This window comes from Massilia pinisoli, from assembly GCF_024753285.1.
GTDB classification, from domain to species: Bacteria; Pseudomonadota; Gammaproteobacteria; order Burkholderiales; family Burkholderiaceae_D; genus Telluria; species Telluria pinisoli.
In genome coordinates this window covers 1-56,445 of record NZ_JANUGW010000022.1, presented here as the reverse complement: position 1 = coordinate 56,445, position 56,445 = coordinate 1, and the positions used below count along the sequence as shown (strand labels likewise).

Genomic DNA, 56,445 nt, shown 5'->3' with positions numbered 1-56,445 from the left:
CGCTGGCGCCGTTGATGTGGCCCGCAGGGCCGATCTCCACGAGCTTGCTGCCCCATGCCTGCGCGAACGCGCGCGCGCGGTCCGGCGCCACGTATTCGTCGTTGCTGCTCGCGACGACGATCGACGGGAACGGCAGCCGTTCGAGCGGGATCGGCTTGAAGCCGTTCGCGTCGATCGGGTAGGACGGGGCCTCGACGTCGCTCGGCGCGACGAGGAAGGCGCCTGCCACTTTCAAGGTCGAGCAGGATTGCGCCCACTGCGCCACGAGCATGCACGCGAGGCTGTGCGCGACGAGGATGGGCCGGCCTTCGCAATCGGCGATGGCGGCATCCAGTTCGGCGACCCATTCGTCGCGATCCGGATTGTTCCAGTCGCGGTGCGCCACCCGCGTCCAGCACGGGTGCCGTTGCTCCCAGTGGGTCTGCCAGTGTTGCGGGCCCGAGTTCCACAGGCCGGCCAGGGTCAGGATGTCGCACTTCATGTTCGCTCCAGGGTGGTCTCGCGGGCATTGTACGCTGAAGAGACGGCGCTACAGTGCCGTGCGCAGCGCGAACAGCTCTGGAAACAGCACGACGTCCAGCATCTTGCGCAGGTAGCTGACGCCCGCCGTGCCGCCGGTGCCCGTCTTGAAGCCGATGATGCGCTCCACCGTCGACACGTGGCGGAAGCGCCAGAAACGGAATGCCGTCTCCAGGTCGACGAGCTTCTCGGCCAGCTCGTACAAGGCCCAGTGGTGCTCGGGATCGCGATACACCTCGAGCCATGCGGCCATCACGGAATCGTCCTGGACGGTCGGCAGCGTCGGGTCGGCGTCCAGCCGGGCCGGCGCGATGGCGAGGCCGTTGCGCGCGAGCAGGCGCACAGCCTCGTCGTAGATCGACGGCGCGTGCAGCTCGCGTTCGAGCAGCGCGTGGTGCTCCGGCGACGTCTGGTGCACGGCCAGCATGGCGGCGTTCTTGTTCCCGAGGATGAATTCGAGCTCCCGGTACTGGAACGACTGGAAGCCGGACGACGACGCCAGGTACGGGCGAATCGCGCTGTATTCCGGCGGCGTCATCGTGGCCAGCACGTCCCACGCGTGCACCAGCTGGTCCATGATGCGCGCCACCCGCGCCAGCATCTTGAAGGCGGGTGGCAGGTCGTCGGCGCGGATGTGGGTGCGCACGGCCTGCAGTTCGTGCAGCATCAGCTTGATCCACAGCTCGCTCGTCTGGTGCTGGATGATGAACAGCATCTCGTTATGGTTCGGCGACAGCGGCGCCTGTGCGGACAGGATCTTGTCCAGGCCCAGGTAGTCGCCGTAGCTCATGCTGCGGCTGAAGTCCATCTGCGCGCCGTGCCAGTCGGCGTCCTTCTTGGTCTCGTCCATGGTCGCTCCTCAAGTCACGGCGCTGCGGGCGGCGCGGGTGTCGTACGCTTCCCGGTCGAGGATGTCGCGCAGCGTCTCCACCGCGTCCCACACATCCGCGAAGCTCGTGTACAGCGGCGTGAAGCCGAAGCGCATGATCTCCGGCTCGCGGTAGTCGCCGATGACGCCGCGCGCGATCAGCGCCTGCATCACCGCATAACCGTGCGGATGCGTGAAACTCACCTGGCTGCCGCGCTCCGCATGCGCGCGCGGCGTGACGAGGCCCAGCGGATGCTTGGCGCAACGTCGCTCCACCAGCGCGATGAACAGGTCCGTGAGGGCGAGCGACTTCGCGCGCAGGGCGGCCATGCTCGTGGCCTCGAAGATCTCCAGCCCGCATTCGACGAGTGCCAGCGACACCACCGGCTGCGTGCCGCACAGCGCGCGGCCGATGCCGTCGGCCGCTTCGAAGCCGTGGGACATCGCGAACGGCGCCGCATGACTCCACCAGCCCGTGAGCGGATGGCGGAACGCGGCCTGGTGATGGCGCGGCACCCAGATGAACGCCGGGGCGCCCGGGCCGCCGTTCAGGTATTTATACGTGCAGCCCACGGCGAAGTCGGCGCCGGCAGCGTGCAGGTCCAGCGGTACGGCGCCGGCGGAATGGGCCAGGTCCCACACGGCCAGCGCGCCGCGCGCGTGCGCGTGGGCGGACAGCGCCGCCATGTCGTGCATGCGCCCCGTCCGATAGTTCACATGGGTAAGCATCAGCACGGCGCAGTCGGCACCGACGGCCGCTGCCAGTTCCTCGGGCGAATCGACGAGACGGATCCGGTAGCCGCGGTCCAGCCAGCGCGCAAGGCCGTCCGCCATATAGATATCGGTGGGGAAGTTGCTGCGCTCGGTGACGATGACCTTGCGCGCCGGGTCGCGCTCGGCCTGCAGCGCAAGGGCCGCGGCCAGCGCCTTGAACAGGTTCAGCGACGTCGTGTCCGTGACGACCACTTCGCCGGCCGCGGCGCCGATGAGGGGCGCCAAGCGGTCGCCGAGCCGGCCTGGCAGGGCGAACCACCCGGCCGTGTTCCAACTTCGGATCAGTCCTTGCCCCCATTCGTGGGCGACGACGTCGCGCGCGCGCTCGAGCGCCGCGCGCGGGCGGGCGCCCAGGGAATTGCCGTCCAGGTAGATGACGCCTGCCGGCAGGTCGAAGCGGGCGCGCAGCGGGGCGAGCGGGTCGGCGGCGTCCAGCGCGACGCAGGCGGCGCGCGTCGTGGCAGTGGCGATGTCATGGGTGAGGGTGCTCATGCGGCCATCCCGTTGGTGAGGGTGGCGGCGCCGGGCCGGACCGGTGCGGCAGCCGAGATCGTCGGGCTGCCGTGCCGGAGGATTGGAACGTGCATGGGAGTTCCTCCAGGGTAGGGTGCGGGAAGTGTAGCAAGAAAACCATCAGCGCCGGCAATGCCGACGTTATCGCTTTTGCATCAATAAGGCGCCATCGAAAAATTTTCAAATTTTTTTTCGATGCGACCCTAAAGTTCCCCGCAAGCCGTCCGATAACCCATTCAGATGACCGGGATCGGGTCTTGAAAAAATTTTTTGCAGAAACCCTAAAGTTTCGCAAAACGCGTCCGATAACCCTCTCAGATGTCCGGAACTGGATCGAAAAAAGTTTGTCGAAACCCTAAAGTTCGGCAAAAACCGTCCGATAACGGCTCTGTAGGGATGCTTAAGGGACAAAGAATTTTTTTGAGGAACCCTAAAGTTCCCGAAACCGTTGACGTAAACCAACACAGCAGTATGTTGTTGGCAGCGTCAAAGGGCAGGAAACGGCCCCGGTTTCACATCACACTTCTGCCCCCTTTTCATAGGGGTGCCCCCACGATTCGGCAGGGTTTGTCAGACAAACTCCTACGGGTCGCGTTCGTCTTTGCCGGACGAAAAATACAGACACTCTCCAATTCTCCAAAAGTTTCCTCACAGTCAGAATCTATCTCAACGGCAACACACAACGCCTCACAGATACGATCAACGGAGAGATGAAATGACTGCGAACGACATGATGGCTGAAATTCGTGATGCGAACCTGAGCTACCTGATGCTGGCACAGCAGATGATCCGCGCAGACAAGGTCACCGCAATCTTCCGCCTCGGCATCTCGGCCGACATCGCCGACCTGATCGAAGGCATGAGCAACTCCCAGATCCTGAAACTCGCCGGCGGCAACATGATGCTGGCCCGCTTCCGCTTCGACGATGTCGCCATCCTCGGCATGCTGACGAGCCACAGCAAGGACCGCGCCCTGGCCCAGTCCCACGCCGCGATCCTGATGGCAGGCCAGCCGGCCGAAGAAATCGCCTAAGCAAGCCTTTAGCAAGTCGAAGTCGAAGTCGAAGTCGAACTCAAGCGAAGTCAGGAGAACAGCATGACCAAGAAAAGCGTCGTTTCGGAAGCCCAGGAAATCCAGCTCGCCATCGAACTGATCCAGCTCGGTGCCCGTCTCCAGCTGCTGGAAAGCGAAGTCTCCCTGTCGCGCGAGCGCTTGATCAAGCTGTACAAGGAACTGAAGGGCGTGTCGCCGCCGAAGGGCATGCTGCCGTTCTCGACCGACTGGTTCCTGACGTGGCAGCCGAACATCCACGCTTCGCTGTACATCAATATCTATAAGTTCCTCGTCGAGTACGCCGGTGCCACGGGCATCGAGGCCGTCATGAAGGCTTATAAACTGTATCTGGAACAGATGCCGCCGGCACCGGGCGAAGAGCCGCTGCTGTCGCTGACCCGTGCCTGGACCCTCGTGCGCTTCTTCCAGGGCAATATGCTCGTGCTGGCACCGTGCGGCAAATGCCAGGGCAAGTACGTCGTCAACACCCTCGACCTGAACAACGATTACCAGTGTGGCCTGTGCCACATGCCTTCGCGCGCAGGCAAGACCCGCAAAGCCAAGGACGCCGCCGCGCTGGCCGCCGCCTGAGCCGTTTTTCCCTCGACGTGATCCGTATCTTCTCCCCGCGGGGCAGGCCAGGCGGGGCTGCTCCGCGTCGTGCTTTCGGCGCCCCGTCCGTGCGCGCGCTGCTCGCGCAGGCCGGCGCCTTTCCCCTGACCCTGATCGCCGTGTGGCTGCTGGCCCGTGCGGGCGTCCCCATGTCGTGGGAAGGCGTCGCGCTCGTCCAGGGCGCCCTGGCCGCGCTCGTGGCGTGGTGGCTCGGGCTCGCCGTCTGGTGGCGCGCGATCGAGCTCGTGTTCCCGTCGGGTGTACTGCTGGCGCGCGGGTTCGACCTGCCGCCCAGCGTGTTCCTCGTCCTGTTCGTGCTGTTCCTGCTCGTGTACTGGTCGACATTCCGCACCCAGGTGCCGTACTACCCGTCCGGGCGCGGCGCGTGGGATGCCGTCGCGGACGCGTTGCCGGCGGACCGTCCGCTCGCCATCGCCGACGTGGGCAGCGGCCTGGGCGGGCTCGTGCTCGACCTGGCGCGGCGCCGGCCCGATTCCCGGGTGGACGGTATCGAACTGGCACCGCTGCCGTGGTTCGTCAGCCGGCTGCGCGCGAAGCTGTCCGGCAGCCGGGCGCGCTTCCTGCTCGGCGATTACGAAGCGTTGAATTTTGGTCACTATGACGTGGTGTTCGCCTATCTGTCACCGGCCGCGATGGCAGGGCTGTGGCGCAAGGCGGAGAGCGAAATGCGCCCCGGTAGCATCCTGTTAAGTTACGAATTCGATATTCCAGGCAGAATGCCCGACCGTCGCATTGTGACGACTAACAGTAAGAAAATTCTCTATCTTTGGCAATTTTGACGGTGCCCGGGCCACTTTTACTTGCCCGTGGTCCATTCTCAAGCTAATCTAATTCCCTACGTAAATATTTCTCTTTGGATTCATCAACTTGAATCCAAACCGGGCCAGTCCCGGAATCACGCATCGGGAGTCCCGTGTTTGTCATTGTTGGTTACGTTGTAGTGCTCGCCGCCGTGTTCGGCGGCTTCGCGATGAACGGCGGTCACCTGGCGGCGCTGTGGCAGCCGCTGGAACTCGTCATGATCGGCGGCGCCGCGCTCGGCGCCTTCTTCGTCGGCAACAATCCGAAGGCCGTGAAGGCGACCCTCGCCGCGCTGCCCACCTTGTTCAAAGGTTCCAAGTACACGCGCGAGATGTATATGGAGCTGATGTCGCTGCTGTTCGACGTGCTGTCGAAAGTGCGCAAGGAAGGCCTGATGTCGATCGAAGGCGACATCGAGAGCCCAGAGCAGAGCCCCGTGTTCTCGAAATACCCGGCCGTGCTGGCGGACCACCACATTGTCGAATTCATCACCGATTACCTGCGCTTGATGGTTTCGGGCAACATGGACGCGTTCCAGATCGAGAACCTGATGGACAACGAGATCGAGACCCACCATCATGAAGGTGCGGTCCCGGCACAATGTATTGCGAAGCTGGGCGATGGCCTGCCGGCATTCGGTATCGTGGCGGCCGTCATGGGCGTCGTGCACACGATGGAATCCGTGGGCCTGCCGCCGGCCGAGCTGGGCATCCTGATCGCGCACGCGCTGGTCGGTACGTTCCTCGGCATCCTGCTGGCGTACGGCTTCGTCGGTCCGCTGTCCAGCTTGCTCGAACAGAAGCTGGAGGAGTCGACGAAGATGTTCCAGACCGTGAAAGTGACGCTGTTGGCCAGCCTGAACGGTTACGCCCCGGCGCTGGCCGTCGAATTCGGCCGCAAGGTGCTGTACTCGACGGAGCGCCCGACCTTCGCGGAACTCGAGGACCATATCAAGAAGGCCAAGAGCAAATAACGGTGCGACACATGGTGCGACACATCCACATCGGCGCGGGAGTGCGGCATGGCTGACGAAGGCCAGCGGCCCATCATCGTCAAGCGCGTCAAGAAGGGCGGCCACGGCCATCATGGCGGCGCCTGGAAGATCGCGTACGCCGACTTCGTGACGGCGATGATGGCGTTCTTCCTGCTGATGTGGCTGCTCGGCTCGACGACGAAGGGCGACATGGAAGGCATCGCACAATACTTCAAGACGCCGCTGAAGGTCGCCATGCAGGGCGGCTCGGGCGCAGGCAACAGCAATTCGATCCTGCAGGGCGGCGGCAAGGACCTGACGCGCCGCAACGGCCAGGTCAAGAACGGCGACATCGAAGCGAACCGGAAATCGATGGACCTGAAGGCCGCGCGCGAAGCCCTCGAGAAAGAGGAAGCGACGCGCCTGGAACAGCTGAAGCAGCGCATCCAGCAGACGATCGACGCCAATCCGCTGCTGCGCAAGTACAAGAACCAGTTGCTGCTGGACGTGACGAGCGAAGGCCTGCGCATCCAGATCGTCGACGAAAAGAATCGTCCCATGTTCGCATCCGCGAGCGCCGAGCTGCAGCCGTACACCCGCGACATCCTCGATGTGCTGGGCCTCGTGCTGAACGACGTGCCGAACCGCATCGGCCTGTCGGGCCATACGGATTCGACGCCGTATTCGACGCCGGCGGGCTACACGAACTGGGAACTGTCGGCCGACCGCGCCAATGCCTCGCGTCGCGAGCTGGTGCATGGCGGCCTGTCGGATGCGAAAATCCTGCGCGTGGTGGGCCTCGGCTCGGCCGTCCACCTCGACCGCGCCGATCCGTTCAACCCGATCAACCGCCGCATCAGTATCCTCGTGATGAACAAGCGGACGGAGGACGCCGTGCTGCACGACGGCACGCCGCTGGACGTGCCGGGCGAAAGCGCGGACGCTGCGGTGAAGGCCGTGGCCGAGGCGACGGGTGGTGGATTGGCGCAGCCGGCGGCGACGCCGGCAGGGAAACAATAACGGGCGGGAAGTTTGGGGGATTTTATGACGACAAGAAAAAAGATTCTCGGCTCACACGTCAAGCGCCTCTTGTCGGGCGTGTCCGACCATGGCCGGCGCCACCTGTCCGAAGTCGAGACCGACCTCGTTCAGACGACGCTGTTGCTGGAGGAAGCCGTCGAGAAGCTGACGAGCAGCTTCATGGCGATCCACCACGTGGTCGATGCGCGCCAGGAAGCGATCAACCGCCTGCTGGCGGGCCAGGCGCCGACCGCGGAGGACAGCGCCTGCCTGACGGGGATGTCGGGCGAGATCGCGGGCCACGTGAACGCGGCGGTGACGAGCATGCAGTTCCAGGACATGACGAGCCAGCTGCTCGACCGCACGCTGCGCCGCGTGACGGGCTTGCGCGATTTCCTGACGACGCTGTCCGAGCATGGCGACGACATCATGCCGGAGAGCGATGGCGACGAGATCGTCGAGCGCCTGGGCAAGGTGAGCATGGCGCTGGCGATCCAGTCGCTGGAGCTGCGCAGCATGCTGCGCAAGTCGGTCGAACAGCGCCACCTCGAGAGCGGCGACGTCGAATTATTCTAATCTACGAGGTCGGAGCCCGAATTTCCGGGTGGGCTCTGACCTCGTCTGACTACAACGGCATACAGAAAAAACAGCAGGAGCAAAAAGATGGCAAAAACTATTCTCGCAGTCGACGATTCCAGTTCCCTGCGCCAGATGGTGGCTTTCAGCCTGAAGGCCGCCGGCTACCAGGTGGTGGAAGCCGTCGACGGACAGGATGGCCTGGAAAAGGCGAAGCTGCAGACCGTCGACCTGGTCCTGACCGACCAGAACATGCCGAAGATGGACGGTCTCACCCTGATCAAGTCGCTGCGCGGCCTGCCCGGCTACCAGAAGACGCCGATCCTCATGCTCACGACCGAATCGTCCGAGGACATGAAGACGAAAGGCCGCGCGGCCGGCGCCAACGGCTGGCTCGTGAAGCCGTTCGATCCGCAGCGCCTGATCGAGGTGGTCAAGAAGGTCATCGGCTAAGAATCGGAAGTGACGCCCACCGCCCGCCGGGCGCCACGCCGATCGCACCAGACGGAAATTTGACATGACCATCGACATCAGCCAGTTTTACAAGGTCTTTTTCGACGAAGCGGAAGAGCTGCTCGCCGAGAAGGAGCGTCTGCTGCTGGCCGTCGACATCGCAACGCCGGATCCGGAAGACCTGAACGCGATCTTCCGTACCGCCCATTCGATCAAGGGCGGGGCGTCGACGTTCGGCCTGAGCGACATGAGCGAAGTGACGCACGTGCTCGAGTCCCTGCTCGACCGCATCCGCAAGGGCGAGATGGCGCTCACCGCGCAGCACGTGGACGCCTTCCTGGCGGCCAAGGACATCCTCAAGATGCAGCTCGACGGCCACCGCAACGGTGCGGAGGTCGACCAGGAAGCGGTCGCGAACGTGCGCATGATGCTGCACGACCTGTCCGAAGGCGTGATCGCGCCGGCGCACCAGCCGACCGTGCCGTCGTTCCTGCACGCCGAACAGAAGCAGCAAGTCGCCGAAGGCGCACACCGCTACAAGATCGAGCTGCCCGACCTCGCCAAGCGCGACGTCGACGCCCTCGTGGACGAGCTCGGCCTGCTGGGCCGCGTGTCCGTCGTGCCGCTCGCCGCGGGCCGCACGGCGCTGATCATCATGACGCACGAGGGCCTGGACGACATCATCGCCATCTGCTCGTTCGTGCTCGACCCGAGCGACCTCAAGATTTTCGAAGCGCCGCCGCTGACGCCCGAGCAGCGTGCCCGCGAAGCGGCGGACCGCGCGCGCATCGAGGAAGAGCAGGGCTACGGCTTCTTCGACCCCGCCGATCCGCTCGACGCCGACACGGGCCCGTCGGAGGACGAACTGGGCTACGGTTTCTTCCAGCCGATCGAACAGATCCGCCTCGAAGCCGGCATCGTGGCCGAGGCGCCGCCACCGGCCCCGGCGCGGCCGGAACCGATCGAGATCACCGAAGTGGCGGCCGAGAAGAAGGCCGCCAAGAAGACTGCCGAAGGCGGCCACGGGCAGGGCGGCGAATCGTCGTCGATCCGCGTGTCGATCGAGAAGGTCGACCAGCTGATCAACCTCGTGGGCGAACTCGTGATCACGCAGGCCATGATCGAGCAGCGCAGCGATGGCCTCGATCCGATGGTGCACCAGCGCCTGCTGGCGTCCGTCTCGCAGCTGACGCGCAACACGCGCGACCTGCAGGAGGCCGTCATGTCGATCCGCATGATGCCGATGGACTTCGTGTTCTCGCGCTTCCCGCGCATGGTGCGCGACCTGGCCGGCAAGCTGGGCAAAAAGGTCGACTTCATCACGAACGGCGCCGCGACGGAACTGGACAAGGGCCTGATCGAGCGCATCGTCGACCCGCTCACGCACCTCGTGCGCAACTCGATCGACCACGGCATCGAGCTGCCCGCCGCGCGCGTGGCCGCCGGCAAGTCGGAATCGGGACGCCTGTTCCTGTCCGCCGCGCACCAGGGCGGCAACATCGTGATCGAAGTCGCGGACGACGGCGGTGGCCTGAACCGCGAACGCATCCTCGCCAAGGCCAAGGAGAACGGCCTGGCCGTGTCCGACAACATGAGCGACGCCGACGTCTGGCAGCTGATCTTCGCACCAGGCTTCTCGACGGCGGACGTCGTTACGGACGTCTCCGGCCGCGGTGTCGGCATGGACGTCGTCAAGCGCAATATCCAGGCGCTGGGCGGCACCATCGACATCCGTTCCGCGCGCGGCTTCGGGACGACGATCCTGATCTCGCTGCCCCTGACCTTGGCCATCCTGGACGGCATGTCGATCCGCAGCGGCGAAGAGATCTACATCCTGCCGCTGGGCTTCGTCGTGGAGTCGCTGCAGCCGGCGCGCGCCGACGTCAAGGAGATCGCGGGCCAGGGCCGCGTGGTGAAGGTGCGTGGCGAATACCTGCCGTTGATCCCGCTGTACCAGATGTTCAACATCGAGCCGCGCATCACCGACCCGTGCGAGGGCATTCTCGTGATCCTCGAGGCGGAAGGCCGCAAGGCCGCGCTGTTCGTCGACGAACTGGTCGGCCAGCAGCAGGTCGTCGTGAAGAACCTGGAGGCGAACTACCGCAAGGTGGCCGGCATCTCCGGCGCCACCATCCTCGGCGATGGCGGCGTGGCGCTGATCCTGGACGTGGGCGCGCTGCTGCGCTCGTCACGCCAGCTGTCCGACGAATCCGTCGTTTTTTAAATGCATCAACCGTACCATTTGCTCCGATAAGGAACCGACATGTCCACTCAACCGACGAACAAGCCGACCGATGCCCACGACGGCAGCGGCAGCGAATACCTCGCCTTCACCCTCGGCTCCGAGGAATACGGCATCGACATCCTGAAGGTGCAGGAGATCCGCGGCTACGAGACCGTGACCCGCATCGCCAATGCACCCGAATTCATCAAGGGCGTCATCAACCTGCGCGGCATCATCATCCCCGTGGTGGACATGCGCATCAAGTTCAACCTGGGCACGCCGACGTATGACCAGTTCACCGTCGTGATCATCCTGAACATCGGCGGCCGCATCATGGGCATGGTCGTGGACAGCGTGTCGGACGTGACCACCTTGACGCCGGACCAGATCAAGCCGGCGCCGGAGATGGGCTCCGCGTTCAACTCCGATTACCTGACCGGCCTCGGCACCGTCGACGAACGCATGCTCATCCTGATCGACATCGACAAGCTGATGTCATCCAGCGAGATGGGCCTGATGGACCGCTTGGCAGCATAAGACACGCAGCGCGGCGCAAGGGAAACACCCGGACCGTACGCGGTCCGCAGACTTCACGCAACCCATGGTAATGAACGTGCCGCCCAATACGACGAAGCAGGTCACCAAGCACGAGACGGGCAAGGAGTTCGACTTCACCCGTGCCGATTTCGAGCGCGTGCGCGGCCTGATCTACGAGCGTGCCGGCATCTCGCTGGCCGACAGCAAGCAGGAAATGGTCTACAGCCGCCTCGCGCGCCGCCTGCGCGCGAACGGCATCGCCTCGTTCGCGTCCTACCTCGACGCGCTGGAAGCGGGCCGCATGCCGGCCGAGTGGGAATCGTTCACGAACGCGCTGACGACGAATCTGACGTCGTTCTTCCGCGAGGCGCACCATTTCCCGCTGCTGGCCGAACATGCGCTGAAGGCGCGCGCCGCGCACGCTGGCGCACCGCTGACGATCTGGTGCTCGGCCAGCTCCACCGGCGAGGAACCGTATTCGATCGCGATGACCGTGTGCGAGGCGTTCGATACGCTCACGCCCCCTGTCCAGATCATCGCCACCGACATCGACACGAACGTGCTGGCCACCGCGAGTGCCGGCGTGTATCCGATCGAGCGGGTCGACAAGATGGAGCAGGCACGCCTGCGCCGTTTTTTCCTGAAGGGGAAGGGCGCCCAGGAAGGCCTCGTGCGCGTGCGCCCGGAGCTGCGCCAGCTGATCACGTTCCGCCAGCTGAACCTGCTGGCCGACGGCTGGGACGTCAAGGGCCCGTTCGACGCGATCTTCTGCCGCAACGTGATGATCTACTTCGACAAGGCCACGCAGCGCAAGATCCTGTCGCGCTTCGTGCCGCTGATGAAGCCCGACGCGCTGCTGTTCGCCGGCCATTCCGAGAACTTCCTGTACGTGTCCGACGTGCTGCGCCTGCGCGGCAAGACGGTCTATGAATTAAGCCACGGCTGACGCCCATCACACCCCATGGATACGAACAGCCAATTCGCCACCAATGTCTATTACGACCGCACGTTCGACTGCGACGCGGCCAAGATCCTGCCCGGCGAGTACTACTACACCGCGAAGGACATGCTGATCGTGACGGTGCTCGGCTCGTGCGTGTCCGCGTGCGTGCGCGACCGCGTCAAGGGCCTCGGGGGCATGAACCACTTCATGCTGCCGGACGGCGGCGACCCCGGCAACCCGGTGTCGGCCTCGATGCGCTATGGCACGTATGCGATGGAAGTGCTGATCAACGACCTGCTGAAGGCGGGCGCGCGGCGCGAGAACCTGGAAGCGAAAGTGTTCGGCGGCGGCGCCGTGCTGCGCGGCTTTTCGGCGATGAACGTGGGCGAACGCAATGCCGCCTTCGTCATCAACTTCCTCAAGACGGAACGCATCCCCGTGCTCGCCGAGGACTTGAACGACATCTATCCGCGCAAGGTGTATTTTTTCCCGCGCACGGGCAAGGTGCTCGTCAAGAAACTGATGCAAACCCATAACGATACTCTGGCGAAGCGGGAACTCGCCTACGCCAGCCGCCTCAAGGTCACCCCCGTCGCGGGCGACGTCGACCTGTTCTGAAGAGAAAGGCCTAAGCAATGACCAAGATCAAAGTAGTGATCGTCGACGATTCCGCACTGATCCGCAGCGTGATGACGGAGATCGTCAACTCGCAACCGGACATGGAAGTCGTCGGCGTCGCGCCCGATCCCCTCGTCGCGCGCGAGCTGATCAAGCGCACGAACCCGGACGTGCTGACCCTCGACGTCGAGATGCCGAAAATGGACGGTCTCGACTTCCTCGAAAAACTGATGCGCCTGCGCCCGATGCCCGTGCTGATGGTGTCGTCGCTGACGGAGCGCGGCTCCGAGATCACGATGCGCGCGCTGGAACTGGGCGCCGTCGATTTCGTGACGAAACCCAAGATCTCGATCCAGAGCGGCATGCGCGAATACACGGAACTCATCGCCGACAAGATCCGCGCCACGGCGCGCGCCCGCGTCAAGGCGCGCACCGTGCAGGCGCCGGGCGCCGCAAGCCCCTCGCCGCTGCCGCAACTGCGCAGCCCGCTGACGTCGTCGGAAAAGCTGATCATCATCGGCGCCTCGACGGGCGGCACGGAAGCCATCCGTGAATTCCTCATGCAGATGCCGTCCGACTGCCCCGGCATCCTGATCGCCCAGCACATGCCGGAAGGTTTTACCACGTCGTTTGCGCGCCGCCTCGATTCGCTGTGCAAGATCAGCGTCGTGGAATCGGCCGGCAACGAACGCGTGTTGCCCGGCCATGCCTACATCGCACCGGGCCACTCGCACCTGCTGCTCACGCGTTCCGGCGCGAACTACATGACCAAGATCGAGCAGAGCGAACCCGTCAACCGCCACCGCCCATCCGTCGACGTGCTGTTCCGCTCGGCGGCCCAGGCGGCCGGCAAGAACGCCGTCGGCGTGATCCTAACGGGCATGGGAAAAGACGGTGCACAGGGTATGCTGGAGATGAAGAACGCGGGCGCTTACAATTTCGCGCAAGATGAAGCCTCGTGCGTCGTGTTCGGCATGCCGCGCGAAGCGATCGCCATCGGCGCCTCCCACGAGGTGGCCTCGCTGGCGGCGCTGCCGGGCCTCGTGCTTGGCCATCTGGCAACGCACGGGGGCCGGGCGTTGCGCGTTTGATCCGCGTACGATGCATTCACTGCGGTTTTATCGCCGTAGAGCAACAAAAATGCTATCCTTTAGCTTGTATCGCAGTGCCGAACCTACCAACATGTACAAGAGGCTTGCAACCGGCATCCGGTTGAGCGAACCCTCATCAACGAGTTACAGAAACAACGGAGTATTTCATGGCTGATCCTAAGATGCGTTTCCTGGTTGTTGACGATTTTTCGACGATGCGACGCATCGTCAAGAATCTGCTGAAAGAACTGGGTTACAGCAATGTCGACGAAGCGGAAGACGGTGTCCAGGCACTGGCCAAGCTGCGCAGCGAACAGTTCGATTTCGTCGTGTCCGACTGGAACATGCCGAACATGGACGGCCTGACGATGCTGCAGAACATCCGTGCCGATCCCGCGCTGGCCAAGCTGCCGGTGCTGATGGTGACCGCCGAAGCCAAGAAGGAAAACATCATCGCGGCGGCGCAAGCGGGCGCCAACGGCTACGTCGTGAAGCCGTTCACCGCAGCCACCCTGGACGAAAAGCTGAACAAGATTTTCGAAAAGATGGAAAAGGCCGCGTAAATGACCGAGTACACCGCCGACTCGACTTCGCCAGACGAGGTCCTGAGCCGGATCGGGCACATGACCCGCGCACTGCACGAAAACCTGCGCGGGCTGGGCCTGGACAAATTGATCGAAAAGGCGGCCAGCGACATCCCCGATGCGCGCGACCGCCTCGATTACGTGGTCCGGCTGTCCGAGCAATCGGCCAAGCGTGTGCTCGATGCGACCGATGCCGCCAATCCGCTGCAAGACGGCATCGATGACCGCGCCGCCGAACTGACCCGTTCCTGGCAGGCGCTGCTGGCCGATCCGGCCAATGGCAACGCCCCATGGCGTTCGTTGGCCGAGCGCACGGTCGCGAGCCTCGCGGAATCGCGCGACGCCGCTACCGCCACGAAGTCCCATTTGATGGACATCATGATGGCCCAGGACTTCCAGGACCTGACCGGCCAGGTGATCTCGCGCATCACGGGCATCGCCCAGAACCTGGAAAAGCAGCTGGTGCAAGTGCTCGTCGATTTCGCCCCCAGCGAGATCAAGCGCGAGCTCGACAATGGCCTGCTGAACGGTCCGCAGATCAAGCCGGAAGGCAATAGCGACGTCGTTGCCGACCAGGGCCAGGTCGACGACCTGCTGGACAGCCTCGGTTTCTGATCCCGTCGCGGCGGCCGGTGCCGCCGCTGTTTCATTTCACTCGGCGATCGTTTCAAGACATGCACCAGACCAATTTCATCGTCCGTGAACCCTTGCTTGATCCGAAGCAGCGCGTGATCGGCTACGAGCTCTGCTGGCAGCAACGCGACGGCCAGACGATCAGCGACGCCGATCTCGAAAGCCTGGTCGCCTTCGTCGCGGAACACGTGGTCGACGACGAGCAGGGCTGGCTGCTGCGCGACAAGATCCTGTTCCTCGACGCGGTGCCCGCGATGCTGTCGCTGGACGCGCTGCACGCGCTCCCGCCGGAGCGCACCGTGCTGTCGCTGCGCGTGCGCGACCTGGCGAACACGGATACGCGCGCCGCCGTGCAGGCGCTGCGCGCCGGTGGCGTCGGCATCGCGATCCGCGGCGCCGATCTCACGCTGCTGGGCAAGAACCTGGCGCCGTTCGCGTCTTTCGCGGAAGTGCGCTTCACGGGCGCCGACGTGGCCGCGCAGGCGCGCACCTATGCCGCGGCGAAGCAGTCGGCGCTGCGCATGGTCGGACGTCCCGTGTCGACGTGGCAGGATTTCGACGCCTGCGCCGCGCTGGGCCTCGATGCCTTCGTCGGCAAGCTGCACCTGACGCCGCGGCCGGGCAATGCCGTCAAGGGCATGAACCCCGCGCAGACCATCATCCTGCAATTGATGCAGATGGTGCAGAACAACGAGGACGTGCCGAAGATCGAGGCCGTCCTGAAGCGCGACCCGGCACTGATCTATAAGCTGCTGCGCTTCATCAACTCGGCCGGCTTCGGCGCGGGCCGCGACATCCAATCGCTGCGCCAGGCCATCGCCATGCTGGGCTATGCGCCGCTGTACCGCTGGCTCGTGCTGCTGCTGGCCACGGCGAGCAGCAGCGGCTACTCGCCGGTGCTGATGGAAACGGCCGTCGTGCGCGCGCGCCTGTGCGAATTGCTGGGTCTGACGAGCCTGCCGCGCGGCGAAGGTGAGCATCTGTTCGTCGCGGGCATGTTCTCGCTGCTGGACCGGCTGCTGGGCTTGCCGATGGCGGAAGTGCTGGACACGATCCAGCTGCCGACCGAGGTCGTCAGTGCCTTGCTGGGCCGCGAAGGCAAGTACGGGCCATATCTGGCGCTGGCGGAGGCGTGCGAACTCGACTCCGACCTCGTCGCATCGCTGGCGGCGTCGCTAGCGATCAGCCCGTACGACGTCAACAAGGCGCATCTGTCGGCGCTTGCGTGGGCGCAGAACGTGGCGGCGTGAGCTCGCGACGGCATCCATGAAAAACGGCCCGCGACGGGCCGTTTTTCATTTGCCGGGATCGGCTTACCTGCGCTTCTGCATCTTCTCCACGGCACGCCCCAACGTCTGGTGCATTTGCATGGAGATGTTCGAGATGCGGCAACCGACCTGCACCTGCTGGCCCAGCAGGAAGGTGCGGAACGGCCGCAGCAGGCGTACTTCCAGGTCGGCCGTGACGACGAGCGAGCCGCCCATTTCCAGCTGGACGCCGTCCACTTTCTTTCCCACGTACAGTTCCATTGCCTGTTCCGGCGTCGCGCGCAAGCCGACGCCGCCGCGCGAAAAATCGTACAGGGGCATTTCGAAGACCTTGCCCATCAACGCGAAACGGGCGCCGTAATTCATGCCGAGCGGAGATTCGAGCCGGGGCTCCGCGCGCCGGTTCAGCACCTGGCAGGCTTCCGGCAGCGGGAATTGCAGCAGGTCGGGACGCGCGGCGATGACGCTGGCTTCCGCGTCGAGTTCGAACTGGATCTTCGCGTTGCCGCTGAGGGCCGCGACGAACACGACCTTGCCGTGCAGCGCGGCGCCCGGCTCGGCCAGATCGAGCGTGAAGACCTTTCCCTCCGGATCGACGCTGTCGATACGTGCCATGACGAAGTCCTGGCCGCGCCGATAGACGGTGACGGCCTCGCCGCTGAGGGCGAGCGACGTCAACGCGTCGCCGATGTCGAACGGGTCGCGCATTTCATGGAAACCGGAATCGGGTTTGATCCGGTCGATGGCGTCCGCCAGGTTGGGTGGACCCTTACGCATGAGCGGCATTGAAAGGTCAGTCAAAGCGCTACTCCTTCTTTTTACGTGGATTGGGTAAAAAGCCAAATCACGAGTCTAACAAGAAGTGTTGTCAATTCCTACAGCGTATTTGCAACAAAGGAACGTTTAGAGTCAGATTTCAAGATTATCGATCAAACGCGTCGCACCGAGTTTGGCTGCGGCCAAGACGACGAGCGGTGCGCCCGCTTCGTATTCCTCGCGGCTGGGCGCCTGCAGGTTCATGCGCTTGCGGATCGACACATAGTCGGGCTGCCAGCCGTGTCCGGCGAGGCGTTCCATCGCATCGCGTTCCAGCGCGACGAGGTCGGCGTGGCCGGCGCGGCTGCGTTCCGCCACGTATTGCAGCGTCTGGTACAGGAACGGCGCTTCCGCACGTTCCGCCGTGCTCAGGTAACCGTTGCGCGACGACAGCGCAAGGCCGTCGTCGGCGCGGAACGTCTCGGCACCGATGATTTCCGTCGGCAGCGCGAACTGGCGCGCCATGTTGCGGACAATCATGAGCTGCTGGTAATCCTTTTTACCAAACACCGCCACGCGCGGCTGCACGCAGGAAAACAGCTTCGTCACGACGGTGCACACGCCGTTGAAGAAGCCCGGGCGGAAATGGCCTTCCAGAATGCCGCCCAGGTCGTCCGGCGGCTGTACACGGTATTCCTGCGGTTCAGGATACAGGTCTTTCTCGGTGGGCGCGAACAGCACGTACACACCTTCCTTCTCCAGCTTGGCGACGTCCGCTTCGAACGTGCGCGGGTATTTCTCGAAATCCTCGTTCGGGCCGAACTGCAGGCGGTTGACGAAGATCGAGGCGACGACGGGGTCGCCATGACGGCGCGCAAGACGCATCAGCGACAAGTGGCCCTCGTGCAGATTGCCCATCGTCGGCACGAAGGCGGTGCGCAGTTGGCCGCGCAGCTGGTCGCGCAGTTCGTCAATGGTGGAGATGATTTTCATGGTGTCAATTGCTTGTTAGAAACGTCAGGCCGGCGAATAGGCGAGCCGCACGTAGATGGGGGCGAAAGGTTCGGCCTGGGTGATTTCGATTAAAGTTTCTTTCGCCAGTTCGAGCATGGCGACGAAGTGCACGACGACGACGGGCACGGTCGCCTGGCCGCCGAACAATTCCGAGAATTCCACGAAGCGGGCCGACTGCAAGGTGCGCAGGATCGCGGACATATGCTCGCGCACGGACAATTCCTCGCGCCCGATGCGGTGGTGCTGCGTCAGCTTCGCGCGCCGCAGCACGTCCATCCAGGCGCGCTGCAGGTCGTGCGGATCGACGTGCGGCAGGATCGGGCCCGGCGCTTGCTCGATCGGCAATTGCGGACGCAGGAAGTCGCGGTCCAGCTGGGGCAGGGCGCCGACCTGCTGCGCGGCCAGCTTGATCTGTTCATAGTCCAGCAGGCGCCGCACCAGCTCCGCGCGCGGGTCTTCCGCTTCCTCGACGAGGGTGTCGACGCGCTTCGGGAGCAGCATGCGCGACTTGATCTCGATCAGCATCGCCGCCATCAGCAGGTATTCCGCCGCCAGTTCCAGGTTGGTCTTGCGGATCTGCTCGACGTATTCCAGGTACTGCAACGTGACCTGGGCCATCGGGATGTCCAGGATGTTGAAGTTCTGCTTGCGGATCAGGTACAGGAGCAGGTCGAGCGGACCTTCGAACGCGTCGAGAAAGATCTCAAGCGCATCGGGCGGGATGTACAGGTCGGTGGGCAGGTGCAGCAGCGGTTCGCCGTACAGGCGCGCGATGGTGGCGTCCGCATGCGCATCGCCAGGCGTGGTGCCGTCGCCCGCCTCGGGATCGGCGTGCCCTTCGGGCGTCGCCTGCGCGGGCACCATCGTCGTCGGCCTCGGAAAGGTTCCGTTGGATCAGTACTTCGTCTGGTACACGTAGGCCTGCTGGCGGATACGCGACTCGTCGATGCGGCGCTGCTCGTCCAGCGACAGCGGCGCCTTGTCCCACAGGAGGGAGCGGCCGGCCTGCTGGCGCTCTTCCATGCCCGGGGTCTGTTCCTTCAGTTGCTTGATGAACTTGGTGTGCTCGGATTCGTACTGGGTGTGTTTCATGGCTTATCTAGGCAGGTCGTACAAACGGCGGCCCCGTTTATCGGGAACCGCCGCGTCATAAAAACAAGGAATGATACTCTGAGTTAGCCTTGCGTGTGCAGTGCATTGAGCTGGCGCGCGATGATGTCGTGGTTGAGCCACAGCACGGGCGCGATCTTTTCCGCGGCGCCGTGGAACATCAGCGGGCCCGTGCCTTCCAGCACGAGCGCGGACAGGTGGTCCGTGATCAGTGCCTTCTTGTCCGTGTGCAGCGACGTGATTTCGTCGGACGTGCCGATCATCAGGTCGGCCAGTTCCGGCGTGTTGTCCATCGGCCAGGCGTCGAAGTTGCGGAACGTGGCGCTGGTGGCCGTCTGCAGATAGGCTTCCAGCTTGTCCAGGATCGATTGCAGCGACACGCCTTCGCCCAGCAGGCCCTGGCAGATGTCCCATTGTTGCTGCGCCCACGCGCCACCACCTTCTTTTTTCAACGCGAGCAACAGAGGGAACAGCGACAGTTCGACGCCCACGAAGATGTCGGACGAGTTCGTGCGGATTTCCGGGCAGTTGAACACGGTGGCGGCGATGCCCTGGGCCCACGCGGCGGTGGCGATCGACTCCAGGCGCATCTTGGCGTAGCCCTGCGTGTAGTTCGTGTAGGTCTGCCACATGTATTCGTCGCCGATCAGGATCTCGGTGCCGTGGTAGCCGTACGCCGTGTAGCGCACCTGGCCGCCCTTGGCTTCCACGCGCGCGCGGATGCCGGCCGAGGCGTCGATCAGGTATTTCAGCGTGTTCGCCGACACTTCGTCGAAGTTCATCAGGATCAGCTTGCCCAGGTCGCTGTCGAGCAGGGCGCGCGACGACATGAAGCGGTCGCCACGGCCTTTATAGATGCGGTTGGCGATGGCGAGGAATGCCTTGATCTTCGGGATGCCGCCGGCCATCGTGTGTGCGAAGAACACGTTGGCGCCGTCCGGGATCAGCTTGTCGATCTCGGCCATGACGGCCTGGGCGGACTCCGTGAAGCGCTTCACGCCGGCGGTGCGGCAGGCGTCGATCTTCGTCCAGTCCAGCTTGTCTTCTTGCCAGCTCTTGAGGGTAATACCGGACAGCATCTCGGTCGGATTCTGCTCGCCCGGGGGCGCGTCCATGTCGAAACCGGCCATCAGGGGCACGTTGATGATGCGGCCGCCCAGCTTCGCTTCCGCTTCCGCGTGTTCTTCCGGCGTCAGGGCGCGCAGGGTGCCGTCGTCGTTGCGGCGGCCGACGGTGATGCCGAGGATCGTCATGCCGGCGGCGCGCGCCTCGTCGATCAGGCCGTTCACATAGCCGCGGCCGAACAGTTCGCCGAACAGGACGAAGACGTCGCCTTGGCGGAACAGCTTCGCTTGGGGGATGTGCCTCAGGGCTTTGTATTCGGTCATATTAGTCGCTACTACTCTAAAGTGTGGAGGATGGACGTCGGGACATTACCTGCGCCCTATTTTTCTAAAAACAGCGCATTATACTGCTACCCGTCCACGAAAAATGGTGTCAGCCTGGCAACGGTAATGCGCGATACGCCCGTAGGACCTATGTCGGTAAGCGCAAATTAGTAGGGTGGGCACACTGTGCCCACCATGCATTGCCGCAGCGCATACGTTCGGTGGGCTCCCTACTGGCACAGCTTGTCAGCGGATCCTCATGCCGGGCTGTGCGCCACTCACCGGCTCGAGCAGGTACAGGCCCGGATTCGCCTTCTCGTCCTGGGCCGACGCGCACAGCACCATGCCTTCCGACACGCCGAACTTCATCTTGCGCGGCGCCAGGTTGGCGACGACCACCGTCAGCTTGCCGATCAATTGCTCCGGCTGGTAGGCCGACTTGATACCCGAGAACACATTACGATAGCGGCCTTCGCCCACATCCAGCGTGAGGCGCAGCAGCTTGCCGGCACCTTCCACGTGCTCGCAATTGACGATTTTCGCCACGCGCAGGTCGATCTTGGTGAAGTCGTCGATCGAGATTTCCGGCGCCAGGGGCTCGATGTCGGACGCTTCGGCGGTCGCCACCGCGGCAGCAGGCGCTGCCGGTTCAGCGGTCGTCACCGCAGTTTCGGCTGCGGGAGTAGCGGCCGGCGCCGGCTTGTCGAACAAGTCCTCGACCATCTTGGCGTCCACGCGCTGCATCAGGTGGCTGTACGCGTTGATCGTGCGGCCCAGCAGCGGGGCGGTCACACGTTCGCCCTGGGTGTCGTCCCACGAGTACGCGTCGTCGCCGAGGAAGGCGCGCACCTGCGCGGCCACGTGCGGCAGTACGGGCGACAGCAGGATCGTCAACTGGCGGAACAGGATCAGCGCCGCCGTGCACACGTCGTGCAGCTCGGCCGTCTTCGTCTCGTCTTTCGCCAGGATCCACGGCTTGTTCTCGTCGACGTAGCGGTTCGCGACGTCGGCCACTTCCATGATCTCGCGCAGCGCCTTGCCGAATTCGCGCGCTTCGAAGTTCGCCGCGATCGACGCCTGGCGCTCACCGTGTTCGCCGTTCAGCGCGCGCGCGATCCATTGTTTCGCATCGTCGGACAAGGTCGAGGCCAGCTTGCCGTCGAAGCGCTTGGCGATGAAGCCGGCGCAGCGGCTGGCGATGTTCACGTATTTGCCGATCAGGTCGCTGTTCACGCGCGCGACGAAGTCCTCGCCCGTGAAGTCCAGGTCTTCGACCTTGGCGTTCAGCTTGAACGCGAGGTAGTAGCGCAGCCATTCCGGATTCATCTTCAGATCGAGGTAGCGCAGCGGCGAGATCCCGGTGCCGCGCGACTTCGACATCTTTTCGTTGTTCACGGTCAGGTGGCCGTGGACGTTGACCTTCAGCTTGTCGATGATCGGGTGCCCCGAGAAATTCAGCATCGCCGGCCAGAACAGCAGGTGGAACGACACGATGTCCTTGCCGATGAAGTGCACCTGCTCGGCCGCCGGATCGTTCAGGAAGGCCTCGTAGTCGATGCCTTTCTTCTCGAAGTAATTCTTCAGGCTCGCGAGATAGCCGACTGGCGCGTCCAGCCACACGTAGAAGAACTTGCCGGGCGCGTCCGGGATCGGGATGCCGAAATACGGGGCGTCGCGCGAGATGTCCCAGTCGGCCAGCTTTTCGCCGTTCTCGCCCAGCCATTCCGACACCTTATTGACCATCTCCGGCTGCAGGCGGCCCGGCGTGTTCAGCCACTCCTTGAGGAATTGGAAGCAGCGCGGGTCGGACAGCTTGAAGAAGTATTGTTCGGACGGCTTCAGGATCGGCGTCGAGCCCGTGAAGACGGAGTACGGGTTGATCAGCTCGGTGGGCTGGTATGCGGCGCCGCACACTTCGCAGTTGTCGCCGTACTGGTCCTTCGCGTGGCAGACCGGGCACTCGCCCTTGATATTGCGGTCGGCGAGGAACATGCCCTTGGCCGTGTCGTAGAAGCGGTCGACGGTCTTCGTGTAGATCAGGCCGTTGTCGCGCAGGCGGCGGTAGATGCTCTGCGACAGGTCGACGTTTTCCGGCGAGTCGGTGGAATGCCAGTTGTCGAACGCGATGTGGAAGCCGTCCAGGTATTGCGCGCGGCCGGCCGCGATCTTCGCGACGAATTCCTGCGGCGTCACGCCTTCCTTCTCGGCGGCGATCATGATCGGCGTGCCATGCGTGTCGTCGGCGCCGACGAAGTGCACCACGCGCTGCGTACCGGCGTCGCGCTGCATTCGCTGGAAGCGGACCCAGATGTCGGCCTGGATGTACTCCATCATGTGGCCGATGTGGAAGGCAGCGTTGGCGTAGGGCAGGGCGGTGGTGACGAACAGCTTGCGTGTCATGGTCGAAGGTTGAGGTGTCTAGGAAAAAAGGCATTTTACCAGCGGATGACCCCAAACGCGCAGGGGGTACTTTGCCCATTTGCCAGCCTGGCAACAGTCGTTACCCGGTTTTGCGCTAAACTTGCGTATCACATCCGGAGAACCTAATGAGCATCACGCTTGAAGACGTCAAGGCCGCGCTGGCCGCTGTCGTCGATCCCAATACCAATAAAGATTTCGTCACTTCCAAGTCCGTCAAGAACGTCCAGGTCGATGGCGGCAACGTCGCCCTCGACATCGAGCTCGGCTATCCGGCGAAGAGCCAGGTCGCGGGCATCCGCGCGTCCGTCGTCGATGCGTTGCGCAAGCTTCCCGGTGTCGACAACGTCAGCGTGAACGTCACGAGCAAGATCCTGTCGCATGCCGTCCAGCGCGGCCTGAAGGTGATGCCGAACGTGAAGAACATCATCGCCGTCGCGTCCGGCAAGGGCGGCGTCGGCAAGTCGACGACCGCCGTCAACCTGGCGCTGGCCCTCGCGGCCGAAGGCGCGTCGGTGGGCCTGCTCGACGCCGACATCTACGGCCCGTCGCAGCCGATGATGCTGGGCGTGACCGGCCGTCCGCAAAGCCTGGACGGCAAGACGATGGAGCCGCTGGAAAACCACGGCGTGCAGGTGTCGTCGATCGGCTTCATGATCGATCCGGACGAGCCGATGGTGTGGCGCGGCCCGATGGTCACGCAGGCGCTGCAGCAATTGCTGGAGCAGACGAACTGGCGCAACCTCGACTACCTGATCGTCGACATGCCCCCGGGCACGGGTGACATCCAGCTGACGCTGTCGCAGAAGGTCCCGGTCACGGGCGCCGTGATCGTCACGACGCCGCAGGACATCGCCCTGCTGGACGCGCGCAAGGGCCTCAAGATGTTCGAGAAGGTCGGCATCCCGATCGTCGGCGTCGTGGAAAACATGAGCACCCACATCTGCTCGAACTGCGGCCACGTCGAGGCGATCTTCGGCCAGGGCGGCGGCGAGAAGATGTGCGCCGACTTCCACGTCGACTTCCTCGGCAAGCTGCCGCTGCAGCTGTCGATCCGCGAACAGACCGATTCCGGCACGCCGACCGTCGTCGCGGAACCGGACGGTGCCGTGGCCGCGATCTACAAGGACATCGCGCGCAAGGTCGCCGTCAAGGTGGCGGAGCAGGCCAAGGACATGTCGGCGAAGTTTCCGACGATCGTCGTCAAGAACGATTGATTTGTAGGGTGGGCACGGGGTGCGCCACCCTACTGAACCCATGAGAATTGAAACGATCCGCGCGCGCCTGCGCGACCTCGGCGCCCAGCCGCTGCACGTAGACCGCGTGCTGCGCGACTGGGTCCGCGTGATGGACCACGACCGCGGCCGCCGCCGTCCCGACGATTTCCTGCCGAAGCCCGTGCGCGAAGCACTGTCGCAGCTGGACGTCGAGCTGGACGCGCTCGCGCGGGTGCTCAGCACGCACCCGGCCGACGACGGGTCGGCGCGCCTGCTCGTCGGCCTCGCCGACGGGCAGACGGTGGAAACCGTGCTCCTGCCGCGCGATGGCGTGTGCGTGTCGAGCCAGGTCGGTTGCGCCGTCGGCTGCCAGTTCTGCATGACGGGACAAAGCGGCTTGATACGGCAAGTGACGAGCGGCGAGATCGTCGCGCAGGTCGTGCTGGCGCGCCGGCTGCGGCCCGTCAAGAAGGTCGTGTTCATGGGCATGGGCGAGCCCGCGCACAACCTCGACAATGTGCTGGAAGCCATCGACCTGCTGGGCATCGAAGGCAATATCGCGCACAAGAACCTCGTGTTCTCGACGGTGGGCGATCCGCGCGTGTTCGAGCGCCTGCCTGCCGGCCGCGTGAAGCCGGCGCTGGCGCTGTCGCTGCACACGACGAAACCCGACCTGCGCGCACGCCTGCTGCCGCGCGCACCGCGCTTCACGGCACGCGAGCTGGTCGACGAGGGCGAACGCTACGCCCGGCTGACCGGCTATCCGATCCAGTACCAGTGGACGTTGCTGGACGGTGTGAACGATGGCGCGGACGAACTCGAGGCGCTGGTCGATCTCTTGCGCGGCAAGTATGCCGTGCTGAACATGATTCCCTACAACACGAATCCCGGCTTGCCGTTTCAAAGGCCTGGCTGGGAGAAGTCGCGCGCGATTGCGGCCTGGCTGTTCGAGCGCGGCGTGCTGACGAAGCTGCGCGATTCGGCCGGGCAGGACGTCGATGGCGGCTGCGGCCAGTTGCGGGCGCGGGCGGCGGGGACGCACACCGTCACGCTGCATCGTGCGAACGGGGCGTGCGACGCTTAGCGTAGCCACATAGCGAACGTCCGCGTGGGCGCGTGTTTGATGCCCCCGGCATCAAACACCCCACCCTACGGCAGAGCAAATTTTTCGATGGGTTCCAGTGCCGCGCTCGACATATACCAGTCGTTGACGACGAGTTCCAGCGTATCCACACGCATCGTGCCGAGCGGCAGGTCGCGCAACGCGGCCAACGTCGCGGCGAGACGGGGCGGATCGGCGGGCGGTGTCACGAAGCGCAGCACCGTCACGTGCGCCGTCACGAGCCGGTAGCGCTGGTCGAGTCCGGCACCCAGCCCGCACACGTTGAGCGCGTCGCGCAGGCGCGTGCGCAGCCGTTCCAGTGTGTCGTCGCGGGGCACGCCGCGGACCAGCACGGCGCCACGCGACGTGGTGATGCCGGCCAGGTCGACGTCGAACGCGGGCATGCCGGCCACGGCGGCGCGCACGACTTTCGCGTAGTCGGCGCGGCGCGCCAGGTGCGGCCCGCAATGTTCGGTGACGGTGAACAGCGACAGCACCGTCATGTGCAGGTCGGACAGAGGTTGGCGGTACTGGTGCGGGTCGGCGTCGGCCAGCCGGTCCTGCAGGTCCGCGAGGCGCGCCGCCAGCGCCGGGTCGGGGCGCGCGATCAGGCTGATGCCGCGGCGCGGATCGAGCCCGCCGGTCAGGTGCGGATCGCATTCGACGTCGCCGCGCGCGACGGCGGGCCAGGCACGGTCCCACATCGCGTCGTAATGGGATTGCAGGTGGGGTAGGGAAGCGCTCATCGTGGCGATTATCGCCGTTCCGGCCGTGCTACGCCGCGCGTCCGATGCTGGGCGCCAGCTGGCGTGCGCAGACGCGATTGCGGCCGGTGCGCTTGGCGTCGTACATCAGCTCGTCCGCGACGGCGATCAGCGCTTGCGGCGTGACGGCCGCGCCGGCGCCGAAATCCACGCCGACGACGCCGAAGCTGGCTGTCGTCGCGAGCACGGCGTCGCCGCAGTCGACGCGCCGGGCCGCGAACGCCGTGCGGATGCGCTCGGCCAGTTCGACGGCACCATCCAGCTGCGTCTCCGGCAGGATGATGAGGAATTCCTCGCCGCCGTAGCGCACCACCGTGTCGACGGCGTCGCGCGTCAGGGCCTGCAACAGTTGGCCGAAGCAGCGCAGCAGCTCATCGCCCGCATGGTGGCCGTACGTGTCGTTGATCGCCTTGAAGCCGTCGAGGTCGCACATGATCAGCGACAGGTCCAGGCCGTAGCGGCGCGCGCGGGCGATCTCGCCGTCGAGCAGGGCGGCGTTCAAGTGGCGCCGGTTGTAGCAGCCCGTCAGCGGGTCGCGGATCGACAGGTTCGTCAGCACCTGCTGCGTGCGGTACTGCTCGCGCCACAGGCGGGCGTGGCGAATTGCCGCAGCGGCGCCGAACGCGTTGGCGAACAGGATCAGCATCGTCATCGAGACGAGCCGGCGCGTCGTTTCGAGATGTTCGTACCAGGCCAGGGCGATGAATGTGACGCTCGCACTCAGGGCGATGGCGATGGCAGTGCGCAGGCGGTTCGGGATGAAGATCAGCACGACGACGGCCATCAGGCCGATCGAGGTGCCGTGCAGCAGCGCGTCGGCCGGACGGCGCCAGGCGACGATCATATAAGTGAACATGCCCAGCGACGTGAACGCGCTCGCCACGCGGTACGCGGCCGTCACGGGCGCGTCCGCGCGGCGCGCATAGCGCAGGCCCACGTACGCCAGCACGGGCACGGCGCAGCGCGCGAGCAGCGACGGGATGGCGCCCGGCAGGCCGAGGGCCATGATGTCGCTGATGCTGAACATCATGTAGAACAGCGAGCACAGGCCCAATGCGCGGCGCAGGTCGCGCAGGATCGTGCGCGCCTGCGCGCGCAGGAAGCCCGTCTCCATCGTGGCGCACGTGAACTCGCCGCGCAGATGCGCAATGGCAGCGGTGCTCGGATCGTTCGACATGGCGGCGATGATTGGACGGGGCGAAAGAGGAGGCGAGACTCTAGCTAAAAATTTACTTTCTGTAAAGTAATTTTCGGCCGCCTGGGCTCACCGTGCAGCGGGCCCGGGCATCGCCCATTGGCGGGGCAGGCTGTAAAATAGCTGCTTGTCCAGAACTAGGCGTCCCGCTCGTGCCTGCATTGCAGCCGGCGGGACGATGCCCGCACCGGCGCTCTTGCGCAGCGGGCGCTTCGCCAACCAGGTCCCGCTCGCGGGGCCGCAGCCATCGTATCCGACCATGACCGTCCGTACCCGTTTCGCTCCCAGCCCGACCGGCTATCTCCACCTCGGCGGCGCCCGCACCGCGCTGTATTCGTGGGCCTATGCCCGCCACTTCGGCGGCACTTTCGTCCTGCGCATCGAAGATACCGACCTGGAGCGTTCGACGCCGGAAGCCGTGCAGGCGATCCTGCAGGGCATGGAATGGCTCGGCCTGGCGCACGACGAAGGCCCGTTCTACCAGATGCAGCGCATGGACCGCTACCGCGAGGTGGTGAAGGGCATGCTGGAAGCCGGCACCGCGTACCTGTGCTACTGCTCGCCGGAAGAAGTGGAAGCGATGCGCGAGCGCATGCGCGCCGCCGGCGAGAAGCCCCGCTACGACGGCACGTGGCGCCCGGAGCCGGGCAAGACCTTGCCGCCCGTGCCGGAAGGCGTCAAGCCCGTCGTGCGCTTCAAGAATCCGCTCGATGGCGAAGTCACGTGGCACGATGTCGTGAAGGGCCCGATCACCATCGCCAACAAGGAACTGGACGACCTCGTGATCGCCCGTCCGGACGGCACGCCGACGTACAACTTCTGCGTCGCCGTCGACGACTGGGACATGAAGATCACGCACGTGCTGCGCGGCGACGACCACGTCAACAACACGCCCCGCCAGATCAACATCCTGCGCGCGCTGGGTGCGGAGCTGCCGCAGTACGGCCACCTGCCGATGATCCTCGGCCCGGACGGGCAGAAGCTGTCCAAGCGCCACGGCGCCGTCAGCGTGATGGAGTATCCGGAGCAGGGCTATCTGCCGGAAGCGATGCTGAACTACCTGGCGCGCCTGGGCTGGAGCCACGGCGACGACGAGATCTTCTCGATGCAGCAGTTCACCGAGTGGTTCAACCTCGACCACCTGACCGCGTCGGCCGCGCAGTTCAATCCGGAAAAGCTGGGCTGGCTGAACAACCACTACATCAAGCAGGCCGACAACGAGCGCCTGGCCGGCCTCGCCCGCCCGAAGATGGAGCGCGAGGGCGCCGTGTTCGACGGCGCGCCGCCGCTCGCCGCCGTGCTGGGCCTCATGAAGGAGCGCACCAACACCATCAACGAACTGGCCGACGCCGCCATGTTGTTCTACCGCGCACCGAAGCCCGACGCGGCGCTGCTGGCCCAGCACCTGACGGACGCCGTGCGCCCCGCGCTGGGCCAGTTCGCCGAGCGCCTGCGCGACGTGGAATGGACCAAGCCCGCGCTGTCCGCGATGATGAAGGAAGTGCTCGCGGCGCACGGCCTCAAGATGCCGCAACTCGCGATGCCGCTGCGCCTGTTGGTGACGGGCCAGCTGCAGACGCCGGCCATCGACGCCGTGCTGGAATTGTTTGGCCGCGAGACCGTTGTGGCCCGTGTGAGCAAGGGGTTGTGATCGGCGCAGCGCACCGAAGGGAAGATGCTTCTTGGCATTTGCGAAATGCAAGTGCGTCCGCTATAATGCTCGCACTTCAGCGCTGCGGGGGTATAGCTCAGCTGGGAGAGCGCTTGCATGGCATGCAAGAGGTCAGCGGTTCGATCCCGCTTACCTCCACCACGTTCTGAAGTGAAGTACGACGCAGTCCAGGGTCCCCATCGTCTAGAGGCCTAGGACATCACCCTTTCACGGTGAGTACCGGGGTTCGAATCCCCGTGGGGACGCCAGATTTCGTCGGCAGTATGTTATAGTGCTGTTTTCCCGTAGGGGGTATAGCTCAGCTGGGAGAGCGCTTGCATGGCATGCAAGAGGTCAGCGGTTCGATCCCGCTTACCTCCACCATACAGGGGAAAAACAGCGCAGATAACGAAGTAAATACGGTCCAGGGTCCCCATCGTCTAGAGGCCTAGGACATCACCCTTTCACGGTGAGTACCGGGGTTCGAATCCCCGTGGGGACGCCAAGATTTAGCAGGTGCAAGGAAGCCGCCTTGAGCGGCTTTTGTTTTGGGGGTATAGCTCAGCTGGGAGAGCGCTTGCATGGCATGCAAGAGGTCAGCGGTTCGATCCCGCTTACCTCCACCAAGTTTCAAGCAGTACGGTAGTTCGGGTCCCCATCGTCTAGAGGCCTAGGACATCACCCTTTCACGGTGAGTACCGGGGTTCGAATCCCCGTGGGGACGCCAGGGTTTTGGTGTAATATGCCTGCGATCAGGCATAGCGGTAAAAGTTCCAGGGTCCCCATCGTCTAGAGGCCTAGGACATCACCCTTTCACGGTGAGTACCGGGGTTCGAATCCCCGTGGGGACGCCAAGCATTCGGCAGCAAGCAGTAACAACAGTTTTAGGTCCCCATCGTCTAGAGGCCTAGGACATCACCCTTTCACGGTGAGTACCGGGGTTCGAATCCCCGTGGGGACGCCAGTCAAAGACCGGAGCAGACCACCCGCGCATGCGGATAGGTGCTCCGGTTTTTCTTTGGGTCCGCGAAAACATGCTCAACGATCAACGCACCACGACACTCGCCATCTTCTGCAAGGTCGTCGACAACTTCGGCGACATCGGCATCTGCTGGCGCCTCGCGCGCCAATTGCACCGCGAGCACGCGATCGCCGTCACCTTGTGGGTCGACGACCTCGCCAGCTTCCGCCGCATCTGGCCGTCCGTCGCGACCGATGCAGCCATGCAGGTCGTGGATGGCGTGCGGGTCATGCACTGGCCCGACCAGGACGGCACGTTCGAGCCGGACGACCTGGCCGACATCGTGATCGAATTCTTCGGCGTCGACATCCCGCCGGCCTATATCGCCGCGATGGCCCAGTGCGAGCCGCGCCCCGTGTGGATCAATTACGAAGGCCTCACTGCCGAGGAATGGGTCGAGGGTTGCCACACGCTGCCGTCGATGCATCCGCGCCTCAAGCTGACCAAGCATTTCTTCTTCCCCGGTTTTACGCCGAAGACGGGCGGCCTGCTGCGCGAGCGCGGCTTGCTCGACGCGCGCGACCGGTTCCAGGCCGACCCCGCTGCACGCGCCGCGTTCCTCGCGGGCGTGGGCGTGACCGCGGACGAGATGGCGGCGCGGGTGGTCAGCCTGTTCTGCTATCCGCATGCGCCCATCGCCGAGCTGTTTGCCTCCTGGCGCGGCGGTGCGACGCCCGTGACGTGCCTCGTGCCGCAAGGCGTCGCGCGCGCGCAGGTGAGTGCCTTCCTCGGCGCCGATCCAGTGCCGGGCGCAGCCGCGAAACACGGCAGCCTGACCGTGCGCGTGATCCCGTTCCTGTCGCAGGACGATTACGACCGCCTGCTGTGGTCATGCGACGTGAACTTCGTCCGCGGCGAGGATTCCTGGGTGCGTGCCCAATGGGCTGGACGTCCTTTCATCTGGCATATTTATCCGCAAGATGAAAACTTGCATCATGTTAAACTCCGCGCGTTTCTGCAAAAGTATGCGGAAAACCTGGATAGCCTGATCGAATTTTCCCTGCGCTGGAATGGCGTGGAAGCGAACGCGCCGGCCGATTGGCCGGCATTGTGGATGTCTCTGCAAGCCCAATCGCCAACAATTGCCGCGCGCAATATCGAATGGCAAACGCGGATGTTGGCGAATGGCGACTTGGTGAGCAATCTGCTGGATTTCGCCCGGTCGCTGCGGTAGGCGACGGACGAGGAACATGGTATCATGCTTGATTACTGCAACTCATTTTTAGGTTAAAACCCTCCTATGAAACCCGCAAAAGAAATCCGTGTCGGCAACATCATCATGGTTGATGCCAAGCCTTTCATCGTGCTGCGCTCCGACGTCAATGGCTCGAGCCGCACGGGCTTCACGTACAAGTGGAAGATGAAGAATCTTCTCACCAACGCACCGCTGGAAAACGTGTTCCGCGGCGACGACAAGTTCGACGTCGTCGTGCTGGACAAGAAGCCGGTGACCTACTCGTACTTCGCCGACCCGCTGTACGTCTTCATGGATGAAGAGTACAACCAGTACGAAATCGAAGAAGAAAACATGGGCGACGCCATCAACTACCTGAAAGACGGTATGGAATGCGAAGCCGTGTTCTACGACGGCAAGGCCATCTCGGTCGAACTGCCGATCACCATCGCGCGCCAGGTCATCTACACGGAACCGGCCGTCAAGGGCAATACCTCGGGCAACGTCCTGAAGGAAGCCAAGATCGAAAACGCCATCGAATCGAAGCAGTTCACGATCCAGGTGCCGCTGTTCGTCAACCAGGACGACACCATCGAGATCGATACCCGTACCGCCGAGTACAAGAAAGTCGTCCGCAACTAAGCCGACCGCTTTCCGCGAAAAAACGCTGTCCATCGGGCAGCGTTTTTTTTCGTCCATGCGTCCGACACGGCCGCGTGTCACATCGGCAAGATTGCTGTTATGCTGAGGCATTCTTTCGGGGAGGACGCATGGATCGCAGGAATTTCGTTCGACTGGGCGTGGCGGCAGCATCGGCCTCGACGACCGCCGGCACGGCAACCGCGACGCGGGCCGGGACGATGGCGCCCGACACGGTGCTCGACGCCGGCGTACGCGAGCAGCAGGCGCTGATGGAGGCCGGCAAGCTGACGTCGACGACGCTCGTGCAGCGCTACCTGGCGCGCATCGCCGCCGTCGACAGGGCGGGGCCCCGGCTGAATGCCATCATCGAACTGAATCCCGACGCCCTCGCGCTCGCCGCCGGCCTCGACCGCGAGCGCAAGGCCGGCACCGTGCGCGGCCCGCTGCACGGCATTCCCGTGCTGTTGAAGGACAATATCGCGACGGCGGACAAGATGAGCACGAGCGCCGGCTCGCTCGCGCTGGACGGCGTGCGCGCCGCGCATGATGCGTTCGTCGCGGCGCGCCTGCGCGCGGCCGGCGCCGTCATCCTCGGCAAGACGAATCTGTCGGAGTGGGCGAACATGCGCTCGACGCATTCCGTCAGCGGCTGGAGCGGCCGCGGCGGGCTCACGCGCAATCCGTATGCGCTCGACCGCAACACGAGCGGTTCCAGTTCCGGATCCGGCGCCGCGATGGCGGCTGCGCTCGCCACGCTCGCCGTCGGCACGGAGACGGACGGCTCGATCGTGTCGCCCGCGTCGATTTGCGGCATCGTCGGCATCAAGCCCACGCTGGGCCTCGTCAGCCGCAGCGGCATCATCCCCATCGCGCATTCGCAGGACACGGCCGGCCCGATGACACGCACCGTCGCCGACGCCGCCCTGCTGCTGGCCGCCATGGCGGGCGCCGATACCGACGACGCCGCGACGGCGCCCGCGGCCGGCAAGGCGGCCGACTACGCTGCCGCGTTGCGCACGGACGGCCTGCGCGGGAAGCGGGTTGGCGTGGCGCGCAATTTCTTCGGCAACAGCCCGGCCGTCGATGCCGTCATCGAGGCCGAATTGGCCGTGCTGAAGGCGCAGGGCGCGACGCTCGTCGACGTCAAGGTGCCCAACGTCGACAAGTACGGCGACACGGAACTCGAAGTGCTGCTGTCCGAATTCCGCCCCGACATGGAAGCCTACCTCTCTCGCTACGCGCCGCATGCGCCGGTCAAGACGATGGCCGACGTGATCGCCTTCAACGACAAGCACGTCGCGCAGGAGCTGCGCCACTTCGGCCAGGAGCATCTGATTGCCGCGCAGGCGCGGCCCGGTCTCGACGCCAAGGCCTATCGCGACGCGCTCGCCGCCAACCACCGCTACAGCCGCGAGGAGGGAATCGACGCGATCCTGCGCGAGGAAAAACTGGATGCCCTCGTCGCGCCGACGGGCGGCACCGGATGGCTGACCGACTACATCAACGGCGACCACGACGGCCCCGGCTTTTCGACGCCGGCCGCCGTCGCGGGATACCCCCATGTGACGGTGCCCGCGGGCCAGGTGCACGGGCTTCCCGTCGGCCTGTCGTTCGTCGGCACGGCGTGGAGCGAAGCGACGCTGATCGGCATGGCCTATGCGTACGAGCAGGCGAGCCGGCGCCGCCGTCCGCCGACGTTCCCCGCATCCGTCAACGTGAAGGCGTGATCAGCGGTCGGCCGTTTCGGCGGCATCGCGCTTGACCCAGACGAACGCGCAGACGCTGGACGCCAGCGCCGTCGCCGCGCACACGGCCATCGCAAGGCGGAAGGGCGCGAGCAGGGCGCGGCCTTGCGCCGTCAGCACGGCGCCCAGCAGCGCCGTCGCGATCAGCCCGCCGCCGCGCGCCACGGCGCTGTTGAAGCCGGACGCGATGCCCGTGTGGCTGCCATCCACCGATGACAGCACGGCCGTCGTCAGCGGCGCCGCCACGCCGGCCATGCCGATGGCGATGACGAGGATCGCGGGCAGCACCGTCGTCGCATAGCCGCCCGCGCCGATGCGTGTACCGAGCAGGAATCCGCCCGCCACGAGAAGCGCCCCGATCGCCAGCGGCAGCCGCGCCCCGTGCTTGCCCGCCACCTTGCCCATGATCGGCGAGCCGATCGCGAGCACGACGGGAAACGGCAGCAGCGCGGCGCCCGCCTGTTTCGCCGAATACTGCAGGGCCTGGATCAGCACGTACGGCACGAGCAGCATCAGCGCGCCCAGCGCGCCATACAGCAGGAAGGTCATCAGGTTCAGGCCGGAAAAGCTGCCGGATGCGAAGAGCTTCAAAGGCAACATCGCCTTGTCGCCCGCACGCCGCTCGATCCAGAGGAATACGAGCAGCACGAGCACGCCGGCGCCCGTCGCGATGGCGGAGGCCGTCGACACGCCCTTGTCGGCCGACGCGGCGGCGAGTCCCCACGTCAGGCAGCCGAGGCCCGCGCTGGCGAGCAGCGCGCCGGCCGGGTCGAGCGCGACGGGCTTGTCCGCGCGCGGTACGCGCACGGTGCGCCAGCCCAGCAGCATCGCCAGTGCCGCGATCGGGAGGTTGATGTAGAAGACGGCGCGCCAGCCGACCGTGTCGATCAGCCAGCCGCCCAGCAGCGGCCCGATCGCGCCCGCGGCGGCGCCTGCCGCGGCCCAGATCCCGATCGCGCGGCCGCGCGCCTTGCCGTCGAACGTGGCGCCGAGGATCGCCAGGCTGTTGGGCAGCAGCAGCGCCGCGCCGACGCCTTGCACCACGCGTCCGCCGATGAGCAGCCACAGCTGCGGTGCGAGTGCGCACAGCAGCGACGCCAGCGCGAACGTCGCGATTCCGGCGAGCAGGATGCGGCGGCGGCCGTAGCGGTCGCCGGCGGCGCCGCCCAGCAGCAGCAACGAGCTCAGTGGCAACAGATAACCGTTCACGACCCACGATAGGTCGGCGCCGCCGCCGTCCAGGTCGCGGCCGATGGCGGTGAGCCCCACGTTGACGACGGAGCCATCGATGAACGCGAGGCTGCTCGCGAGGATCGAGGTGGCGAGGACGAGGTGCGGATGGGCGGCATGACCGCGGGCCGGCGTGCTGTCGGCCAGCGGGCGGTCGCAATGGACGGGCAGGGTGCTCATGGGCGGTTCCCGGACAGTCGACCGGGCATGGCGGCGATGCGCAAGTGTAGCCGGACCCGGCGGTCCGGCGCGCACGCGCCTGTCGTCAGCGCGCCACGGCCGCCTGCTTCGCTTTCGTGAACACGGGACCCCACAGCGGATGGCCGTGTTCGCCCGGGGCGAGGTCGAACGAGGGATCGAGGCGCAGTGCCCGGTCGAACGCCTGTCGGCACGGCCCGGGCCGCGACGTCACGCAATAGCTGAACGCCAAGTATTTCAGCGCCTGCAGGCGCGTGGCGAGCGGCCCATTGTTGACGTCGCGCGCGGACAAGCGCCGGATCGCGCCGTTGTAGTCGCCGTCGTTGTACAGGCGGATGCCTTCCTGCAGGCCGTTGGCGGGTGCCGGCGCCTCCTCGCGTTCGCGTTCCCGTTCGCGCGGTTTTTCTTTTGGCCGCGCAGGCGCTTCGCGCACGGCGGGCGCTTCCCGTTCCGGGGTCGTGACGGCCTTCGGATGCGTGGGCGTGCGTGCTTGGGTCTTGTCGAAGCCCGGGAAGCCGGCACAACCGCTGAGCAGGGCGGCCGCTGCAGTGAGCAGCACGGCGTGGGCGATAGGGCGGGCGGGACGCTGGATATTCATCGGTCTCCGGTCGAATGGTCCGGGCACGGCGGCCGGGACGGGTTCATCGGGGCGCCTCGTTGAAGTCGACGTGGATCCGGCCGTCGCCGCTCGCCGTGTCGACCTCCAGCACGCGGTCGTGGAAGTTCGGATTCGTGACCCGGATCTCGTGGCGGCCTGGTGTCAGCTCGAGACGCTTGACGGGCGGGCTGACGCCGCGGTCGACGCCGTCCACGTAGACGACGCCCCACGGCTGGATGTGCAGCTTGTACAGGTTGCCGTTCGGCGTCACGACGACGCCTGGCAGCGGTGTTGCCGCCGCGTTGGCCGCCGGTGCAGGATGTTGCGCTGCCGCCGAGGGTGTGTCATCCGTGATGAAGGTGCCCGGCGCCACGCCCGGTGCGGCCTGGCCGGCGCTGCTTACCGTCGTGCCAACCGTCCCGTTGCCGGCCGCGCCGCTCGCAGGAGTGGCGCCGGCCGCGGGCGGGGCGCTGGCCGCATCCTGGCCGGCATGCGTGCCGTCGCCCTGCTGCGGCAAGGTCAGCACGATGTGGTCGAACGAGCCGGAATCGCGCATATCCGCGAACAGGACGGCACCGAGTGCGACGACGATGGCGGCGCCGGCTGCGATGGCCCAGCGCTGGCGGTTCGTGAGCGTGCCGCGCCGGCGGGGCTGGTCCGCGGTCGGATCGACGCCAGGGACGGACGGTGGGCTGGCGGAAATCGGCACGACGGAGGGTGCCGGCTCGGGCGGCGGCATGGCAGCCGTGGCTGGCGTGCCGTCGGATGCGGCGTCGAGTGAGGGCTCGTGCGCGTGCTCGACCGCGTCGTGGCGCGAGAGGTCGGCAGCGAGGCCGGTTGCGGTGTCGAGTGCGCGGTCGCGCGTGTGTTCGGCCGCGATGTCGTGTGAGAGGCCGGCAGCGGGACCGATTGCGGCGTCGAGTGCGCGGTCGTGTGCGTGTTCGGTCGCGAGGTCGCGCGAGAGATCGGCGGCGGAATCCGTTGCGGCCTCCAGTGCACGGTCGTGCGCGTGTGCGGCCGCGAGGTCGCGTGAGAGACCGGCAGCGAGACCGGTTGCGGTATCGAGTGCGCGGTCGTGCGCGTGTCCGGCCGCGAGGTCGCGTGAGAGGTCGGCGGCGGAATTCGTTGCGGCGTCGAGTGTGCGGTCGTGCGTGTGTTCGGCCGCGATGTCGTGCGGGAGGTCGCCGGCCAGGTCGGGCGCGGCACCGTGTGCGCGGTCGTGGAGGAGTTCGGCCGCGACGGCGCGTGCGCGGTCGCTGGCGGGATCCGGTGCGGTGTCGCGCGCACGATCGTGCGCGACCTCGGCTGCGACGTCGCGCGCGTGCGTGGACGCGACGTCCGGCACGCGATCGGCTGCGAGCCCGGACGCGGCATCTTGCGCACCCACGTCGGCCGGCCACGGCGCCAGGGGGTCGTCCGGGAACGCCGGGTGCGTCGCGGCGCCGGCGGAACGACCGAGCGGCACGATGCCGAGCACCTCACGCAATTCGTCGATCGTGCGCGGACGGTGCGCGGGGTCGGGGTCCATGCAGCGGTCGACGGCGTTGACGAGCGAATCGCTATAACCTTCGACGCGGCCCGCGAGCGGGCCCGCGGGCGCGAGCTCGCGCGTGATGGCGTAGTGGACGACGCGCGCCAGCGCGTTCAAGTCGTCGGCTTCGCGGCCGTCCGCCGGGCCGTCGTCCGACGGGATCAACAGCGGTTCGCCGTTGTCGTGGAACACGATCGTGTCGGGCGTGATGACCCGGTGCGGCATGTGCATCGCGTACTGCAGTTCGAGCGACTGCAGCGTCTTGCGGAAGATCTTGCGGCACCAGGCTTCGTTGACCTGCTCGGGACTGTATTCGACGATGTCCCTGACGCTGCGGCCTTCGAGGTGCTGCGGTTCCGGTCCGATGGTAGGTGGGCTGGTCATTGTGCTAAGGCGTGGGCTTGGCAAAATCATGCCAGATTTGCAGCTTGCATGCCTTCGCTCAACTCAACCGTGCGCGCCTGTTACAAATGTTACAAAACGCGCCGCCCTCCGGCTCAGTCCTCGCTCAGTTCTCGATCACGCGCATCTTGAAGTTACGGCCCTTGATGGTGCCGAATTCGGGGCCTAGCGGATTGCCGCCGCTCAGCCGCTCGAGCGCCTGGCCGACACAAGCGCGGTCGAGCGCGACGTAGCTCGTGAATTCGAAGATGTGGATCTTGCCGACCTGTTCCTTCGTCAGGCCGGCGTCGCCGGTGAGGGCGCCCAGCAGGTCGCCGGGACGCAGCTTCTCTTTCTTGCCGCCGGCGATGCACAGCGTGACCATTGGCGCGGGTTCGACGGGATCGGCATCGTCCGCCGCCGCGTCGAGCGTGTGCCACTCGGCCGTGAAGCCCTGTACCTCTTCGATCAGTCGCACCCAGCGCTTTTCGTTCGGCGCACACAGCGTCAGCGCAAGGCCGGCCGCGCCCGCGCGCCCCGTGCGGCCCACGCGGTGCACGTGCACTTCCGGATCCTTCGAGACGTCGACGTTGATGACGGCTTCCAGGCCGGCGATGTCGATGCCGCGCGCGGCCACGTCGGTCGCGACGAGCACGCTGCAGCTGCGGTTGGCGAAGCGCACGAGCGTCTCGTCGCGGTCACGCTGTTCCATCTCGCCGTACAGCGCCAGCGCGGAAAAACCCAGTTCGCGCAACGCGTCGGCCACTTCGCGGCAGCGTGCCTTCGTATTGCAGAACGCGATCGCGGAACCGGGCCGGTACTGCCGCAGCAGCTGGGCGACGGCGTCCACGCGGCCGTCGAAGCCGATCTCGTAGAAGCGCTGCTCGATGCGGGCCGCTGCGTGCACCGTGTCGACCGCGAGCTCGAGCGGATCGCGCAGGAAGCGTGCCGTGGCGGCACGGATGTCGTCCGGATAGGTCGCGGAGAACAACAGCGTCTGGCGGTGCGCCGGGCAGTCGCGGACGATGGCGGCGATCTCGTCGTAGAAACCCATGTCCGTCATGCGGTCCGCCTCGTCCAGCACGAGGGTGCGCAGGCGCGCGAGGTCGAGCGTGCGGCGCTGCAGGTGGTCGCGGATGCGGCCCGGCGTGCCGACGACGATGTGCGCCCCGAATTCCAGCGAGGCGATCTGCGGCCGCATGGGGACGCCGCCCGTCAGCACGACGACCTTGACGTTGCCGATACCGCGCGCCAGCCGGCGCAGCTCGTTCGCGACCTGGTCGGCCAATTCGCGCGTGGGGCACATCACCATGCCCTGCACGGCGAACAGCGTCGGATTCAGCTTCAGCAGCATGCCGATGCCGAACGCGGCCGTCTTGCCGCTGCCCGTTTTCGCCTGCACGATCAGGTCGCGGCCGGCGAGGGCTTCCGGCAACGCGGCGGCCTGCACGGGCGTCATTTGTTGATAGCCGAGCTGGGCGAGGTTCGCCAAGAAGGGGGCTGCCAGCGGCAGCGAAGAAAAAGCGGTGTCGGACATGTCGTCGGCCGCGCGGCACGCGGCGGTTGGTGCCGCGTCGGCGGCGTTGTCGTTGGCGCGGCGAGCGCCGCGTTGCGGCTGCGCGCCGCTCAGGCCGCCGGCTTCCAGATGGGCAAGCCGGTCAGGTCCAGGTCGGGATCGTCTTTCCACACCGGCAGCCCGGTCGCATCCGTGTGGGCCAAGTCCAGCAGCATCAGCTGTTCCTGCTTCGGCGCCGTGCGGCGCACGCGCGGACGCTTCGGCGCGGCAGTGTCGTCGGCGGAGAGAATCGATGGGACAACGGTGTCATCGTCGTGCGGCGCCGGCTCGAAGCCGGGCAGGTCGAAGGTCGCGTTGTCTTTCTTGTCTCTCATGCGCTGCACTGGCCCAGAAAACAAAAGCCCGGCTGCAAGAGTCGGGCTTGTTGTTACGGTATTTGGTTGCGGGGACAGGATTTGAACCTGTGACCTTCGGGTTATGAGCCCGACGAGCTGCCAGACTGCTCCACCCCGCGTCTGAGAACGCTATTTTAACCTGATCGGCGCCGGAGCGCAAATCGGGTTTGCTTCAGGTTCGCCTGTTCGATCAACCTGCGTACGTTGCGGCCGCGTTCACGCGGCCTGCAAACGCCACAGCGACGTCACTTCCGCCATGCGCGCGACCGCCAGCGGATCGTCGGGATCGCTGGCCTTCGCATGTGTCGGGCGGATGTCGTGACGCCCGGCGACGGCCAGGCCCGCATCCGCAATCCAGCCAAGCAATTGATCGCGCGACCGCAAGCCCAGGTGCTCCGCCAGGTCGGACAGGATGAGCCAGCCTTCGCCACCGGGCCGCAAATGCTCCGTCAAGCCCGCGAGGAAACCCTTCAGCATGCGGCTGTCCGGATCGTACACGGCGTATTCGATGGCGGAGCTCGGCTTGCCCGGCAACCAGGGCGGATTGCAGACGACGAGGTCGGCGCGTCCTTCCGGATACAGGTCGGCCTGCACGACTTCGACCTGGCCAGCGAGTCCCAGCCGTTCGACGTTGGCGCGGGCGCAGCCGAGGGCGCGCGCATCCATGTCGGTGGCGAGCACGCCCTGCAAGCCGCGATGTGCCAGCACGGCCGACAGCACGCCCGTGCCCGTGCCGATGTCGAACGCGAGCTTGGCGCCCGCCGGCAGCGGCGCTTGCGCGACGAGCTCCACGTATTCCCCGCGCACGGGCGAGAACACGCCGTACCACGGGTGCACGCGTTCGTCGAGGGCGGGAATGAACACGCCCTTGCGGCGCCATTCGTGCGCGCCGATGACGCCCAGCAGTTCACGCAGCGACGCGACGTATGGCTCGGTGACGGGGCCGTACGCCTCGGTGCACGCTTCGCGCACATCGGGTGCGCGGCGCAGCGGGATGCCGTGGTCCGCGTCGAACGGAATCAGCAGCATCGCCAGCGTGCGTGCGCGCTGCAACTGCGCGAGGCGGTGGCGGTGGAATTGTTCGGTCAGCGATGCCGCGGGCTTGCCGCCCTTGGAGCGGCGCGCGCGCGGGCCCTTGTGGTCGACGCGGCGCACGAGCGCCTGCAGCAGCTGGCGCGCATTTTGAAAGTCACCGCGCCACAGCAGCGCCGTGCCGTCCAGCGCGAGGCGCCAGGCTGCGTCGGCGTTCATCGTGTCGTCGGCCAGCACGACCTTCTTCGGCGCCGGCCAGCCGCTTTCCGAGCGCCAGCGCGCCGAGCGTTCCTCTCCGTGTTCGATCCAGTGGATGCGCGCCGCGCCGTCGGAAGTCGTCATCGCCGTCCCGATCAATGGTGGTGGTGCCAGTGGAGTTCGTTCGATTCGACGTACGACTTCACGGCATCCGGGTTGCCGGTCGCGTGGCGCTTGATCTCGCCGCATTCGCAGATGCCCTGGTAGGGCTGGATGTGCGAGCAGGCGGACACTTTCTGCAGGGTGACCTTGACCGGCTTGGCGCACTTGGCGCACTTGAAGGTCAGGAAGCGGGCGGGTTTCGACATGATAATTAAATGAAGATGAAATCAGCTGCGCCGTCCCGGGGCATGGCAGCATGCGGCGGGCACGGCAGGACAAGGGAAGGGGCGCATTTTAGCATTGCACGGTCTAGCATTGCACCGTCACGGCGCTGCTGCCGCCACCGGCGGGCCGCACGAGTACCTTGGTCGCGATGCGTTCCGTCATCTCCTGCACGTGCGAGATGACGCCGACCTTGCGGCCCAGCGATTGCAGCGCATCGAGCGCATCCATCGCGACGCCCAGCGTGTCGCTGTCGAGGCTGCCGAAGCCTTCGTCGATGAACAGCGATTCGACCTTCACGCGGTTCGACGACAGAGACGCCAAGCCCAGCGCGAGCGCCAGCGAGACGAGGAACGATTCGCCGCCGGACAGCGAATTCACGGAGCGCACTTCGCCGCCCATGTCCTGGTCGCGCACCATCAGCGCCAGCGACGGACCGGCCGCGCTGACGACGCGCTCCAACCGGTAGCGCCGCGCCAGCTGGCCCAGGTGGTTGTTCGCATAGCCGAGCAGCACGTCGAGCGTGAACTGCTGGGCATAGTTGCGGAATTTCTTGCCGTCGGCCGAGCCGATCAGCTCCGCCAGCTTCGCCCACCGGTCCTCGATGGCGCGCTGGCGCTCGATCTCGGCCATCATCGAGCGTGCCCGTTCGCGCCGCTGTTCGTCTTCGCGGATGCGCATCGCGAGGCCGGCAGCCGCTTCCCGTGCGGCGTCGCGTTCCGTCTGGGCACGGAGCAGCGCGGCGGCGACGGTGTCGGCGTCTTGCGGCAGCGCGTGCGGGCGTTCCGGGCGCGATGTCTGTGCGGGGGCCTGCCCGGCGTCGGACGCGTCGCCATGCGCTTCCGCATCGGACGCTGCGGAACCGGCGCCCGCGTCCGCATCAGGCGGCAGGTCTTCGCGCAGCCGCTCGTGCTGCTCCCGCTGCGCGCGCCGCTCCGCCGAAATCGCCGTGGCCTGGCGCACGGCGGCATCGAGTTCCTGCAAAGCCGTGCGCTCCTGGGCGATCCACGCGGCACCGACCTGGAGCAGGGCGGCCAGCTGCTGTTCGTTGGCGACGCTTTCCAGGGTTGGGTCGCTGCCGTCGAAATCGTGGATCCACTGCGCGAGGCGTTCGCCCGCGTCGGCCAGTTCGCCCTGCAGGTCGGCGATCCGCGCCGCGGCACGGGCCTGCGCCTCGCGCACCCGTGCTTCCGCTTGCGCCGACTGCAGGCTCGCGGCCTGGCAGCCGTTCACGGCGGCGCGTGCCGACGTCACGGCCGCCGCGAGCGCCTGCTCGACGTCGCGCACCGCGCGGCCTTCGAACAGGCCGGCGCGTTCGCCACGGTGGGCGGCCAGTTCCCCCTCCATGCGGGCGAACTCGGCATCGGCATCGGCGCGGCGCCGGCCCGCCTGCTCCACGCGTGCCTCCAGCGCCGCTTGTTCCGCCTCGACGGTGCCGATGGCGCCTTGCAGCCGCTGCTGGCGTGCCGCCTGTTCGTTCCATTCGCGGGCTTCGTGCTCGCGTGCGGCGCGCCAGCCGGCGGGATCGCGTTGCCAGCGGTCTTGCCAGCCGTCGCCGCAGGCCGTCGCCAGCACCGGGTCGAGTTCGGCCAGCAGCGCGGCCAGCGCGGAAGCGGCCGCCTCGCGCCGTGCCGCGAGTGCCGCGATGTCGGCGTCGAGCCGGGCCAGTGTGCCCTGGGCCGTCTGCGCGGCATCGAGCAGGCGTGTGTGTTCCGCGTTGGCCTGGTCCCACGCTTGCTGCGCGGCGTCGCGCGCGAGCACGGCGCGACGCAGGCCGGCGTCGCGCGTTTCCAGGTCGTCGTACGCAGCGCGCAGCGCGGCCAGTTCGGCGGCCAGCCACCGGCCGCGTGCGTCGTGGTCATCGTCACCGTCGGGTGCCGCGGCCGCGAGGGGATTGTCGGTCCATTCCGCGTCCAGTTGCGCGAGGGCGGCGGCGAGGCCGTCGCGCTCGCGCGCCAGCGTCGCCAGCCGATCGCCGGCCGCCTCGAACGCGGCGCGCTGGTCGGCCTGCAGGTCGACGTTGGCGCGTTGTTCGGTGCGGCGCGCGGCCAGCTCGCCGGACAGGTTGTCCAGCACCGCGTGCAACCGGTCGTCCTGGTGCCGATAAGGATGTTCGGTGCCGCCGCACACAGGGCAAGAATCGCCGTCGACGAGCGTCGCGCGCAGCTTCTCGACGCCGTCGGCGCACGCGAGCTGCGCGGACTTCAGCATGCGCTCGGCCTGGACCACGGCGGCATCGAGCGCGATGCCCGCAGTGCGTGCTGCGTCGAGGCCTTCCTGTGCCGCCGCGCGCGTCTGCGTGGCCTGGATGGCCTGCCCATCCACGTCGGCCAGGCGGATGCGGTGCGTGCGCGCCGCCTGCCACGTGTGGTCGAGCGACGCGAGGTGCTCGCGCCGCTGGTCGAGCGTGCGGCGTTCCGTGCGCAGCGCGTCGGCGTCGATGCCGTCCAGCGCGGCTGCGGCCTGCCGGCGCGCGGCGTCGCGTGCCTCCAGCAATTCGACCGATGCGGCCAGCGCATGCGCCGTCCGCTGCGCCGCGCCGGCCGCCTGCTCGGCGCCGGCTTTTGCCGCGTCGAGCGCTTGCGCGCTGGTCGCGTCCTGTTGCGCGGCCTGCCCGGCCTGCGCGAGACGCTGGTCCCACCGGGTCCATTGTGTGGCGAGCGGTTCGCGCGCACCGTGCGCGGCGAGCCACGTGCCCGTGTCGTGCAAGGCGCGCCGGCTGGCGTCCAGCTCTGCCGTCTTTGCTTGCAGGGCCGCCTGCGCCTGTGCCGATTCCGTTCGCGCGTCGTCCGCCGCCGCGCGCGCCTTCGCGTGGGCGGGCGCCAGCGCGTCCAGCGTGGCGTCGAGCGCTTTCGCGCGGTCCAGTTGCGGGGCCGCGGTGCGCTGCGCGTCTTCCGCCGCGTCCAGCTTGCGCTCGGCCTCCATCAGGCCTTGCGCGGCCTGCCGCTGGGCGTCGAGGGCGCGGGCAAGGTCGTGTTCGCCGGCAGCCAGCTGCGCCTGCACCTGCCTTTGTTCGCCGGCCAGGCGGCTCAGGTCGGCGACGAGGGCGCGCGCCGGCTGCACGGCGTCCAAGGTGGCCAAGCGGCGGCGCCGGTCGGTGGCCGCATCGGCCGCGGCGCGCGCCTGCGTGAGCAACCCGTCGGCCTGCGTTTCCGCCGCCCGCAGGCGTTCCAGTTCCTGGTGCCAGCGCAGCTGCCGTTCGAGCCCGGCCTGGCGCGTTTCGGCCGCCGCGAGCGAGGCTTGCGCGGTGGCGTGGTCGGCATCGAGCGCGGCCCGCGCGTCGGGGCCGAGCGGCGCCTGGTCCTGCAGGCGTTCTGTCAGGCGGCGCATGGCTTCCTGCTCCACACGCCAGCGTTCGTAGGCGCGGCGCGAGATGTCGCTGTACACGGCGCTGCCCGTCAGCGTTTCGAGCAACTCGCCGCGCTCGTTCTCGTCCGTGCGGAGGAAGGCTGAGAATTCGTTTTGCGCCAGCAGCACGGAGCGCGTGAACTGTTCGAACGACAGGCCGATGCGGCGCTCGATCTCGGCCAGCACTTCCGTCTTCGTGCCGCCCAGCGCTTGCAGCCCGGGCAGTTGCTGCAGGCTCATCGTGGACGGCTGCAATGCGCCCGCGGCGCGGTTGCGCGAGCGGCGCACGCTCCAGCGCGCGCGGTAGCGCTGTTCGTCGTTGCCGACAAAGTCGACCTCGGCGAACGCGTCCGCCGTGCCACGCCGCATCAACGTGCGGCGGTCGGCGACCGACAATGTTTCGTCGCCCACGTCCGGGAGGTAGTTGCCGACGCGTGGACCCTTGATGAGGCGCGGCGTCGCGTCGTACAGCGCGAGGCACAACGCGTCGAGCAAGGTGCTCTTGCCCGCGCCGGTGGGCCCGCTGATCGCGAACAGGCCGGCCGCCGCCAGCGGTTCGCTTTCGAAGTCGACCTCGAAGTCGCCGGCCAGCGACGCCAGATTCTTGCCGCCGATGCGCAGGATCTTCATGCGGCCTCCCGCTTGCTGCCGGCGGCGTCCGTCGGGAGCAGCAGTTCGGCGAACGCGGCCAACTGGTCGTCGGGCGCGTCTTCGCCGAAGCGTTGCTGCCACAGACGGCGGAAGATGTCGTCCGGCTGCAGTTGCGCGAGCTGGTCGAGGCTCAATGCCGGCTCCGCGCCGGCCGTCGTCGCGACGCGGCGCGTCGGTTCGATCTTCGCGAGACGCACGGGCTTGCCTTCCAGTGCCGCCTCGACCTGGGCGCGCAGGCCGGGCTCAGGCGCGTCGAGCAGCACGCGCACTTCCAGGTACGGCCACGCGTCGCGCGGCAGGTCGGGCAGGTCGAGCCCGACCAGTTCCGCGATCGCCTGCTTGACGGCCGCCGGGCGGGCCGGCACGCGCAGCAGCTCGACGGCGCGCGGCACGTGAATGGGCTCGATGGCCGCGGCGCTCGGGCCGTCCAGGTCGATGCGCAGCACCTGGTGCCGGTAGCCGACCTCGGCGAAGGACAGGGGCAGCGGGCTGCCGCAATAGCGCAGGTGGTCCTGCTGGCCCACCCGCTGCGCGAGGTGCAGGTGGCCCAGCGCCGCGTAGGCGACGTCCGGACCGAACATCGACGCGGGCAGCGCCTCGGTGCCGCCGATGACGATGCGCCGTTCGGAGTCGGGCGACGCATCGCCGCCGACCATGTGGCAATGGCCCATCGCGACGATCGCCTGGCCGTCCGTCGCCCGCGCGCGCGCCAGCTCGTACGCCTGCTGGTACAGGCTGCGGATGCCCCCGAGGTAGGCGTCGAATGCATCGTTCGGGGCACTGTCGGTGGACAGCGGCGTCACGCGCGGCACGTCGCCGGGGCGCAGGAACGGGATCGCGACGCACCAGGCCCGCACCGCGCCGTCCTTGCCGGTCAGCGGCACGAGGAAGCGCTCGACGTCGATGGCGCCGGCCGCATCGCGCACGACGTGGCCGATGACGCGGGTGCCGTGCGCTTCCAGCAGCGGCCCCGGCGCCTCGAGCCGACCCGGCGAATCGTGGTTGCCGGCGATGACGACGATGTCGAGCTGCGGCGCGCGTGCCCGCGCCTGCTGCAGGAAGCGGTACAGCTGGCGCTGTGCGGTGGCGGACGGGTTCGCATTGTCGAACACGTCGCCGGCGATCAGCAGGGCGTCCGCTTCCTCGGCGACGATCGTGTCGAGCAGCCAGTCGAGGAAGCACTGGTGCTCGTAGGTCCGGTCGAAATTGTGCAGGGTCTGGCCGAGATGCCAGTCTGATGTGTGCAGCAGCCGCATGGTCGTTAGGAAGTCAGCAACGGTGGTTGAGCCAGGGCGCCAACTATAGCGCAGACGGCGCAATACTGTGAAAAAAACCAGTACTTTTTCGCGCCAACCTATATAAATGTTGATCGGATGTCACTAGAATGTCTGGATGAGCGAACCAATCCTGACTCCCGCTGTCGCGCGTTCCCTGCACCTCGCCGCGCAGGGCATGCTGCAGGCCAGGCGCGCCCGCGCCACGAAGGACGACGTGCTGGCCGCCATCCGCCGCATGGGCGTGCTGCAGATCGACACCATCAGCGTCGTGGCGCGCAGCCCGTACCTCGTGCTGTGGAGCCGCCTGGGCGACTACGACCCGGACTGGCTCGACCAGCTGCTGGCCGAGGGCCGGCTGTTCGAGTACTGGGCCCACGAGGCGTGCTTCATCCCCATCGAGGACTACGGCCTGTACCGGCACCGCATGGTCGATCCCGGCTCGCTGGGCTGGAAGTACGCGGGGACGTGGCTCGCGTCGCACCGCGAGGAGGTCGCGCGCGTGCTGGCCCATATCCGCGCCAACGGTCCGGCCCGGTCGGCCGACTTCGAACGCACGGACGGCAAGGCGGGCGGCTGGTGGGAATGGAAGCCGGAAAAGCGCGCGCTCGAAGTCTTGTTCACGACGGGGCAGCTGATGATCGCGCGGCGCCAGCAGTTCCACCGCGTGTATGACCTGGCCGAGCGCGTGTTGCCGGGCTGGGACGATGCACGCATGCCGTCCGTCGCGGAGACCCGGCGCCGGTTCGTGCTGGACGCCGTGCGCGCGCTGGGCGTGGCGAAGGCGACCTGGATTCCCGACTACCACCGCACGAAGCCGCCGCACCTCGACCCGCAGGCGCTGGCGGACGAGGGCTTGCTGCTGCGCGCCCGCGTCGACGGATGGAAGGAACCCGTGTACGTCCATCCCGACCATGCGGACCTGCTCGCCCAGGCCGCACGCGGCGCCTTGCAGGCCACGTTGACGAGCGTGCTGTCGCCGTTCGACCCCGTCGTGTGGGATCGCCGCCGGGCGCTCGACCTGTTCGGCTTCGATTACCGCCTGGAGTGCTACACGCCGGCCGAGAAGCGCCGCTACGGCTATTTCACGTTGCCCCTGCTGCGCCGCGGGACGCTGGTCGGGCGCGTCGATGCGAAGGCGCACCGCAAGACGGGCGTGTTCGAGCTGAAGTCGCTCGTGCTTGAGCCGGGCGTGCGCGTCAGCGAGCGCCTCGTGCGCGACCTGGCCGGCGCATTCGGCCGCTGTGCGCGCTGGCACGGCTGCGGGCAGGTCGTGCTGGCCCATGCCGAGCCGGCCGCGCTCGCCGTGCCGCTGGCCGCGGCGCTGGGCGACGCTTGGAAGGCCGCTGCCTGAGCCGGCGCCGTTTGTGATAAATCAAACGCGCATCCGGTTCGCCTCCTTACACTAGACCTTCCTTCAGGCCGACGACAACCAAAAGGGCGCACGACGCCCGCGACAACCAGGCCTGTCAACGACGCTCCCACCGGATTCCTGCATCGCGCCGCGCATGGCCTGCGGCGGGGTGCTGTCCGGCGGTGCGGATAATAGTGGAGACCGAATGCTGACATCGACTTATACCCTCGTCGCGCTGTCTGTCGAACAGACCACGGTGCGCGCCGCCTTGCAGTCGCTGCTCGACGAGCTGCGCGCGCTGCCGGCCGACTTCAGCACGCTCGCCGCCGGCCGGGCGGCCCAGTTGTGCGGGGCGCTGCGCCAGGCCTACGACAACTGCCATTGGCGCAAGCTCGACAAATTCCTCGTGCCCGCGCTGCGCCGCAGTACCGCGGCCGCCGACGGCCTGCTGGCCGACCTCGAGCGGCTCAGCGGCCAAGCCGCCCTGGCGATGGGGGCGGCCGAAGCTTGCGTCGGCCCGGCCGACCACCCGGTGCCGCGCGACGCGTTCTGCGATGCCGTCGAATCCTGCGTCGGCGCGCTGCGCCGCCGCCTGGAGCGCGAGGAACACGAGCTGTTCCCGCTGGCCCGCGCGGCCGTCGGCGGCGATGCATGGTTCGCGATCGCCAACCTGATGCTCGCCCACGACGCGCACGCGCAGGAACACCGCGGCGATGCGCGCCTTGCCCGGCGCGGGATGCCGGCGGCGGGCCGCGACTCCCGCGGGCGCGACCCGCTGCAGCCGGAGTTCGGGCGGCGGCACGCGGCGCTCACCGCCGCCCACTGATTTTCGCTCGCCGTTCATCGGACCGCGACGGACATGTTGCTCGCACGCGCAGGGCTGGCGTTACGGGGCCATCAGGGTTCTTTTGCTATGATGGCGATTTTGGAAGTGCGATTTCATCATGTTCGAGTTCCTATTCAAGCGGCCGGGCGACAAGCCCGGCGACAAGCCGGCCGGGCAGGGCGCACAGGCGGGTGCGCAGGCGGAACCATCTGCGCCCGCCGCACAGTCGCCCAATCAGCAACGTGCGGTCCAGGCTGAAAAACTGAGCCGGATCGGCGCTGACGAAGCGGCCGCCGTGGAATTCATTCTCCAATGCGAATTTTCCGAACTGCGGCTGACCGCCGCCGAGCTTGTCCATAGCCCCGAGCAGCTCGAGCGTGTCCATGCCGCGATGCGCAATACCGACCGCCGCGTCGCCAAGCTGATGCAATCCCGCCTCGACGCGCACCGCCACCGCGAGGCCGAGCACCGGCGCGCGCAGGCCGCCGTCGAGCAGGCCGAATCCCTCCTCAAGGAGACATTGCTGACTCCGAACCATGTGGCCGAACTCGACCGCAAATGGTCCGTGATCGTCGCGCCCGAGCTCGACGCGACATTCCACGCGGCGCGCGCCGCGCTGGCCCAGCGCCTGGAAGCGCAGGTGGCCCTGCAGCGCGCGATGATCGACCGCGTGGCCGCGCTGCGCCAGCTGGGCGGGGCCGGGCTGCCGGCGGCCGAGCTGGCCCAGCGCGTCGACGCACTGGCGCAGGAACAGGACGAAGCGCTGCGCGCACCGGAGCATCCGTCGTTGCCGCGCGCCCTCGTGGCGGAATTCGCGGCCGAGATGCAGAAGCTGCGCGCACGGCTGCAGACGCAGGAAGCGGGCCGGGCTGCACAGGCGGCGCGCGCAGCGTTCCTCGATGCGCAGGTAGCCAAGGCGCCCGCCGAGTTGCATGCGGACGCGCTGCGGCGCGAGTGGAAAGCGCTGCCGCCGCTCCCGGCGGACGAGCAGGGCGCCGAACTGCAGCGCCGCTTCGACGCCTTGCTGGCCACGTTGCCGCAGCCCGAGCAGCGCAAGCCGAAGGAGACCAGGGAGCCGAAGCAGGAAGGCGCACCTGGAGCCAAGCCGGCCGCCAAGGACGCGAAGGACGGTAAGCCGCGCGGCGCCGATCAGCATTTCATCGACACGATGGACGCGATGGAAGCCGCGTTGCAACAAGGTTCGCTCGGCGCCGCCGCCGAACTCGACAAGACGCTGAAGGAAGCGCGCGAGAAGGGCACGCGCCTCACGCCGGCCCAGTCCGACCGACTGGCCCATCTACGCGCCGAGCTCAAGCGCCTGTCCGACTGGGCGCGCTGGGGTGGCAACGTGTCGCGCGAGGAACTCATCAAGACGGTGGAAACTTTGCCCACGCAAAACCTGGCGATGAGCGAACTGGCCAAGAAGGTGGGCAGCATGCGCGACCGCTGGAAGGCGCTCGACAGCCTGTCCGGCGCCGCGCCGAAAAGCTTGTGGGAGCGTTTCGACGCCGCGTGCACGGCCGCGTATGCGCCGGCCGCCGCCCACTTCCGCCACCTGGCGGACGAGCGCCATGCGAACGCGGCGCGTGGCCAGGCGCTCGTCGACGAAGCCCAGGCCGAGATCGCGCGCCTGCGCGACGGCAGCGCGGAATGGAAGCACGTGGCGGGTACGGTGCAGCGCCTGCGCCTCGCGTGGAGCCACCTGGGCGCCATCGACCGCAAGGACAAGAAGCGCCTGGACGCCCTGTTCACGGATGCACTGAACACCTTGCAGGGCCCGCTCGAGCATCAGCGCAAGGGCGAGATGGCCGAGCGCGAAGCCATCATCGAGGCAGCGGCCGCCATCGATCCGCACGACCGCCATGCGATCGACGCGATGCGCGCGCTGCAACAGCGCTGGCAGGAGCATGCGCGCGCGCTGCCGCTGGAACGCAAGAGCGAGCAGGCGCTGTGGCAGCGTTTCCGGGCCGTATGCGACGACGTGTTCCAGCGCCGCAAGGAAACGATGCACGAGGCCGACATCGAGCGCCGCGCCCACGAGGCCGCCAAGGACGCCATCAGCGCCCGTCTGGAAGCGGCCGCCGCCGACGTGACGCCGGCCACCGCCGGCAAGATCTTGCGCGAGGCGCAGGCCGAGTGGCAGGCGATCGGCCCCGTGCCGCGCACACACGAAGCCCGCGTCGAGAAACGCTACCACGCGGCCGTCGCGCTCGTGCAGCAGCATGCCGACCAGGCGCGCCGCGCAGCGGGCGTCGCCCAGGCCGGCATGCTGCGCGACAAGCTGCGCCTCGTGCAGCAGTTGGAAGAGGCCGTCGCGTCGCACGAAGCCGCCGATGCCGACTGGGACGCTCGCTGGACCGCGCTGCCGCCGCTGGACGCCGACATGGAGCGCACGCTCCGCACCCGTTTCGACAGTGCGTTGGCCGCGCTGCGCACGAGTCCGGACGCGCGCGCCGCGTACGCGCGCCAGCTCGAAGACAACCGCGCCAAGCTGCTGCACGAATTGCTGCGCCAGGAAATCGGCGCCGGCATCGACAGCGGTCCGGAATTCGCGCGCGACCGGTTGAAGCTGCAGGTCGAAGTGCTGCAGTCGTCGCTGAAGTCCGGCCACGGCGGCCGCGGCACGCACGACGGCGCGACGGCCCGGCTGCGCGACCTGTGCTCGCTGCCGGCGCTGGTCGACGCGCGCACGGCGTCGCGGATCGAGCAGCTCGCGCTGCGTGTGGCCAAGGAGGGCAAGTGAACAAGGAAACGACCGACGTCCGCGTCCAGAGCGCCGACTTCGATCTCAGCACCGAGGTCGCGCGGCTGCGCGCGGGCGATGCGCGCGTGGGGGCCGTCGTCAGCTTCGTCGGCACGGTGCGCGACATGAACGACGGCGCCAACGTCGCCGAACTGGAGCTCGAGCATTATCCGGGCATGACGGAGCGCGCGCTGCACGACATCGTCGAACAGGCGCGCGGGCGCTGGCCGCTGTACGGCGTCCTCGTCATCCACCGTATCGGACCGATGCAGCCGCTGGACCAGATCGTCCTCGTCGCCTGCACGGCGGCGCACCGGGGCGAGGCGTTCGCCGCGTGCGAATTCATCATGGATTACCTCAAGACCGACGCGCCGTTCTGGAAGAAGGAACAGACGCCGGACGGGGCGCGCTGGGTCGACGCGCGCGTGACGGACGACGCGGCCCGGGCCAAGTGGGCCAGCCGCTGAGCTGGATCGCCGTCGCCATCGGCGCCACCCTGGGCGCCTGGCTGCGCTGGGGCCTCACCATCTTCCTCTCCCAGCTGCATGCGCACATCCAGCTGGGCACGCTCGTCGCCAACCTCCTCGGCGGCTATCTGATCGGGCTGGCGCTCGGGTTCTTCGACACGGCACCGGCGTTGTCGCCCGCGTGGCGCCTGTTCGTCATCACGGGCTTTCTCGGCGGTCTGACGACGTTTTCCAGCTTTTCGGGCGAGTCGATGGTCCTCATGCAGCGCGGCCATTACGGCTGGGCGCTGGCGCATGCCGCAGTGCACCTGCTGGGCTCGGTCGGCTGCTGCGTCGCGGGTTACGCGACCTGGCGTGCCATCGCCTGATACCTCGCCGTCGTTCGCTTGCGCGCAAGGTGTTGGCGATGCAGTCTGGCAAAGTTCTATCTTTCTTTAACCGGAGAACGCCATGACCCAGCAACAGTCCGCACGCCCGAGCCCCGCCTTCGTTGGCGCTTCGTGGTGCGCCATGATCGTCGGCATCCTTGCCTACCTCGCCGGCTTGTGGAATGCGTCGATGCAGCTCAACGAGAAGGGGTATTACCTGACCATCCTGTTGTATGGCTGCTTTGCTGCCGTGTCGCTGCAAAAGACGTTGCGCGACCGCGCCGAGAACCTGCCGGTGACGGGATTGTACGTCGGCCTGTGCTGGACGTCGCTGAGCGCCGCACTAGGCCTGCTCACGGTCGGGTTGTGGAATGCCGCGCTGATGCCCAGCGAAAAAGGTTTTTATGCGATGTCGTACGTGCTGACCTTGTTCGCCATCGTGGCCGTGCAGAAGAATGTGCGCGACCTGGCGGCGGCGGGCACCGCACCCGTGGCATCGCAGGCTTGACGCGCGCCCGTTACGGCTGGCGCGGCGGCTCGCGGCGCGCGGGCAGGTCGGCCAGCCGTGTGTCGGCCGGGAGCGATGCCATCCACCGGTGCTTGGGCTGGCCGACGCGCTGCGCGCGGTAGATGCCCGTATGGCCGGAAAACAGATAGGCCAGCACGCACCCGACGGCCGCAAACACGCCCGCTTCCGCGCCGAAAAGCTCGATAGCCATCAACGTGGACGCGATCGGCGTGTTCGCGGCGCCGGCGAACACGGCCACGAAGCCGACACCGGCCAGCAAGGCGAACGGCACGTGCAGCAGCGGCGCCAGCGCGTTGCCCAACGTGGCGCCGATGTAGAATAGCGGCGTCACCTCGCCGCCCTTGAAGCCGCTGCCCAGCGACGCGATCGTGAACACCATCTTGCCCGCGAAATCCCACGGGGCCAGCGGCTGCGCGAACGCGGTCTGGATCGTGGGGATGCCGAGGCCGATGTAGCGGTCCGCGCCCAGCGCCAGCACGGCGGCGGCGACGACGATGCCGCCCAGCAGGGGGCGCAGCGGGCCGTACGGCACGCGCCGCTTCATCCAGCCCGACAGCGCGTGCGTGCAATCCGCGAACAGCTTGCCGGCCAGACCGAACAGGGCGCCCGCGAGCGCGACGGCGATCAGCGGCCACGCGGCCAGCGCGGGCACGGCGCCGATCGCGTAGTGCGTGTGGTGGATGCCCAGCGCATGGCTCCACAGCAGGCAGACCTGGTCGCCCGCGATCGCGGCCGCCAGGCAGGCGAGCAGGGCGTCGTAGCGCAGCCGGCCGATCGCCAGGACTTCGAGACCGAAGATGGCGCCCGCCAGCGGCGTGCCGAACACGGATGCGAAACCGGCGCTGATGCCCGCCATCAGCACGATGCGGCGGTCCTCATGTTTCAGCCTGAACACATGCGTGAGCTGGTCGGCGAGGGCGCCGCCCATCTGCACGGCCGTGCCTTCTCGTCCGACCGACGCGCCGAACAAGTGCGAGATCACCGTCCCGCCGAGCACGAGCGGCGCCATCCGCAGCGGAATCACCTTTTTCGGGTCATGGATTTCGTCGATGAGCAGGTTGTTGCCGGCCTCGACCGAGCTGCCGAAGCGCAGGTACAGCCAGCCGACGGCGAACCCGGCCAGCGGCAACAGGGCGATGAGCCAGCGGTGGCCGATGCGCGTTTGCGTCGCCACGTCGAGGGCGAACAGGAAGACCGCCGAGGCAGTGCCGGACAGCAGCCCGACGGCGAGTGCGAGCAGCAGCCATTTCGCCATTGTGGGAAGCAAGCGCAGCTGTTCGTCGAAGTGTCTGGAGAGGAATGAAGGGCCCATGCCGGGCATTGTAGCGCAGCAACTTTAAACGTTTGCCTGTCGCGTGTTCACATCTTGAAAAGCCACTAAGGCATCCCTAACTGTGTGTCAATCCGAAATCCAACCCAAACACAGGGATCAACAACATGCGCCAAGATAAATTGACGACCAAGCTCCAGGAAGCGCTCGCCGATGCGCAAAGCCTGGCCGTCGGCAACGACAACCAGTACATCGAACCCGTCCACCTGCTGTCCGCCCTGCTGAGCCAGAGCGACGGCGGCGCTCGCTCGCTGCTGCAGCGGGCCGGCGTCAACGTGGGCAGCCTGCAGACGGCGCTGCGCTCCGCGTTCGACCGCTTGCCGAAAGTGTCCGGCACGGGCGGCGACGTGCAGGTCGGCCGTGAGCTCGTCTCGCTGCTGAACCTGGCCGACCGCGAATCGCAGCGGCGCGGCGACCAGTTCCTGTCGAGCGAGATGGTGCTGCTGGCCTTCACGGAAGACAAGTCCGAAGCGGGCCGCCTTGCGCGCGAGAACGGTCTCGCCCGCAAGGCGCTGGAATCCGCCATCTCCGCCGTGCGCGGCGGCGAATCCGTGAATTCGCAGGACGCAGAGGGCCAGCGCGAAGCTCTCAAGAAATATACGCTCGACCTGACGGAGCGGGCCCGCAACGGCAAGCTCGACCCCGTGATCGGCCGCGACGACGAGATCCGCCGCGCCATCCAGGTGCTGCAGCGGCGCACGAAGAACAACCCCGTGCTGATCGGCGAACCGGGCGTCGGCAAGACGGCGATCGTGGAGGGTCTGGCACAGCGCATCGTCAACGGCGAAGTCCCCGATTCGCTGAAGGGCAAGCGCGTGCTGTCGCTCGACATGGCGGCGCTGCTGGCGGGCGCCAAGTTCCGCGGTGAGTTCGAGGAACGCCTGAAAGCCGTGCTGAAGGAGCTGGCGCACGACGAAGGCATGACGATCGTCTTCATCGACGAGATCCACACGATGGTCGGCGCCGGCAAGGCCGAAGGTGCGATGGACGCGGGCAATATGCTGAAGCCCGCACTGGCGCGCGGCGAGCTGCACTGCATCGGCGCGACCACGCTCGACGAGTACCGCAAATACGTCGAGAAGGACGCCGCGCTGGAACGCCGCTTCCAAAAGATCTTGGTCGACGAGCCCAGCGTGGAGGCGACCATCGCCATCCTGCGCGGTCTGCAGGAAAAGTACGAGCTGCACCACAAGGTCGAGATCACGGACCCGGCGATCATCGCCGCGGCCGAGCTGTCGCACCGTTATATTACCGACCGCTTCCTGCCCGACAAGGCCATCGACCTGATCGACGAGGCCGCGTCGAAGATCAAGATCGAGATCGACTCGAAGCCGGAAGTGATGGACAAGCTCGACCGCCGCCTGATCCAGCTGAAGATCGAGCGCGAAGCCGTCAAGAAGGAAACGGACGAGGCCTCGCAGCGGCGCCTGGAGCTGATCAATGAAGAGATCGTCCGCCTGGAGCGCGAGTACGCCGACTATGAGGAAATCCTCAAGTCCGAGAAGGCGGCCGTGCAGGGCACGACGCACATCAAGGAAGAGATCGAGCGCATCCGCCTGCAGATGGATGAGGCGAAGCGCCAGAGCAACTGGCAGAAGGTGTCGGAGCTGCAGTACGGCCGCCTGCCGGAGCTCGAGAAGCAGTTGAAGGATGCGGAGGCTGCGGGCGAACAGCCGGAGGACGCGAATGGCAAGCCCCGGCTGCTGCGCACGCAGGTCGGTGCCGAGGAAATCGCGGAAGTCGTGTCGCGGGCGACCGGCATCCCCGTCGCCCGCATGATGCAGGGCGAACGCGACAAGCTGCTGCACATCGAAGAGAAGCTGCATGAGCGCGTCGTGGGGCAGGACGAGGCGATCGAGGCCGTGTCCGACGCGATCCGCCGCTCGCGCGCCGGCCTGGCCGATCCGAACCGTCCGTACGGCTCGTTCATGTTCCTGGGCCCGACCGGCGTCGGCAAGACGGAGCTGTGCAAGGCGCTGGCGAACTTCCTGTTCGACACGCAAGACGCGCTCATCCGCATCGACATGAGCGAGTTCATGGAGAAGCATTCCGTGGCCCGCCTGATCGGCGCGCCGCCGGGCTATGTCGGCTACGAGGAGGGCGGCTACCTGACGGAAGCCGTGCGCCGCAAGCCGTACAGCGTCATTCTGCTGGACGAGATCGAGAAGGCGCATCCGGACGTGTTCAACGTCCTGCTGCAGGCGCTCGACGACGGCCGCATGACGGATGGCCAGGGCCGCACGGTGGACTTTAAGAACACGGTGATCGTGATGACGTCGAACCTGGGGTCGCACAAGATCCAGTCGATGGAAACGGACGAGCCCGCCGTCGTCAAGATGGCCGTGATGGCCGAGGTGCGCGGCCATTTCCGCCCCGAGTTCATCAACCGGATCGACGAGATCGTCGTGTTCCACGCGCTCGACGAGAAGAACATCGGTGCGATCGCGAAGATCCAGCTGAAGCACCTGGAGCAGCGCCTCGAGAAAATGGAGATGGCGCTCGACATCAGCGACGAGGCGCTGCAGAAGATCGCGGAAGCGGGCTTCGATCCCGTGTATGGCGCGCGGCCGCTCAAGCGCGCGATCCAGCAGCAGATCGAGAATCCGCTGTCGAAGGACATTCTGGCCGGCCGATTCGGCCCGAAGGATACGATCCACGTCGGCGTGCGCGGCGGGCAACTGGTGTTCGGCGAGGAGCCGGCCGTCGAGCTGGCCAAATAATCTGCGGTGGACATGGAAACGCCCTGTCGGCATGCGCCGGCAGGGCGTTCTCGTTTGTAACGGCCGAGTGCCGGACGACTTGTTTGACGCACT

General features: G+C 66.7%; 50 protein-coding genes and 9 tRNA genes (1 of these 59 only partly in view). 36 read left to right on the top strand and 23 right to left on the bottom strand.

Features of this window, described 5'->3' with window-relative positions; genetic code table 11:
• The 3 genes in view from NX784_RS23355 to kynU are tightly spaced (at most 48 nt apart) and all read right to left on the bottom strand, a layout consistent with a single transcriptional unit that may run on beyond the window.
• Window positions 1–481: the 5' portion of an RBBP9/YdeN family alpha/beta hydrolase gene (locus NX784_RS23355; RefSeq protein WP_258819079.1), read on the bottom strand. 65 nt of this gene lie to the left of the window's left edge; the window shows 481 of its 546 coding nt (coding positions 1–481); its start codon is at window positions 479–481; its stop codon lies beyond the left edge, outside the window.
• Window positions 482–529: 48 nt separating this feature from the next.
• Window positions 530–1,369: a tryptophan 2,3-dioxygenase gene (gene kynA / locus NX784_RS23350; RefSeq protein WP_258819078.1), complete on the bottom strand. Its 840-nt coding sequence runs from the start codon at window positions 1,367–1,369 to the stop codon at window positions 530–532.
• Window positions 1,370–1,378: 9 nt separating this feature from the next.
• Window positions 1,379–2,653, bottom strand: a complete 1,275-nt coding sequence (gene kynU, locus NX784_RS23345; protein ID WP_258819077.1) for a kynureninase — start codon at window positions 2,651–2,653, stop codon at window positions 1,379–1,381.
• A 736-nt stretch (window positions 2,654–3,389) separates the two neighbouring features.
• On the opposite strand from kynU, the gene flhD reads away from it, so the two are divergent.
• The 15 genes from flhD to NX784_RS23270 all read left to right on the top strand — a co-directional run bounded on the left by flhD (window position 3,390) and on the right by NX784_RS23270 (window position 16,064).
• Window positions 3,390–3,707, top strand: coding sequence for a flagellar transcriptional regulator FlhD (gene flhD / locus NX784_RS23340; protein ID WP_258819076.1), 318 nt, complete (start codon window positions 3,390–3,392; stop codon window positions 3,705–3,707).
• A gap of 63 nt (window positions 3,708–3,770) precedes the next feature.
• Window positions 3,771–4,319, top strand: coding sequence for a flagellar transcriptional regulator FlhC (gene flhC, locus NX784_RS23335; protein ID WP_258819075.1), 549 nt, complete (start codon window positions 3,771–3,773; stop codon window positions 4,317–4,319).
• 89 nt (window positions 4,320–4,408) lie between these two features.
• Window positions 4,409–5,140, top strand: coding sequence for a class I SAM-dependent methyltransferase (locus NX784_RS23330; protein ID WP_370662965.1), 732 nt, complete (start codon window positions 4,409–4,411; stop codon window positions 5,138–5,140).
• A gap of 134 nt (window positions 5,141–5,274) precedes the next feature.
• The gene (motA, locus tag NX784_RS23325) at window positions 5,275–6,135 is read left to right on the top strand and encodes a flagellar motor stator protein MotA (protein WP_166859054.1); all 861 of its coding nucleotides are present in this window, start codon (window positions 5,275–5,277) and stop codon (window positions 6,133–6,135) included.
• Window positions 6,136–6,183: 48 nt separating this feature from the next.
• Window positions 6,184–7,155: a flagellar motor protein MotB gene (motB, locus tag NX784_RS23320; RefSeq protein WP_258819074.1), complete on the top strand. Its 972-nt coding sequence runs from the start codon at window positions 6,184–6,186 to the stop codon at window positions 7,153–7,155.
• A 24-nt stretch (window positions 7,156–7,179) separates the two neighbouring features.
• Window positions 7,180–7,731 (top strand): chemotaxis protein, encoded by a 552-nt coding sequence (locus NX784_RS23315; RefSeq protein WP_258819073.1) that lies wholly within the window; start codon window positions 7,180–7,182, stop codon window positions 7,729–7,731.
• Window positions 7,732–7,818: 87 nt separating this feature from the next.
• Window positions 7,819–8,184, top strand: coding sequence for a response regulator (locus NX784_RS23310; RefSeq protein WP_036230353.1), 366 nt, complete (start codon window positions 7,819–7,821; stop codon window positions 8,182–8,184).
• A 64-nt stretch (window positions 8,185–8,248) separates the two neighbouring features.
• The gene (gene cheA / locus NX784_RS23305) at window positions 8,249–10,408 is read left to right on the top strand and encodes a chemotaxis protein CheA (protein WP_258819072.1); all 2,160 of its coding nucleotides are present in this window, start codon (window positions 8,249–8,251) and stop codon (window positions 10,406–10,408) included.
• 39 nt (window positions 10,409–10,447) lie between these two features.
• On the top strand, window positions 10,448–10,945 hold the full coding sequence (locus tag NX784_RS23300; protein WP_166859058.1) for a chemotaxis protein CheW: 498 nt from the start codon (window positions 10,448–10,450) through the stop codon (window positions 10,943–10,945).
• 70 nt (window positions 10,946–11,015) lie between these two features.
• The gene (locus tag NX784_RS23295) at window positions 11,016–11,891 is read left to right on the top strand and encodes a CheR family methyltransferase (protein ID WP_258819071.1); all 876 of its coding nucleotides are present in this window, start codon (window positions 11,016–11,018) and stop codon (window positions 11,889–11,891) included.
• Between the two features lie 15 nt (window positions 11,892–11,906).
• The gene (gene cheD / locus NX784_RS23290; RefSeq protein WP_258819070.1) at window positions 11,907–12,506 is read left to right on the top strand and encodes a chemoreceptor glutamine deamidase CheD; all 600 of its coding nucleotides are present in this window, start codon (window positions 11,907–11,909) and stop codon (window positions 12,504–12,506) included.
• A 17-nt stretch (window positions 12,507–12,523) separates the two neighbouring features.
• Complete coding sequence (locus NX784_RS23285) at window positions 12,524–13,597, top strand: protein-glutamate methylesterase/protein-glutamine glutaminase (RefSeq protein ID WP_258819069.1); 1,074 nt, start codon at window positions 12,524–12,526, stop codon at window positions 13,595–13,597.
• A gap of 167 nt (window positions 13,598–13,764) precedes the next feature.
• A complete protein-coding gene (gene cheY / locus NX784_RS23280; protein ID WP_258819068.1) occupies window positions 13,765–14,160 on the top strand; it encodes a chemotaxis response regulator CheY in 396 nt (131 codons plus the stop codon).
• Complete coding sequence (gene cheZ, locus NX784_RS23275) at window positions 14,161–14,796, top strand: protein phosphatase CheZ (RefSeq protein ID WP_258819067.1); 636 nt, start codon at window positions 14,161–14,163, stop codon at window positions 14,794–14,796.
• A gap of 59 nt (window positions 14,797–14,855) precedes the next feature.
• Window positions 14,856–16,064: an EAL and HDOD domain-containing protein gene (locus NX784_RS23270; RefSeq protein ID WP_258819066.1), complete on the top strand. Its 1,209-nt coding sequence runs from the start codon at window positions 14,856–14,858 to the stop codon at window positions 16,062–16,064.
• Between the two features lie 63 nt (window positions 16,065–16,127).
• Here NX784_RS23270 and NX784_RS23265 read toward each other — a convergent pair whose 3' ends face one another.
• The 6 genes from NX784_RS23265 to metG form a co-directional block, all read right to left on the bottom strand.
• Entirely contained in the window at window positions 16,128–16,859 is a 732-nt protein-coding gene (locus NX784_RS23265; protein WP_258819065.1) for a flagellar regulator YcgR PilZN domain-containing protein, read from the bottom strand.
• 132 nt (window positions 16,860–16,991) lie between these two features.
• A complete protein-coding gene (gene panC, locus NX784_RS23260; protein WP_258819064.1) occupies window positions 16,992–17,831 on the bottom strand; it encodes a pantoate--beta-alanine ligase in 840 nt (279 codons plus the stop codon).
• A 24-nt stretch (window positions 17,832–17,855) separates the two neighbouring features.
• A complete protein-coding gene (locus NX784_RS23255; RefSeq protein ID WP_258819063.1) occupies window positions 17,856–18,716 on the bottom strand; it encodes a segregation and condensation protein A in 861 nt (286 codons plus the stop codon).
• Between the two features lie 30 nt (window positions 18,717–18,746).
• Window positions 18,747–18,944 carry a DUF3460 family protein gene (locus tag NX784_RS23250; RefSeq protein WP_258819062.1) on the bottom strand — a complete coding sequence of 66 codons (198 nt, stop codon included), beginning with the start codon at window positions 18,942–18,944 and terminating at the stop codon, window positions 18,747–18,749.
• A gap of 83 nt (window positions 18,945–19,027) precedes the next feature.
• Window positions 19,028–20,350: an enoyl ACP reductase FabMG family protein gene (locus tag NX784_RS23245; protein ID WP_258819061.1), complete on the bottom strand. Its 1,323-nt coding sequence runs from the start codon at window positions 20,348–20,350 to the stop codon at window positions 19,028–19,030.
• A gap of 246 nt (window positions 20,351–20,596) precedes the next feature.
• Window positions 20,597–22,750 (bottom strand): methionine--tRNA ligase, encoded by a 2,154-nt coding sequence (metG, locus tag NX784_RS23240; RefSeq protein WP_258819060.1) that lies wholly within the window; start codon window positions 22,748–22,750, stop codon window positions 20,597–20,599.
• 146 nt (window positions 22,751–22,896) lie between these two features.
• Between metG and apbC the strand changes: the two genes are divergently transcribed.
• Complete coding sequence (gene apbC / locus NX784_RS23235; RefSeq protein WP_258819059.1) at window positions 22,897–23,985, top strand: iron-sulfur cluster carrier protein ApbC; 1,089 nt, start codon at window positions 22,897–22,899, stop codon at window positions 23,983–23,985.
• Between the two features lie 40 nt (window positions 23,986–24,025).
• Window positions 24,026–25,069: an RNA methyltransferase gene (locus NX784_RS23230; RefSeq protein ID WP_258819058.1), complete on the top strand. Its 1,044-nt coding sequence runs from the start codon at window positions 24,026–24,028 to the stop codon at window positions 25,067–25,069.
• Between the two features lie 65 nt (window positions 25,070–25,134).
• Here the strand turns inward: NX784_RS23230 and NX784_RS23225 are convergent, their stop codons facing one another.
• Both NX784_RS23225 and NX784_RS23220 read right to left on the bottom strand, forming a co-directional pair.
• The gene (locus NX784_RS23225; RefSeq protein ID WP_258819057.1) at window positions 25,135–25,833 is read right to left on the bottom strand and encodes a 2'-5' RNA ligase family protein; all 699 of its coding nucleotides are present in this window, start codon (window positions 25,831–25,833) and stop codon (window positions 25,135–25,137) included.
• A gap of 28 nt (window positions 25,834–25,861) precedes the next feature.
• Window positions 25,862–27,028 (bottom strand): GGDEF domain-containing protein, encoded by a 1,167-nt coding sequence (locus tag NX784_RS23220; protein ID WP_258819056.1) that lies wholly within the window; start codon window positions 27,026–27,028, stop codon window positions 25,862–25,864.
• Between the two features lie 277 nt (window positions 27,029–27,305).
• Between NX784_RS23220 and gltX the strand changes: the two genes are divergently transcribed.
• From gltX to NX784_RS23160, 12 genes are all read left to right on the top strand, one after another.
• Window positions 27,306–28,697 (top strand): glutamate--tRNA ligase, encoded by a 1,392-nt coding sequence (gene gltX / locus NX784_RS23215; protein WP_258819130.1) that lies wholly within the window; start codon window positions 27,306–27,308, stop codon window positions 28,695–28,697.
• A gap of 86 nt (window positions 28,698–28,783) precedes the next feature.
• A tRNA-Ala gene (locus NX784_RS23210) sits at window positions 28,784–28,859 on the top strand.
• A gap of 31 nt (window positions 28,860–28,890) precedes the next feature.
• Window positions 28,891–28,966 (top strand) — tRNA-Glu (locus NX784_RS23205).
• Between the two features lie 39 nt (window positions 28,967–29,005).
• Window positions 29,006–29,081, top strand: a tRNA-Ala gene (locus tag NX784_RS23200).
• A 45-nt stretch (window positions 29,082–29,126) separates the two neighbouring features.
• Window positions 29,127–29,202 (top strand) — tRNA-Glu (locus NX784_RS23195).
• Window positions 29,203–29,247: 45 nt separating this feature from the next.
• Window positions 29,248–29,323: transfer RNA gene (locus NX784_RS23190), tRNA-Ala, on the top strand.
• A gap of 25 nt (window positions 29,324–29,348) precedes the next feature.
• A tRNA-Glu gene (locus NX784_RS23185) sits at window positions 29,349–29,424 on the top strand.
• Between the two features lie 51 nt (window positions 29,425–29,475).
• Window positions 29,476–29,551: transfer RNA gene (locus NX784_RS23180), tRNA-Glu, on the top strand.
• 34 nt (window positions 29,552–29,585) lie between these two features.
• A tRNA-Glu gene (locus NX784_RS23175) sits at window positions 29,586–29,661 on the top strand.
• A gap of 70 nt (window positions 29,662–29,731) precedes the next feature.
• Complete coding sequence (earP, locus tag NX784_RS23170; protein ID WP_258819055.1) at window positions 29,732–30,892, top strand: elongation factor P maturation arginine rhamnosyltransferase EarP; 1,161 nt, start codon at window positions 29,732–29,734, stop codon at window positions 30,890–30,892.
• A gap of 66 nt (window positions 30,893–30,958) precedes the next feature.
• Window positions 30,959–31,534 carry an elongation factor P gene (locus tag NX784_RS23165; protein ID WP_166859076.1) on the top strand — a complete coding sequence of 192 codons (576 nt, stop codon included), beginning with the start codon at window positions 30,959–30,961 and terminating at the stop codon, window positions 31,532–31,534.
• A gap of 128 nt (window positions 31,535–31,662) precedes the next feature.
• On the top strand, window positions 31,663–33,261 hold the full coding sequence (locus tag NX784_RS23160) for an amidase (RefSeq protein ID WP_258819054.1): 1,599 nt from the start codon (window positions 31,663–31,665) through the stop codon (window positions 33,259–33,261).
• On the opposite strand, the gene NX784_RS23155 is transcribed toward NX784_RS23160, so the two are convergent.
• From NX784_RS23155 to NX784_RS23110, 10 genes are all read right to left on the bottom strand, one after another.
• Complete coding sequence (locus NX784_RS23155; protein WP_258819053.1) at window positions 33,262–34,689, bottom strand: MFS transporter; 1,428 nt, start codon at window positions 34,687–34,689, stop codon at window positions 33,262–33,264. It abuts the gene before it with no gap.
• Between the two features lie 85 nt (window positions 34,690–34,774).
• Entirely contained in the window at window positions 34,775–35,305 is a 531-nt protein-coding gene (locus tag NX784_RS23150) for a TssQ family T6SS-associated lipoprotein (RefSeq protein ID WP_258819052.1), read from the bottom strand.
• A 43-nt stretch (window positions 35,306–35,348) separates the two neighbouring features.
• Entirely contained in the window at window positions 35,349–37,220 is a 1,872-nt protein-coding gene (locus NX784_RS23145; protein WP_258819051.1) for a serine/threonine-protein kinase, read from the bottom strand.
• A 124-nt stretch (window positions 37,221–37,344) separates the two neighbouring features.
• A complete protein-coding gene (gene dbpA / locus NX784_RS23140) occupies window positions 37,345–38,754 on the bottom strand; it encodes an ATP-dependent RNA helicase DbpA (protein WP_258819050.1) in 1,410 nt (469 codons plus the stop codon).
• Window positions 38,755–38,843: 89 nt separating this feature from the next.
• Entirely contained in the window at window positions 38,844–39,107 is a 264-nt protein-coding gene (locus tag NX784_RS23135) for a hypothetical protein (RefSeq protein WP_258819049.1), read from the bottom strand.
• Between the two features lie 63 nt (window positions 39,108–39,170).
• Window positions 39,171–39,247 (bottom strand) — tRNA-Met (locus NX784_RS23130).
• Window positions 39,248–39,344: 97 nt separating this feature from the next.
• Window positions 39,345–40,502: a methyltransferase gene (locus NX784_RS23125; protein ID WP_258819048.1), complete on the bottom strand. Its 1,158-nt coding sequence runs from the start codon at window positions 40,500–40,502 to the stop codon at window positions 39,345–39,347.
• A gap of 11 nt (window positions 40,503–40,513) precedes the next feature.
• Window positions 40,514–40,726, bottom strand: a complete 213-nt coding sequence (locus NX784_RS23120; RefSeq protein ID WP_198119358.1) for a hypothetical protein — start codon at window positions 40,724–40,726, stop codon at window positions 40,514–40,516.
• Between the two features lie 103 nt (window positions 40,727–40,829).
• Window positions 40,830–44,720 carry an AAA family ATPase gene (locus NX784_RS23115; RefSeq protein WP_258819047.1) on the bottom strand — a complete coding sequence of 1,297 codons (3,891 nt, stop codon included), beginning with the start codon at window positions 44,718–44,720 and terminating at the stop codon, window positions 40,830–40,832.
• On the bottom strand, window positions 44,717–45,997 hold the full coding sequence (locus tag NX784_RS23110; RefSeq protein WP_258819046.1) for an exonuclease SbcCD subunit D C-terminal domain-containing protein: 1,281 nt from the start codon (window positions 45,995–45,997) through the stop codon (window positions 44,717–44,719). Before NX784_RS23110 ends, NX784_RS23115 begins: the two co-directional genes overlap by 4 nt.
• Window positions 45,998–46,133: 136 nt before the next feature.
• On the opposite strand from NX784_RS23110, the gene NX784_RS23105 reads away from it, so the two are divergent.
• Together NX784_RS23105 and NX784_RS23100 are read left to right on the top strand one after the other, a co-directional pair.
• Complete coding sequence (locus tag NX784_RS23105) at window positions 46,134–47,369, top strand: winged helix-turn-helix domain-containing protein (protein ID WP_258819045.1); 1,236 nt, start codon at window positions 46,134–46,136, stop codon at window positions 47,367–47,369.
• Between the two features lie 205 nt (window positions 47,370–47,574).
• On the top strand, window positions 47,575–48,195 hold the full coding sequence (locus NX784_RS23100) for a hemerythrin domain-containing protein (protein ID WP_258819044.1): 621 nt from the start codon (window positions 47,575–47,577) through the stop codon (window positions 48,193–48,195).
• Between the two features lie 130 nt (window positions 48,196–48,325).
• Here the strand turns inward: NX784_RS23100 and NX784_RS23095 are convergent, their stop codons facing one another.
• Entirely contained in the window at window positions 48,326–48,580 is a 255-nt protein-coding gene (locus NX784_RS23095; protein ID WP_258819043.1) for a hypothetical protein, read from the bottom strand.
• Between the two features lie 6 nt (window positions 48,581–48,586).
• Between NX784_RS23095 and NX784_RS23090 the strand changes: the two genes are divergently transcribed.
• The 4 genes from NX784_RS23090 (at window position 48,587) to yiaA (ending at window position 52,281) form a co-directional block, all read left to right on the top strand.
• Window positions 48,587–50,938, top strand: a complete 2,352-nt coding sequence (locus NX784_RS23090; RefSeq protein ID WP_258819042.1) for a DUF349 domain-containing protein — start codon at window positions 48,587–48,589, stop codon at window positions 50,936–50,938.
• Window positions 50,935–51,405, top strand: a complete 471-nt coding sequence (moaE, locus tag NX784_RS23085; protein WP_258819041.1) for a molybdopterin synthase catalytic subunit MoaE — start codon at window positions 50,935–50,937, stop codon at window positions 51,403–51,405. Before NX784_RS23090 ends, moaE begins: the two co-directional genes overlap by 4 nt.
• On the top strand, window positions 51,390–51,773 hold the full coding sequence (gene crcB, locus NX784_RS23080) for a fluoride efflux transporter CrcB (RefSeq protein ID WP_258819040.1): 384 nt from the start codon (window positions 51,390–51,392) through the stop codon (window positions 51,771–51,773). The genes moaE and crcB overlap by 16 nt, the downstream gene beginning before the upstream one ends.
• Window positions 51,774–51,855: 82 nt before the next feature.
• A complete protein-coding gene (yiaA, locus tag NX784_RS23075; RefSeq protein ID WP_258819039.1) occupies window positions 51,856–52,281 on the top strand; it encodes an inner membrane protein YiaA in 426 nt (141 codons plus the stop codon).
• A gap of 10 nt (window positions 52,282–52,291) precedes the next feature.
• On the opposite strand, the gene NX784_RS23070 is transcribed toward yiaA, so the two are convergent.
• A complete protein-coding gene (locus NX784_RS23070) occupies window positions 52,292–53,614 on the bottom strand; it encodes a voltage-gated chloride channel family protein (RefSeq protein WP_258819038.1) in 1,323 nt (440 codons plus the stop codon).
• A gap of 125 nt (window positions 53,615–53,739) precedes the next feature.
• On the opposite strand from NX784_RS23070, the gene clpB reads away from it, so the two are divergent.
• Window positions 53,740–56,352, top strand: a complete 2,613-nt coding sequence (gene clpB, locus NX784_RS23065) for an ATP-dependent chaperone ClpB (protein WP_258819037.1) — start codon at window positions 53,740–53,742, stop codon at window positions 56,350–56,352.
• Window positions 56,353–56,445 lie beyond the last annotated feature (93 nt).

Bases quoted from the DNA above. Each gene is read 5' to 3' on its own strand.
- kynA (WP_258819078.1), bottom strand. From the start codon at position 1,369: ATGGACGAGACCAAGAAGGACGCCGACTGGCACGGCGCGCAGATGGAC.
- kynU (WP_258819077.1), bottom strand. From the start codon at position 2,653: ATGAGCACCCTCACCCATGACATCGCCACTGCCACGACGCGCGCCGCC.
- flhD (WP_258819076.1), top strand. From the start codon at position 3,390: ATGACTGCGAACGACATGATGGCTGAAATTCGTGATGCGAACCTGAGC.
- flhC (WP_258819075.1), top strand. From the start codon at position 3,771: ATGACCAAGAAAAGCGTCGTTTCGGAAGCCCAGGAAATCCAGCTCGCC.
- motB (WP_258819074.1), top strand. From the start codon at position 6,184: ATGGCTGACGAAGGCCAGCGGCCCATCATCGTCAAGCGCGTCAAGAAG.
- NX784_RS23315 (WP_258819073.1), top strand. From the start codon at position 7,180: ATGACGACAAGAAAAAAGATTCTCGGCTCACACGTCAAGCGCCTCTTG.
- NX784_RS23310 (WP_036230353.1), top strand. From the start codon at position 7,819: ATGGCAAAAACTATTCTCGCAGTCGACGATTCCAGTTCCCTGCGCCAG.
- cheA (WP_258819072.1), top strand. From the start codon at position 8,249: ATGACCATCGACATCAGCCAGTTTTACAAGGTCTTTTTCGACGAAGCG.
- NX784_RS23300 (WP_166859058.1), top strand. From the start codon at position 10,448: ATGTCCACTCAACCGACGAACAAGCCGACCGATGCCCACGACGGCAGC.
- NX784_RS23295 (WP_258819071.1), top strand. From the start codon at position 11,016: ATGAACGTGCCGCCCAATACGACGAAGCAGGTCACCAAGCACGAGACG.
- cheD (WP_258819070.1), top strand. From the start codon at position 11,907: ATGGATACGAACAGCCAATTCGCCACCAATGTCTATTACGACCGCACG.
- NX784_RS23285 (WP_258819069.1), top strand. From the start codon at position 12,524: ATGACCAAGATCAAAGTAGTGATCGTCGACGATTCCGCACTGATCCGC.
- cheY (WP_258819068.1), top strand. From the start codon at position 13,765: ATGGCTGATCCTAAGATGCGTTTCCTGGTTGTTGACGATTTTTCGACG.
- cheZ (WP_258819067.1), top strand. From the start codon at position 14,161: ATGACCGAGTACACCGCCGACTCGACTTCGCCAGACGAGGTCCTGAGC.
- NX784_RS23270 (WP_258819066.1), top strand. From the start codon at position 14,856: ATGCACCAGACCAATTTCATCGTCCGTGAACCCTTGCTTGATCCGAAG.
- NX784_RS23265 (WP_258819065.1), bottom strand. From the start codon at position 16,859: ATGCGTAAGGGTCCACCCAACCTGGCGGACGCCATCGACCGGATCAAA.
- panC (WP_258819064.1), bottom strand. From the start codon at position 17,831: ATGAAAATCATCTCCACCATTGACGAACTGCGCGACCAGCTGCGCGGC.
- NX784_RS23255 (WP_258819063.1), bottom strand. From the start codon at position 18,716: ATGGTGCCCGCGCAGGCGACGCCCGAAGGGCACGCCGATCCCGAGGCG.
- NX784_RS23250 (WP_258819062.1), bottom strand. From the start codon at position 18,944: ATGAAACACACCCAGTACGAATCCGAGCACACCAAGTTCATCAAGCAA.
- NX784_RS23245 (WP_258819061.1), bottom strand. From the start codon at position 20,350: ATGACCGAATACAAAGCCCTGAGGCACATCCCCCAAGCGAAGCTGTTC.
- metG (WP_258819060.1), bottom strand. From the start codon at position 22,750: ATGACACGCAAGCTGTTCGTCACCACCGCCCTGCCCTACGCCAACGCT.
- apbC (WP_258819059.1), top strand. From the start codon at position 22,897: ATGAGCATCACGCTTGAAGACGTCAAGGCCGCGCTGGCCGCTGTCGTC.
- NX784_RS23230 (WP_258819058.1), top strand. From the start codon at position 24,026: ATGAGAATTGAAACGATCCGCGCGCGCCTGCGCGACCTCGGCGCCCAG.
- NX784_RS23225 (WP_258819057.1), bottom strand. From the start codon at position 25,833: ATGAGCGCTTCCCTACCCCACCTGCAATCCCATTACGACGCGATGTGG.
- NX784_RS23220 (WP_258819056.1), bottom strand. From the start codon at position 27,028: ATGTCGAACGATCCGAGCACCGCTGCCATTGCGCATCTGCGCGGCGAG.
- gltX (WP_258819130.1), top strand. From the start codon at position 27,306: ATGACCGTCCGTACCCGTTTCGCTCCCAGCCCGACCGGCTATCTCCAC.
- earP (WP_258819055.1), top strand. From the start codon at position 29,732: ATGCTCAACGATCAACGCACCACGACACTCGCCATCTTCTGCAAGGTC.
- NX784_RS23165 (WP_166859076.1), top strand. From the start codon at position 30,959: ATGAAACCCGCAAAAGAAATCCGTGTCGGCAACATCATCATGGTTGAT.
- NX784_RS23160 (WP_258819054.1), top strand. From the start codon at position 31,663: ATGGATCGCAGGAATTTCGTTCGACTGGGCGTGGCGGCAGCATCGGCC.
- NX784_RS23155 (WP_258819053.1), bottom strand. From the start codon at position 34,689: ATGAGCACCCTGCCCGTCCATTGCGACCGCCCGCTGGCCGACAGCACG.
- NX784_RS23150 (WP_258819052.1), bottom strand. From the start codon at position 35,305: ATGAATATCCAGCGTCCCGCCCGCCCTATCGCCCACGCCGTGCTGCTC.
- NX784_RS23145 (WP_258819051.1), bottom strand. From the start codon at position 37,220: ATGACCAGCCCACCTACCATCGGACCGGAACCGCAGCACCTCGAAGGC.
- dbpA (WP_258819050.1), bottom strand. From the start codon at position 38,754: ATGTCCGACACCGCTTTTTCTTCGCTGCCGCTGGCAGCCCCCTTCTTG.
- NX784_RS23135 (WP_258819049.1), bottom strand. From the start codon at position 39,107: ATGAGAGACAAGAAAGACAACGCGACCTTCGACCTGCCCGGCTTCGAG.
- NX784_RS23125 (WP_258819048.1), bottom strand. From the start codon at position 40,502: ATGACGACTTCCGACGGCGCGGCGCGCATCCACTGGATCGAACACGGA.
- NX784_RS23120 (WP_198119358.1), bottom strand. From the start codon at position 40,726: ATGTCGAAACCCGCCCGCTTCCTGACCTTCAAGTGCGCCAAGTGCGCC.
- NX784_RS23115 (WP_258819047.1), bottom strand. From the start codon at position 44,720: ATGAAGATCCTGCGCATCGGCGGCAAGAATCTGGCGTCGCTGGCCGGC.
- NX784_RS23110 (WP_258819046.1), bottom strand. From the start codon at position 45,997: ATGCGGCTGCTGCACACATCAGACTGGCATCTCGGCCAGACCCTGCAC.
- NX784_RS23105 (WP_258819045.1), top strand. From the start codon at position 46,134: ATGAGCGAACCAATCCTGACTCCCGCTGTCGCGCGTTCCCTGCACCTC.
- NX784_RS23100 (WP_258819044.1), top strand. From the start codon at position 47,575: ATGCTGACATCGACTTATACCCTCGTCGCGCTGTCTGTCGAACAGACC.
- NX784_RS23095 (WP_258819043.1), bottom strand. From the start codon at position 48,580: ATGGACACGCTCGAGCTGCTCGGGGCTATGGACAAGCTCGGCGGCGGT.
- NX784_RS23090 (WP_258819042.1), top strand. From the start codon at position 48,587: ATGCGCAATACCGACCGCCGCGTCGCCAAGCTGATGCAATCCCGCCTC.
- yiaA (WP_258819039.1), top strand. From the start codon at position 51,856: ATGACCCAGCAACAGTCCGCACGCCCGAGCCCCGCCTTCGTTGGCGCT.
- NX784_RS23070 (WP_258819038.1), bottom strand. From the start codon at position 53,614: ATGGGCCCTTCATTCCTCTCCAGACACTTCGACGAACAGCTGCGCTTG.
- clpB (WP_258819037.1), top strand. From the start codon at position 53,740: ATGCGCCAAGATAAATTGACGACCAAGCTCCAGGAAGCGCTCGCCGAT.